This window comes from Nocardiopsis protaetiae, assembly GCF_045446735.1.
In the GTDB taxonomy this organism is placed as follows: domain Bacteria; phylum Actinomycetota; class Actinomycetes; order Streptosporangiales; family Streptosporangiaceae; genus Nocardiopsis; species Nocardiopsis protaetiae.
In genome coordinates this window covers 1-53,424 of record NZ_JBJJBV010000047.1, presented here as the reverse complement: position 1 = coordinate 53,424, position 53,424 = coordinate 1, and the positions used below count along the sequence as shown (strand labels likewise).

60 protein-coding genes, 2 tRNA genes and 1 pseudogene are annotated in these 53,424 nt (G+C 71.1%); 45 read left to right on the top strand and 18 right to left on the bottom strand.

The genetic code is table 11. The annotated features are described in order from the left end of the window. The first annotated feature begins 70 nt into the window (after window positions 1-70). From ACJOT3_RS10435 to pheA, 7 genes are all read left to right on the top strand, one after another. Window positions 71-400: a rhodanese-like domain-containing protein gene (locus ACJOT3_RS10435; protein ID WP_406971330.1), complete on the top strand. Its 330-nt coding sequence runs from the start codon at window positions 71-73 to the stop codon at window positions 398-400. A 76-nt stretch (window positions 401-476) separates the two neighbouring features. After that, complete coding sequence (locus ACJOT3_RS10430; protein ID WP_406971329.1) at window positions 477-2,543, top strand: sensor histidine kinase; 2,067 nt, start codon at window positions 477-479, stop codon at window positions 2,541-2,543. A 123-nt stretch (window positions 2,544-2,666) separates the two neighbouring features. Continuing rightward, the gene (locus tag ACJOT3_RS10425) at window positions 2,667-3,311 is read left to right on the top strand and encodes an ATP-binding protein (RefSeq protein WP_406971327.1); all 645 of its coding nucleotides are present in this window, start codon (window positions 2,667-2,669) and stop codon (window positions 3,309-3,311) included. A gap of 196 nt (window positions 3,312-3,507) precedes the next feature. Next, window positions 3,508-3,864: an STAS domain-containing protein gene (locus ACJOT3_RS10420; protein WP_406971325.1), complete on the top strand. Its 357-nt coding sequence runs from the start codon at window positions 3,508-3,510 to the stop codon at window positions 3,862-3,864. An 11-nt stretch (window positions 3,865-3,875) separates the two neighbouring features. Further along, window positions 3,876-4,667, top strand: a complete 792-nt coding sequence (locus tag ACJOT3_RS10415; RefSeq protein WP_406971323.1) for a glycosyltransferase family 2 protein — start codon at window positions 3,876-3,878, stop codon at window positions 4,665-4,667. 70 nt (window positions 4,668-4,737) lie between these two features. After that, entirely contained in the window at window positions 4,738-5,403 is a 666-nt protein-coding gene (locus tag ACJOT3_RS10410; protein ID WP_406971321.1) for a DUF4446 family protein, read from the top strand. 37 nt (window positions 5,404-5,440) lie between these two features. Next, window positions 5,441-6,388, top strand: coding sequence for a prephenate dehydratase (gene pheA / locus ACJOT3_RS10405; RefSeq protein ID WP_406971319.1), 948 nt, complete (start codon window positions 5,441-5,443; stop codon window positions 6,386-6,388). Window positions 6,389-6,446: 58 nt separating this feature from the next. Here pheA and ACJOT3_RS10400 read toward each other — a convergent pair whose 3' ends face one another. Next, the gene (locus tag ACJOT3_RS10400; RefSeq protein WP_355268517.1) at window positions 6,447-6,602 is read right to left on the bottom strand and encodes a hypothetical protein; all 156 of its coding nucleotides are present in this window, start codon (window positions 6,600-6,602) and stop codon (window positions 6,447-6,449) included. A 138-nt stretch (window positions 6,603-6,740) separates the two neighbouring features. Here ACJOT3_RS10400 and serS point away from each other — a divergent pair, with 138 nt between their 5' ends. Continuing rightward, window positions 6,741-8,006: a serine--tRNA ligase gene (gene serS, locus ACJOT3_RS10395; RefSeq protein WP_406971317.1), complete on the top strand. Its 1,266-nt coding sequence runs from the start codon at window positions 6,741-6,743 to the stop codon at window positions 8,004-8,006. Between the two features lie 109 nt (window positions 8,007-8,115). Here the strand turns inward: serS and ACJOT3_RS10390 are convergent, their stop codons facing one another. Together ACJOT3_RS10390 and ACJOT3_RS10385 are read right to left on the bottom strand one after the other, a co-directional pair. Then, a complete protein-coding gene (locus ACJOT3_RS10390; RefSeq protein ID WP_406971315.1) occupies window positions 8,116-8,655 on the bottom strand; it encodes a bacterial proteasome activator family protein in 540 nt (179 codons plus the stop codon). 34 nt (window positions 8,656-8,689) lie between these two features. After that, window positions 8,690-9,664: an NAD(P)H-quinone oxidoreductase gene (locus ACJOT3_RS10385; protein ID WP_406971313.1), complete on the bottom strand. Its 975-nt coding sequence runs from the start codon at window positions 9,662-9,664 to the stop codon at window positions 8,690-8,692. 188 nt (window positions 9,665-9,852) lie between these two features. Here ACJOT3_RS10385 and ACJOT3_RS10380 point away from each other — a divergent pair, with 188 nt between their 5' ends. The 3 genes from ACJOT3_RS10380 to ACJOT3_RS10370 all read left to right on the top strand — a co-directional run bounded on the left by ACJOT3_RS10380 (window position 9,853) and on the right by ACJOT3_RS10370 (window position 13,532). After that, window positions 9,853-11,565 (top strand): MinD/ParA family ATP-binding protein, encoded by a 1,713-nt coding sequence (locus tag ACJOT3_RS10380; RefSeq protein WP_406971311.1) that lies wholly within the window; start codon window positions 9,853-9,855, stop codon window positions 11,563-11,565. A 62-nt stretch (window positions 11,566-11,627) separates the two neighbouring features. Continuing rightward, window positions 11,628-12,518 carry a universal stress protein gene (locus ACJOT3_RS10375; protein ID WP_406971309.1) on the top strand — a complete coding sequence of 297 codons (891 nt, stop codon included), beginning with the start codon at window positions 11,628-11,630 and terminating at the stop codon, window positions 12,516-12,518. 90 nt (window positions 12,519-12,608) lie between these two features. Beyond that, window positions 12,609-13,532: a universal stress protein gene (locus ACJOT3_RS10370; protein WP_406971307.1), complete on the top strand. Its 924-nt coding sequence runs from the start codon at window positions 12,609-12,611 to the stop codon at window positions 13,530-13,532. Window positions 13,533-13,568: 36 nt separating this feature from the next. Here ACJOT3_RS10370 and ACJOT3_RS10365 read toward each other — a convergent pair whose 3' ends face one another. Both ACJOT3_RS10365 and ACJOT3_RS10360 read right to left on the bottom strand, forming a co-directional pair. After that, a complete protein-coding gene (locus tag ACJOT3_RS10365; RefSeq protein ID WP_406971305.1) occupies window positions 13,569-13,943 on the bottom strand; it encodes a VOC family protein in 375 nt (124 codons plus the stop codon). Between the two features lie 52 nt (window positions 13,944-13,995). Beyond that, window positions 13,996-14,484 carry a winged helix-turn-helix transcriptional regulator gene (locus ACJOT3_RS10360; protein ID WP_406971303.1) on the bottom strand — a complete coding sequence of 163 codons (489 nt, stop codon included), beginning with the start codon at window positions 14,482-14,484 and terminating at the stop codon, window positions 13,996-13,998. A 142-nt stretch (window positions 14,485-14,626) separates the two neighbouring features. On the opposite strand from ACJOT3_RS10360, the gene ACJOT3_RS10355 reads away from it, so the two are divergent. Both ACJOT3_RS10355 and ACJOT3_RS10350 read left to right on the top strand, forming a co-directional pair. Then, window positions 14,627-14,980 (top strand): nuclear transport factor 2 family protein, encoded by a 354-nt coding sequence (locus ACJOT3_RS10355; RefSeq protein ID WP_406971301.1) that lies wholly within the window; start codon window positions 14,627-14,629, stop codon window positions 14,978-14,980. A gap of 73 nt (window positions 14,981-15,053) precedes the next feature. Continuing rightward, window positions 15,054-15,611, top strand: a complete 558-nt coding sequence (locus ACJOT3_RS10350; RefSeq protein WP_406971299.1) for a hypothetical protein — start codon at window positions 15,054-15,056, stop codon at window positions 15,609-15,611. Window positions 15,612-15,632: 21 nt separating this feature from the next. Here ACJOT3_RS10350 and ACJOT3_RS10345 read toward each other — a convergent pair. Then, a tRNA-Ser gene (locus ACJOT3_RS10345) sits at window positions 15,633-15,721 on the bottom strand. A gap of 131 nt (window positions 15,722-15,852) precedes the next feature. Between ACJOT3_RS10345 and ACJOT3_RS10340 the strand changes: the two genes are divergently transcribed. Next, complete coding sequence (locus tag ACJOT3_RS10340; RefSeq protein WP_406971340.1) at window positions 15,853-16,311, top strand: DUF4442 domain-containing protein; 459 nt, start codon at window positions 15,853-15,855, stop codon at window positions 16,309-16,311. A 137-nt stretch (window positions 16,312-16,448) separates the two neighbouring features. Further along, window positions 16,449-17,594, top strand: a complete 1,146-nt coding sequence (dnaN, locus tag ACJOT3_RS10335) for a DNA polymerase III subunit beta (protein ID WP_406971297.1) — start codon at window positions 16,449-16,451, stop codon at window positions 17,592-17,594. A gap of 278 nt (window positions 17,595-17,872) precedes the next feature. Here the strand turns inward: dnaN and ACJOT3_RS10330 are convergent, their stop codons facing one another. The 3 genes from ACJOT3_RS10330 to ACJOT3_RS10320 form a co-directional block, all read right to left on the bottom strand. Beyond that, window positions 17,873-18,682 carry a DUF2786 domain-containing protein gene (locus ACJOT3_RS10330; RefSeq protein ID WP_406971338.1) on the bottom strand — a complete coding sequence of 270 codons (810 nt, stop codon included), beginning with the start codon at window positions 18,680-18,682 and terminating at the stop codon, window positions 17,873-17,875. An 87-nt stretch (window positions 18,683-18,769) separates the two neighbouring features. Beyond that, on the bottom strand, window positions 18,770-19,168 hold the full coding sequence (locus tag ACJOT3_RS10325) for a hypothetical protein (RefSeq protein WP_406971295.1): 399 nt from the start codon (window positions 19,166-19,168) through the stop codon (window positions 18,770-18,772). A gap of 298 nt (window positions 19,169-19,466) precedes the next feature. Beyond that, entirely contained in the window at window positions 19,467-19,952 is a 486-nt protein-coding gene (locus tag ACJOT3_RS10320) for an NUDIX hydrolase (RefSeq protein ID WP_406971293.1), read from the bottom strand. 163 nt (window positions 19,953-20,115) lie between these two features. Here ACJOT3_RS10320 and ACJOT3_RS10315 point away from each other — a divergent pair, with 163 nt between their 5' ends. Beyond that, window positions 20,116-21,390: a hypothetical protein gene (locus ACJOT3_RS10315; RefSeq protein ID WP_406971291.1), complete on the top strand. Its 1,275-nt coding sequence runs from the start codon at window positions 20,116-20,118 to the stop codon at window positions 21,388-21,390. Window positions 21,391-21,417: 27 nt separating this feature from the next. Here ACJOT3_RS10315 and ACJOT3_RS10310 read toward each other — a convergent pair whose 3' ends face one another. The 3 genes from ACJOT3_RS10310 to ACJOT3_RS10300 all read right to left on the bottom strand — a co-directional run bounded on the left by ACJOT3_RS10310 (window position 21,418) and on the right by ACJOT3_RS10300 (window position 24,406). Then, window positions 21,418-22,257: a hypothetical protein gene (locus ACJOT3_RS10310; protein ID WP_406971289.1), complete on the bottom strand. Its 840-nt coding sequence runs from the start codon at window positions 22,255-22,257 to the stop codon at window positions 21,418-21,420. Between the two features lie 949 nt (window positions 22,258-23,206). Next, window positions 23,207-23,854 (bottom strand): hypothetical protein, encoded by a 648-nt coding sequence (locus ACJOT3_RS10305; protein WP_406971287.1) that lies wholly within the window; start codon window positions 23,852-23,854, stop codon window positions 23,207-23,209. 3 nt (window positions 23,855-23,857) lie between these two features. Then, entirely contained in the window at window positions 23,858-24,406 is a 549-nt protein-coding gene (locus ACJOT3_RS10300) for a hypothetical protein (protein ID WP_406971285.1), read from the bottom strand. 666 nt (window positions 24,407-25,072) lie between these two features. Between ACJOT3_RS10300 and ACJOT3_RS10295 the strand changes: the two genes are divergently transcribed. Continuing rightward, entirely contained in the window at window positions 25,073-25,234 is a 162-nt protein-coding gene (locus ACJOT3_RS10295) for a hypothetical protein (protein ID WP_406971284.1), read from the top strand. Window positions 25,235-25,352: 118 nt separating this feature from the next. Next, a complete protein-coding gene (locus ACJOT3_RS10290; RefSeq protein ID WP_431652333.1) occupies window positions 25,353-28,346 on the top strand; it encodes an AfsR/SARP family transcriptional regulator in 2,994 nt (997 codons plus the stop codon). Here the strand turns inward: ACJOT3_RS10290 and ACJOT3_RS10285 are convergent. Then, window positions 28,279-29,127, bottom strand: coding sequence for an oxygenase MpaB family protein (locus ACJOT3_RS10285; RefSeq protein ID WP_406971282.1), 849 nt, complete (start codon window positions 29,125-29,127; stop codon window positions 28,279-28,281). The genes ACJOT3_RS10290 and ACJOT3_RS10285 overlap by 68 nt on opposite strands. A 63-nt stretch (window positions 29,128-29,190) precedes the next feature. On the opposite strand from ACJOT3_RS10285, the gene ACJOT3_RS10280 reads away from it, so the two are divergent. From ACJOT3_RS10280 to ACJOT3_RS10255, 6 genes are all read left to right on the top strand, one after another. Next, window positions 29,191-29,706, top strand: coding sequence for a hypothetical protein (locus tag ACJOT3_RS10280; protein ID WP_406971280.1), 516 nt, complete (start codon window positions 29,191-29,193; stop codon window positions 29,704-29,706). Window positions 29,707-30,243: 537 nt separating this feature from the next. Continuing rightward, the gene (locus ACJOT3_RS10275; RefSeq protein ID WP_406971278.1) at window positions 30,244-30,789 is read left to right on the top strand and encodes a lytic polysaccharide monooxygenase auxiliary activity family 9 protein; all 546 of its coding nucleotides are present in this window, start codon (window positions 30,244-30,246) and stop codon (window positions 30,787-30,789) included. Between the two features lie 166 nt (window positions 30,790-30,955). Then, window positions 30,956-31,807: an ABC transporter ATP-binding protein gene (locus ACJOT3_RS10270; protein WP_406971276.1), complete on the top strand. Its 852-nt coding sequence runs from the start codon at window positions 30,956-30,958 to the stop codon at window positions 31,805-31,807. Continuing rightward, complete coding sequence (locus tag ACJOT3_RS10265; protein WP_406971274.1) at window positions 31,804-32,025, top strand: hypothetical protein; 222 nt, start codon at window positions 31,804-31,806, stop codon at window positions 32,023-32,025. The genes ACJOT3_RS10270 and ACJOT3_RS10265 overlap by 4 nt, the downstream gene beginning before the upstream one ends. Before the next feature lie 120 nt (window positions 32,026-32,145). After that, window positions 32,146-32,493 (top strand): ribosomal protein L7/L12, encoded by a 348-nt coding sequence (locus ACJOT3_RS10260; protein WP_406971272.1) that lies wholly within the window; start codon window positions 32,146-32,148, stop codon window positions 32,491-32,493. Between the two features lies 1 nt (window position 32,494). Then, the gene (locus ACJOT3_RS10255) at window positions 32,495-33,451 is read left to right on the top strand and encodes an Lrp/AsnC family transcriptional regulator (protein WP_406971270.1); all 957 of its coding nucleotides are present in this window, start codon (window positions 32,495-32,497) and stop codon (window positions 33,449-33,451) included. A gap of 14 nt (window positions 33,452-33,465) precedes the next feature. Here the strand turns inward: ACJOT3_RS10255 and ACJOT3_RS10250 are convergent, their stop codons facing one another. Beyond that, window positions 33,466-34,920, bottom strand: a complete 1,455-nt coding sequence (locus ACJOT3_RS10250; protein ID WP_406971268.1) for an amidase family protein — start codon at window positions 34,918-34,920, stop codon at window positions 33,466-33,468. A 243-nt stretch (window positions 34,921-35,163) separates the two neighbouring features. Between ACJOT3_RS10250 and ACJOT3_RS10245 the strand changes: the two genes are divergently transcribed. The 10 genes and pseudogenes from ACJOT3_RS10245 (at window position 35,164) to ACJOT3_RS10205 (ending at window position 41,656) form a co-directional block, all read left to right on the top strand. Next, window positions 35,164-35,859: a DUF5058 family protein gene (locus ACJOT3_RS10245; RefSeq protein WP_406971266.1), complete on the top strand. Its 696-nt coding sequence runs from the start codon at window positions 35,164-35,166 to the stop codon at window positions 35,857-35,859. Window positions 35,860-35,890: 31 nt separating this feature from the next. After that, entirely contained in the window at window positions 35,891-36,664 is a 774-nt protein-coding gene (locus tag ACJOT3_RS10240) for a hypothetical protein (protein WP_406971264.1), read from the top strand. Beyond that, complete coding sequence (locus ACJOT3_RS10235; protein ID WP_406971262.1) at window positions 36,665-37,873, top strand: amidohydrolase; 1,209 nt, start codon at window positions 36,665-36,667, stop codon at window positions 37,871-37,873. 51 nt (window positions 37,874-37,924) lie between these two features. Further along, a pseudogene (locus ACJOT3_RS10230) lies at window positions 37,925-38,365 on the top strand (YDG/SRA domain-containing protein); the annotation flags it as partial. A 150-nt stretch (window positions 38,366-38,515) separates the two neighbouring features. Then, window positions 38,516-38,824, top strand: coding sequence for an HNH endonuclease (locus tag ACJOT3_RS10225; protein ID WP_406971334.1), 309 nt, complete (start codon window positions 38,516-38,518; stop codon window positions 38,822-38,824). Between the two features lie 188 nt (window positions 38,825-39,012). Next, window positions 39,013-39,219, top strand: a complete 207-nt coding sequence (locus tag ACJOT3_RS10220; RefSeq protein WP_406971260.1) for a hypothetical protein — start codon at window positions 39,013-39,015, stop codon at window positions 39,217-39,219. Window positions 39,220-39,895: 676 nt separating this feature from the next. Beyond that, complete coding sequence (locus tag ACJOT3_RS10215; RefSeq protein WP_406971258.1) at window positions 39,896-40,279, top strand: hypothetical protein; 384 nt, start codon at window positions 39,896-39,898, stop codon at window positions 40,277-40,279. Next, on the top strand, window positions 40,251-40,808 hold the full coding sequence (locus ACJOT3_RS10210) for a RipA family octameric membrane protein (protein ID WP_406971256.1): 558 nt from the start codon (window positions 40,251-40,253) through the stop codon (window positions 40,806-40,808). Before ACJOT3_RS10215 ends, ACJOT3_RS10210 begins: the two co-directional genes overlap by 29 nt. After that, entirely contained in the window at window positions 40,799-41,077 is a 279-nt protein-coding gene (locus ACJOT3_RS34825) for a DUF7701 domain-containing protein (RefSeq protein ID WP_421536136.1), read from the top strand. Before ACJOT3_RS10210 ends, ACJOT3_RS34825 begins: the two co-directional genes overlap by 10 nt. A gap of 147 nt (window positions 41,078-41,224) precedes the next feature. Then, window positions 41,225-41,656: a hypothetical protein gene (locus tag ACJOT3_RS10205; RefSeq protein ID WP_406971254.1), complete on the top strand. Its 432-nt coding sequence runs from the start codon at window positions 41,225-41,227 to the stop codon at window positions 41,654-41,656. 131 nt (window positions 41,657-41,787) lie between these two features. Here ACJOT3_RS10205 and ACJOT3_RS10200 read toward each other — a convergent pair whose 3' ends face one another. After that, complete coding sequence (locus ACJOT3_RS10200) at window positions 41,788-42,243, bottom strand: NUDIX hydrolase (RefSeq protein WP_406971252.1); 456 nt, start codon at window positions 42,241-42,243, stop codon at window positions 41,788-41,790. 30 nt (window positions 42,244-42,273) lie between these two features. Here ACJOT3_RS10200 and ACJOT3_RS10195 point away from each other — a divergent pair, with 30 nt between their 5' ends. From ACJOT3_RS10195 to ACJOT3_RS10165, 7 genes are all read left to right on the top strand, one after another. Beyond that, window positions 42,274-43,053 (top strand): GntR family transcriptional regulator, encoded by a 780-nt coding sequence (locus ACJOT3_RS10195; protein ID WP_406971250.1) that lies wholly within the window; start codon window positions 42,274-42,276, stop codon window positions 43,051-43,053. A 651-nt stretch (window positions 43,054-43,704) separates the two neighbouring features. Next, window positions 43,705-43,914, top strand: coding sequence for a hypothetical protein (locus ACJOT3_RS10190; RefSeq protein ID WP_406971248.1), 210 nt, complete (start codon window positions 43,705-43,707; stop codon window positions 43,912-43,914). After that, window positions 43,911-44,342, top strand: coding sequence for a hypothetical protein (locus tag ACJOT3_RS10185; RefSeq protein WP_406971246.1), 432 nt, complete (start codon window positions 43,911-43,913; stop codon window positions 44,340-44,342). The genes ACJOT3_RS10190 and ACJOT3_RS10185 overlap by 4 nt, the downstream gene beginning before the upstream one ends. Window positions 44,343-44,561: 219 nt before the next feature. Continuing rightward, the gene (locus tag ACJOT3_RS10180) at window positions 44,562-45,302 is read left to right on the top strand and encodes a GntR family transcriptional regulator (RefSeq protein ID WP_406971244.1); all 741 of its coding nucleotides are present in this window, start codon (window positions 44,562-44,564) and stop codon (window positions 45,300-45,302) included. A gap of 115 nt (window positions 45,303-45,417) precedes the next feature. After that, window positions 45,418-45,825: a plasmid replication, integration and excision activator gene (locus ACJOT3_RS10175; RefSeq protein ID WP_406971242.1), complete on the top strand. Its 408-nt coding sequence runs from the start codon at window positions 45,418-45,420 to the stop codon at window positions 45,823-45,825. Between the two features lie 105 nt (window positions 45,826-45,930). Continuing rightward, a complete protein-coding gene (locus ACJOT3_RS10170; RefSeq protein WP_406971240.1) occupies window positions 45,931-46,191 on the top strand; it encodes a hypothetical protein in 261 nt (86 codons plus the stop codon). Then, the gene (locus tag ACJOT3_RS10165; RefSeq protein WP_406971238.1) at window positions 46,191-47,624 is read left to right on the top strand and encodes an FtsK/SpoIIIE domain-containing protein; all 1,434 of its coding nucleotides are present in this window, start codon (window positions 46,191-46,193) and stop codon (window positions 47,622-47,624) included. Before ACJOT3_RS10170 ends, ACJOT3_RS10165 begins: the two co-directional genes overlap by 1 nt. Before the next feature lie 233 nt (window positions 47,625-47,857). Here ACJOT3_RS10165 and ACJOT3_RS10160 read toward each other — a convergent pair whose 3' ends face one another. After that, complete coding sequence (locus ACJOT3_RS10160; RefSeq protein ID WP_406971236.1) at window positions 47,858-48,175, bottom strand: hypothetical protein; 318 nt, start codon at window positions 48,173-48,175, stop codon at window positions 47,858-47,860. A 71-nt stretch (window positions 48,176-48,246) separates the two neighbouring features. Between ACJOT3_RS10160 and ACJOT3_RS10155 the strand changes: the two genes are divergently transcribed. Genes ACJOT3_RS10155 through ACJOT3_RS10145 form a run of 3 tightly spaced genes read left to right on the top strand, consistent with a single transcriptional unit; the run spans window position 48,247 to window position 51,386 of the window. After that, window positions 48,247-49,932, top strand: a complete 1,686-nt coding sequence (locus ACJOT3_RS10155) for a replication initiator (protein ID WP_406971234.1) — start codon at window positions 48,247-48,249, stop codon at window positions 49,930-49,932. Beyond that, on the top strand, window positions 49,929-50,138 hold the full coding sequence (locus tag ACJOT3_RS10150; RefSeq protein ID WP_378652374.1) for a helix-turn-helix transcriptional regulator: 210 nt from the start codon (window positions 49,929-49,931) through the stop codon (window positions 50,136-50,138). The genes ACJOT3_RS10155 and ACJOT3_RS10150 overlap by 4 nt, the downstream gene beginning before the upstream one ends. Window positions 50,139-50,183: 45 nt before the next feature. After that, a complete protein-coding gene (locus tag ACJOT3_RS10145) occupies window positions 50,184-51,386 on the top strand; it encodes a tyrosine-type recombinase/integrase (RefSeq protein WP_406971232.1) in 1,203 nt (400 codons plus the stop codon). Between the two features lie 123 nt (window positions 51,387-51,509). Here the strand turns inward: ACJOT3_RS10145 and ACJOT3_RS10140 are convergent. Together ACJOT3_RS10140 and ACJOT3_RS10135 are read right to left on the bottom strand one after the other, a co-directional pair. After that, window positions 51,510-51,583 (bottom strand) — tRNA-Pro (locus ACJOT3_RS10140). Between the two features lie 86 nt (window positions 51,584-51,669). After that, window positions 51,670-52,605 (bottom strand): metallophosphoesterase, encoded by a 936-nt coding sequence (locus ACJOT3_RS10135; RefSeq protein ID WP_406971230.1) that lies wholly within the window; start codon window positions 52,603-52,605, stop codon window positions 51,670-51,672. A gap of 168 nt (window positions 52,606-52,773) precedes the next feature. On the opposite strand from ACJOT3_RS10135, the gene ACJOT3_RS10130 reads away from it, so the two are divergent. Then, window positions 52,774-53,229 (top strand): GatB/YqeY domain-containing protein, encoded by a 456-nt coding sequence (locus ACJOT3_RS10130; protein WP_406971228.1) that lies wholly within the window; start codon window positions 52,774-52,776, stop codon window positions 53,227-53,229. Window positions 53,230-53,424 lie beyond the last annotated feature (195 nt).

Sequence of the window (53,424 nt, the reverse complement as noted above, 5' to 3'; positions counted from 1 at the left end):
GAAAAGAAATCTCCGGAGAATTCCGGAGCAACCGGATCTGCGGATCCACGGATCCACATGGGGGTCATGGATGTTCGGCAACGTGCCCGAGGTCGGAGTCACCGAGGTTCCCGAGGACGGGTACCTGCTCGACGTGCGCGAGAACGACGAGTGGGCGGCCGGCCACGCGCCCGCGGCCGTGCACATCCCGCTCGGCGAGCTCAACACCCGGGCCGGGGAGATCCCGCAGGACCGCCGGGTGTACGTGGTCTGCCGCGCGGGCGGGCGCTCGGCCCAGGCCGCCGCCGCCCTCAACAACGCGGGCTGGACCGCGGTCAACGTCGCCGGCGGCATGCAGTCCTGGGAGCGTTCCGGACTGGACATGAAGGCCGACTCGGACGCCGAACCGAGGGTGATCTGAGTCGCATCGGGCCCGGAAGGCGATCTGATTGTCCAAAGCCCTGCCCCGCAGGGCCCTCGGGTGGCACTATGACGTCGTGAGTTCCGAGCGCGCGCCCCTCAGCGCCGAAGCCGTGCTGGCCTCGTCGGCGGACGCGGTGGTCGGTCTCGACAGCGAACTCCGGGTGTTCCTGTGGAACCCGGCGGCCGAGCGACTGTTCGGCTGGCGGGCGGGCGAGGTGCTCGGGGGTGAGCTGCCGATCGTCCCCGCAGAGCTGAAGACCGAGCACGGCGCGGTGCTCGAACAGGTGCGCGCCGGGCCCTCCCTCACCATTCACAGCCGTCGCACGCGCAACGACGGCACCCCGATCGACGTGCGGATCAGCACCGCCGCGCTGCCCGCCGACGACGGCGGGCACGCGGGCTGGGTGCTCACCCTCTACCCGACGGACAACGAGGCGCAGGCGCACACCGCCGCCATGGAGCGCGCCCGGCTGGTGCGCCGCCTCACCGACGTGGTCGTCGACATCAACGCCGACCTGAGCCTGCAATCGGTGCTGGACCGTATCTCCAGCGCCATCACCGAGCTCACCGGCGCCGACGCCGGTGGCTTCGTGCTGCTCAACGAGGACCGGGTGGAGCTGGTGAGCATCACCCGCCTGTCCGCAGAGCTCCAGGGCTCCAGCGCACCGCTGGAGACCAGCCTGTTCGGCGAGCTGCTGCGCAGCGGCAAGTCGGTGCTGCTCGCCAACGAGGACACCCGCGGCCTCCAGGACCTGGTCTGGGCCGACCTGCCCGGGCTGCACACCATCGCCCTGTGCGTGTCCAACGTGCACGGCCGCCCCTACGGCGCCCTGTACGCGCTGTACAGCCAGCGCCGGGTCGGCCACGTCGAACTCGAACTGCTGGAGCTGCTCGCCGCCCACGCCGGGGTGGCCATCGGCAACGCGATGGCCTACGAGGAGCTCAACCACCAGCGGGTGCACGAGAAGGCGGTGGCCGACTCCAGCGCCGACGGCATCGCCGTGCTGGACTTCGGCGGCCGCGTGCGCAAGTGGAACCGGTCCGCGGTCGAGCTCACCGGCTACCCGTCCGAGGTGGTGGAGGGCCGCCACCCGCCGTTCCCGATCCCCGCCTGCCACGGCCGCCCCATCAAGCACCGGCTCAAGGACGGGCGCTGGCTGGAGATCCTCATGGCGCGGATCCCCCGCACCCACGAGTGGGTGGTGGACTTCCGCGACATCACCGCGCAGAAGGCGATGGAGGACGAGCGCGAGGCGTTCCTGGCCACCACGGGCCACGAGCTGCGCACACCCATCACCGCGATCCACGGGTTCGCCACCACGCTGATCCGCAAGTGGTCGCGGATGAGCTCGGAGGCCCAGCGGGAGGCGGTGAGCAACATCGTGGACCGGTCCACGGCGCTGACCCTGCTGGTGGAGCGGCTCAGCCTGGGCTCGGACGCCTCCCGCGGCGAGCTGGACGTCAACCCGGTCCCGTTCGAGCTGCCCCGGGTGCTGAGCCAGGCCGTGATGACGTTCCGGTCCCTGTCGGACCGGCACGACGTGGTGCTGAGCGCGCCCGAGGACCTGCCCACGGTGTTCGCCGACCCGCTGGCCACCGGCATCATCATGGACCAGCTGCTGGACAACTCCATCAAGTTCTCCCCCGAGGGCGGCACCGTGCACGTCGGGGTGGCGGTGGAGGGCGACGCCGTCGCGGTCTCGGTGGACGACGACGGCCCCGGCCTGCGCCCGGGCGACGAGGAGCGGGTGTTCGACCGCTTCTTCCAGGGCGGGGTGCGCGGCGACCGGCGGCGTTTCGGCGGTCTGGGGCTGGGTCTGTACATCGTGCGCAAACTCGCCCAGGACCAGGGCGGGGACGTCACCGCGCGCCGGCTGGAGCGCGGTACCCGCATGTGCTTCACCCTGCCGCTGGACCGGGGCGAGGGCCCCGGCCCCGGCGGGGACGGGGACGACGGCGCGGTCGTCGAGCCGCCCGGGGTGGCGGCGGTCCGGGTCGGGGTGACCGGACGGGACGAACCCCAGGGGTCACCCGGGCCCCAGGCACCGCCCGGCCCGCAGGGGGCGCCGAAAATCTCCTCCGGCCCCGAAGCCCTGCCACGCCAGCGATCCACGCGTCCCAAGGCGGGCCGACCCGCGTGATTCACCGGGGCGTTGGTTTCCGTTCGAGGTGATCGGGGCATTTCCACCCCTGGCGGAATTCGCCGTCACACAACGGGCGGGTTCCGGACCGCACCAGAGCACGAACGCGCAGGGACGAAAGCCGTGTCAGGAGACCACACCCCGTTCGACCCGGGGGAGCACCCCGCCAAGGTCGAACGGCACGTCATCCTCCCCTACGTCCCCGCCACCGTGATGGACGCGCGCCACCGTCTGGGCGAGGACCTGCGCGCCATGGGCGTCGCCGAGGAGCGCATCGACGAGGCCGCCCTCATCATCAGCGAACTGGTCAGCAACGCGCTGCGCCACGCCAGCCCCCTGCCCACCCCCGCCAACCCGGCCAACAGCGTCGGCGTCGCCTGGCGGGCCGAGGTGGACGCCTCCCCCGGGCCCGGCGGCTGGCTGGAGATCTCCGTCCGCGACGGCGGCTCGACCACCATGCCCCGGGTGGCCGATCCGAGCACCACCGGCCTGGGCGGGCGCGGCCTGGGGATCGTCCAGCACCTGGCCGGGCGCTGGGGCACCGAGATGGACGCGACCACCACCACGGTCTGGGCGGTGCTGGACCTGCCCGCCGACGGCGCCGACGGCGCCGGGCGGGAGAAGGGCACCGTGACGGACGTGCTCCCGGACGCCGCCGGACCGGCCGCCGGTCCCGCCGGACGCACCCGGGACCCGCGCGGCGACGGCCCCGTGGCGTCGTCCCTGCCCTTCACCGCCCGGGACCGCGCCCACGGCGCCCTTCTCTGAAACCCCGGCTCCGGGACTCCGGTTCCGGGACTCCGGCTCCGGGGCCCGTGCCCGGAAAACCCGCGCCCTGCGACCCCCGCCCTGAAACCGCAGCTTGGAGCGGTCGGCCCCCGGCGCCGGGAGGGAACGTGACCGATGTCGCGAAACACCGTCAACGAGGTGGCCCGGCCCGGACCTGGCCGCTACAGTCACGACTGTGGAGTTGAAGATATCGAGCCGATCTCAAGATGACCTCGCGGTGGTAACCGTCGGTGGCGAGATCGACCTGTACACGGCACCCCGCCTGCGCGACGAGCTCATCACGGCCCTCGACGAGGGGGCCCGGAGGCTGGTCATCGACATGTCGTCGACCGAGTTCTGCGACTCGACCGGCATCAGTGTCCTGCTCTCGGCGATGAAGCGCTCCCGCGACAAGGGCGGCGACCTGGAACTCGTGGCGCCCAAGGCGGCCGTCATGAAGGTCCTTCAGGTCACCGGCCTGCACGAGGTCTTCGTCATCCACCCCGACACCGACGCACTGCCGGTGGCCGCGGGGACCGGAACCGCCCCCTAGAACGGGCCGCGGTGACACGGGGGGGGAACGGCGGGCCCGAGAAACCGGGGGTCGCCGTGGTGATCGCCGCCAAGGACGAGGAGGCGCGGGTCGGCCGCACCGTGGCCGCCGTCCGGGCACTGCCCGGGGTGGACCTGGTCGTCGTGGTCGACGACGGATCCGCCGACCGTACCTCGGAGGTGGCCCTGGAGGCCGGGGCCCGGGTGCTCCGGCACAGCCGCAACCGCGGCAAGGGCGCGGCGATGGAGACCGGGGCCGAGGGCGTCCGGCTCATCGAGGAGCACGAGGAGGGGGCCGCCGGGATCCGGCCGCCCCGCCACCTGCTGTTCCTCGACGCCGACCTGGAGGCGACCGCCGCCGGGGCGGCGCCCCTGGTGGAACCGGTCGTCGAGGGCAAGGCCGACATGACCATCGCGCTGTTCCCCGCCACCCGGCTGCGCCTGGGCGGACACGGGTTCGTGGTGCGCCTGGCCCGCGGCGGCGTACGCCGGGCGACCGGGTGGGAGCCCGAGCAGCCGCTCAACGGGCAGCGCTGTATCACCCGCGCCGCGTTCGAGGCGGCCCGGCCGCTCGCCCCGGGGTTCGGGGTGGAGACCGGGCTGACCATCGACGTGCTGCGCGCCGGGCTGCGGGTGATCGAGGTCGAGGTGCCCCTGGAGCACCGGGCCACCGGCGCCGACCTGCGCGCCCAGCTGCACCGGGCGCACCAGTTCGTCGACGTGCTGCGGGCGCTGGCCGCCCGCCAGGTGGGCGCCACCGTGCGGCGCGCCCTGTCCGGCGGACGCGGCCGACAGCGGAGATAGCGTCTCCTTTCCCGGTAAAAATCGCCGATAACAGCACCATGAGTGCGCTCGGTAGCGATACGCTCACACGATGTTCACCATGATCCTGGCCGTCGCGGGCGTGCTCACGGGTCTGGGCGGACTCGCCCTGGGCGGGTACGCGCTGGCCAGGGCCCGCGCCATCGACGCCGACACCCGCGTCCTCGCCCAGCGTGCCGCCGCCTCCGCCCAGGTCGGCGTCACCGACCCGCTCGCCGTGCGCGACATGGCGGTACTCCACTACGACGCCCTGGAGGAGATGTCCGGGGCCCGCTCCTTCTCCCTCGCCCTGCTCAACGGCGACGGCGACGGGGTGGTCGTCACCTCCATCAACGGCCGGACCGAATCGCGCACCTACGCCAAGGCCGTGGTGCGCGGCGAGTCCGAGACCCTGCTCAGCCCCGAGGAGTACCGCGTCGTGCGGGCCGCCCGGCTGGGCGAGGGCATCGGCACCACCGTGCCCGCCCCGCGGGTCACCGGCCCGGTGGTCGCCGAGGACGCCGAGGACGCGGTCACCGTCGTCCCCGACCCCGAGGCCCCGGAACCCGCCGCGGCCGGGGGACGCGACGGAACGGCGCAGAAGGACGACGCGGAGCCGGCGGAGAGGAGGGACATCGTCGCGGTGCCCGACATCGACGCCGACGGCCCCGCCGAGACCGTCACCGGGCGCCGCACCGCCCTGCGCAGGGCGCCCGGACCGCGCCGCGGCACCGAGTGACCGCCCACCCCACCCCGGTGCGGCTACCCTGAACACCATGCCCAACCGTTACGCCTACCTCGGCCCCGAGGGCACCTTCACCGAGGCCGCGCTGCGCGCCCTGCGCCCCGACGCGCCCGCCACCATGCGCATCCCCTGCGAAGGGGTCGCCGCGGTCTTCGACGCCGTGCGCACCGGAGCGGTCGAGGGCGGCGTCGTGCCCCTGGAGAACTCGGTCGAGGGCGGCGTCACCTCCACCATCGCCGAACTCATCAACGGCGAGCCGCTGGTCATCAGCGGCGAGACCGCGGTCCCGGTGGAGTTCGCGCTGTTCGCGCGGCCCGGCACCACGCTCAACGACGTCAAGACGGTGGCCACCCACCCGCACGCCCTGGCCCAGTGCCGGGGCTGGCTGGCCCGGCACCTGCCCGACGCCGAGACGCACACCGTCTCCTCCACGGCCGCCGCCGCGCGCACCGTCTCCGAACCCGGCGCGCCCTACGACGCCGCCATCTGCGCCGTCATCGCCGGGGAGCGCTACGGCCTGCACGCCCTGGCCACCGGGGTGGGCGACCGCGCCGACGCCGCCACCCGGTTCATCTACCTGACCCGGCCCGGACGCCCGCCCGCGCCGACCGGCACCGACCTGACGTCGGTGGTCGCGTTCATCGCCGACGACCACCCGGGCGCGCTCATCGAGGTGCTCACCCAGTTCGCGGTGCGCGGGGTCAACCTCACCCGGCTGGAGTCGCGCCCCACCGGCGACGGGCTGGGCAGCTACTGCTTCTGCATCGACGCCGAGGGGCACGTGGCCGACGCGCGCGTCGGCGAGGCCCTCATGGGGCTGCGCCGGGTCTGCCGCGACGTGCGCTTCCTGGGCAGCTATCCGCGCAGCGGGCGGGCCACCGAACTCGACCCGCCGCTGCGCCCCCGCCCCGCCACCGAGGCCGACTACGCCGAGTCGGAGCGCTGGCTGGCCCGGATCCGCTCCGGCGGCATCGACTGACACCCCTCGGGAGCCCCGCCCCCGGGGCTCCCGTCCCCGGGGCCCGGCCGGCCCGGATTCAGTCGTCCAGGACGTCGCCGCCCTCCGCCTCGAACACCCACTCCTCCGCCGCGGCCCGGCGCAGCTCCAGGTAGAGCGCCAGCCGCAGCGCGGTGTCGCGGGGCCGCTCGGTGTCGAGGGCCTCCAGCGCGGCGCTCAGTTCCTCGGTGGTCATCTCGCTCAACGGTTTCACTGCCGTCCCCTCCCCGGAACCCGGTGATCTCTCATCGTGAGGACGCGGTGACAACGTGTTCATGACGCGAACCGGGAAAAGATGTCGGCGCGCTCCGGACCGGGCGGTAATCTGCAAGACGTGATCGACCTTCGCGCTCTCCGAGAAGACCCCGAACGACTCCGCGCCTCGCAGCGCGCCCGCGGGGAGGACCCCTCCGTCGCCGACCGGCTGCTCGAACTGGACTCCGAGCGGCGCTCCGCGCTCACCCGCTTCGAGACCCTGCGCGCCGAGCAGAAGAGTGTGGGCAAGTCGGTCTCCAAGGCCTCCCCGGAGGAGCGCGAGGTCCTCCTGGCCCGGGCCAAGGGGCTGGCCGCCGAGGTCAAGGCCGCCGAGGCCGAGGCCGACCGCCTCGCCGGCGAACTCGACCGGGCCGTGGCCGGTGTGCCCAACCTCGTCGAGGAGGGCGCCCCCCAGGGCGGCGTCGACGACTTCAAGGTCCTGGAGACCGTCGGCACCCCGCGCACGTTCGACTTCACCCCGCGCGACCACCTGGAGCTGGGCGAGAAGCTCGGCGCCATCGACATGGAGCGCGGCGCCAAGGTGTCCGGGGCGCGCTTCTACTTCCTCACCGGGGTCGGCGCCCAGCTGGAGCTGGCGCTGCTGAACATGGCCATGAACCAGGCCGTCGCCGCCGGGTTCACCCCGATGATCCCGCCCGTCCTGGTCAAGCCCGAGACCATGGAGGGCACCGGCTTCCTGGGCGCCCACGCCGACGAGGTGTACCGGCTGCCCGCCGACGACCTCTACCTGGTGGGCACCTCCGAGGTGCCGCTGGCCGGGTACCACGCCGGGGAGATCCTGCCCGCCGACGCCCTGCCCAACCGGTACATCGGCTGGTCGCCGTGCTTCCGCCGGGAGGCGGGCTCCTACGGCAAGGACACCCGCGGCATCATCCGGGTGCACCAGTTCAACAAGGTGGAGATGTTCGTCTACACCCACCCCGACCACGCCCACGAGGAGCACAAGCGGCTGCTCGCCTGGGAGCGGGAGATGCTCGACAAGCTGGAGCTGCCCTACCGGGTCGTCGACATCGCCGCCGGCGACCTGGGCACCAGCGCCGCCCGCAAGTACGACTGCGAGGCGTGGGTTCCCACCCAGGAGACCTACCGGGAGCTGACCTCCACCTCGAACTGCACCGAGTTCCAGGCCCGCCGCCTCAACGTGCGGTTCCGGGACGAGGAGGGCAAGCCGCGCTTCGCCGCCACCCTCAACGGCACGCTCGCCACCACCCGGTGGATCGTCGCCATCCTGGAGAACCACCAGCAGGAGGACGGCTCGGTCGTGGTCCCCGAGGCGCTGCGCCCCTTCCTGGGCCGCGACGTCCTGGAGCCGGTCAAGAAGTAGGGCCGACCGCCTTCCCGGGCCGCGAGCCCGAGAGCACACGAGGAGCCCGTCCCCGAGGATGAGGGGGCGGGCTCCTGCGCGTGTGCGGGGTGGTCCTCGGCGGTAGCCCTTACAGGTACAGCCCCGAACCGTTGTCCTCGCGCCCCGGGATCTGCTGGCCCTGCTCGGCCTGTAGACCCGCGACGCCCGGGGGCAGGGCCTTGCGCATGTTCTCCAGCTGGGCGCGGGCCGCCATCTGCTGGGCGAACAGCGTGGTCTGGATCCCGTGGAACAGGCCCTCCAGCCAGCCCACCAGCTGGGCCTGCGCGATGCGCAGCTCCGCCTCGCTGGGGGCGGTGCCGTCCGCGAACGGCAGCGTGAGGCGGTCCAGCTCGTCGATCAGCTCCGGCGCCAGGCCGTCCTCCAGCTCCTTGATGGAGGAGGTGTGGATCTCCTTGAGGCGGGTGCGGCTGGCCTCGTCCAGGGGGGCGGCCTTGACCTCCTCCAGCAGCTGGCGGATCATGCTGCCGATCCGCATCACCTTGGCGGGCTGCTCCACCATGTCCGCGAGCGTGCGGGGCTCCTCGTGCCCGTCGTCGTCCCCGTGCTGGTCCACACCCACGACCAGGACCTTGGACTGCTGCTCGTTCGGTTCGTCCGTATTGCTCATCTGTCCCCTTACCGAATGTCGTCGACCGCGCCCGTCAGCGGGTGAGCAGGATCTTGCCGGTGTGCGCGCTCGATTCCATGACGTCGTGCGCCTCCGCCGCGTTCCGCATCGGGAGGACGCGGTCCACGACGGGGCGGATGGCTCCTTGTTCTACCAACGGCCATACCTGCTCCAGTACTCCCGCGACGATGGCCGACTTCTCGTCCCGGGGCCGCGAACGCAGGGTCGTGGCGTGCAGGGAGAGGCGCTTGGCGAGCATACGGCCCAGGTCGGCCTCGCCGGAGCGGCCGCCCATCAGGCCGATGACCACCAGGCGGCCGCCCGTGTTCAGGGAGCGCAGGTTGGCGTCGAGGTAGGAGCCGCCGATGATGTCGAGGACCAGGTCGGCGCCCCCGGCCTCGCGCATCCGGGCGGCGAAGTCCTCGGTGCGGTGGTCGATGGTGATCTCCGCGCCCAGCTCCCGGCAGGCCGCCAGCTTCTCCGGGCCGCCCGCGGTGACCGCCACCCGGGCGCCCAGGGCGCGGGCGAACTGGATCCCGAACGTGCCGATGCCGCTGCCGCCGCCGTGCAGCAGCACGGTCTCGCCGCGGCGCAGGCCGCCCACCATGACCAGGTTCGACCACACCGTGCAGGCGACCTCCGGCAGGGCCGCGGCCTCGACCAGGCCCACGCCCTCGGGGACGGGCAGCAGCTGGCCCACCGGCACGGCGACCTGCTCGGCGTAGCCGCCGCCGGACAGCAGCGCGCACACCTGGTCGCCCACCGACCAGCCGGAGCCCTCGGTGCCCGGCCCCAGCGCCAGGACCGTTCCGGAGCACTCCAGACCCGGGTATTCGGACGCGCCCGGAGGGGGCGGATAGGTGCCCTGGCGTTGGGCGACGTCGGCCCGGTTGACCGCGGTGGCGGCCACGTCGACGAGGACCTCCCCCTCGCCGGGGACGGGATCGGGGACCTGCGACCAGGCCAGGACCTCGGGTCCGCCCGGTTCGGTGATACGGATCGCGTGCATGGGAACGACCGTATCCCGCTGTGGCGCGCGGTTCCCGGGGGCGGGGCGAAGTGGATCGTGTTCGAGAAGGGATAAGGGATGCATCGGAGGGCCGCGGCGGGTAAGAGTGAACCCAGGGAGCGACCCCCGCTCCCCGGCGGGGTACCCCCTCTCTCCGCAGTACACCCCCTTCACGCAGGAGAACTCCGGTGTCACACCAGGATCAGAACGGGACGAACACGGGTTTCGAGGCCGAGGAGCCGGAAGTGTCCCCGTGGCGGCGTGCGGAGGACGAGCCCGACGAGGGCGGGGCCCCCGTCACCGAGATCGCCTCGCGCCGGCCCGCCGGACCCTCGCCGCGCGAGCAGTGGTTCGGCGGCGACGCGCCACCGCCGCCGCCCTACGCGGCGCCGATCCCGCTGGAGACCCCGATGACCTCGGCGGTGCCCGGGGCGCCCGAGGTGCCCGAGGCGCCGGTGGGGGAGGCGGGCGGCGCGGGCGGCGGCTTCGGGGCGGACGCGGACGATGTGGCGGACACGGTGGACGCGCTGGACGCGTCGGACGACGAGGACGACGGCGAGGACGAGGTGCGCTCCGACACCGTCCGGCTGATGCCGCGGATGCGCGAGCGCCCGGTCCGCCCGCTGCGGCGGCCGCTGCTGCGGCCCGGGCCCGACGAGGAGGTCGACCCGCTGGCCCCGCGCGCCCTGCGCCGCGACGCCGACGTCCCCGAACCCGAGCAGCTGCCGCCGCTGGAGCCCGGGGCCGCGGCCGACCCGGAACCGCCCGCGCCCCCGGCCCGGCCGCTGCCGCCCGCGGCCGCTCCGTCCGCCGCGCCCCCCGCCCCCGGGTCCCCCGCCTCCGGGCCCCCTGCTTCCGGGGCTCCCGCCATCGGGTCCCCCGCCGGCAGGCCGCCGGCGCCGGTGCTCCCGCTGCCCGGGGTGCCGCCGACCCCGACGCTCCCCGGGGCGACGGGGGCGACCGGGGAACGGCAGACCTCCGACTCCCTCAACGCCGCCACCCTGGTCCGCAACCGGCACCAGGGCCCCACCGGCGGCTGGCGGCGCGCCGTGCACACCGCCACCATGGGCCTCATCAACCCCGGCGAATCCCCCAAGGTGCTGCGCCGCCGCGAACTCATCGCCCGCGCCTGCACCCCCGTCGCCACCGGCCACCACCGGGTCGCCGTCCTCAGCCTCAAGGGCGGGGTCGGCAAGACCACCACCACGGTCGCCCTCGGCGCCACCCTGGCCTCCCTGCGCGGCGACCGGGTGCTCGCCGTGGACGCCAACCCCGACCGGGGCACCCTCTCCGACAAGGTGCGCCTGGAGACCGCCGCGACCATCCGCGACCTCCTCAACGAGCGCCACCTCGTGTCCCGCTACGCCGACATCCGCGGGTTCACCTCCCAGGCGCCCAGCCGCCTGGAGATCCTCGCCTCCGACCGCGACCCGGCCGTGTCCGAGGCGTTCGGCGACGAGGACTACCGGGAGGTCGCCCGGATCGTCGAGCACTTCTACTCCATCTGCATCACCGACTGCGGGACCGGGCTGCTGCACGCCGCCATGCGCGGCGTCCTGGGCCTGGCCGACCAGGTCGTCCTGGTCAGCTCGGCGTCCGTGGACGGGGCGCGCAGCGCCAGCGCCACCCTCGACTGGCTCCAGGCGCACGGCCACGAGGGGCTGGTGCGCGACGCGACGGTGGTGCTGTCCATGGTGCGCTCCGACAGCAAGAGCAGCGTCGACCTCGACCGCCTCGAAAGCCACTTCGCCGCCCGCTGCCGCGCCGTCGTCCGCGTCCCCTGGGACGGCCACCTGGAGGAGGGCGCCGAAGTGGACCTGGACCGGCTCGCCCCCGCCACCCGGGACGCCTACCTGCGGCTCGCCGCCACCGTCGGGGAGGGATTCGCCCGCCACGGGTGACGGGTTCCGGGATTGGCGGCCCCCCTCACGGACAATGAACGAAGGAAGAGGGGGGCCGAGGGATGAACGAACGGGAGCGTCCGCCGGCGGTGATCGCCGGGGTGGACGGCACGGCCGGCGCCCGCGCCGCGCTGGGGTGGGCGATCGAGGCGGCCGCCCGCCGCCGGGTCCAGCTGCGCATCGTGCACGGGCTGGGCCCGGCCACGGTCATCGGCGCGGCCGCCGCCGACCGCCGGACCGCGGACGGGGTGCGGGCCTCCGCCCACGAACTGCTCACCGAGAGCGCCGAGTACGCCCGCGCGGCCCGCCCCGACATCGAGGTCGTCACCGTGCTGGCCGTCGCGGACGCCCCCGCCGTCCTGCTGGAGGAGGCCCGCCACGGCGACGTCATCGCGGTCGGGTCGCGGGGGCTGGGTTCGGTGCGCGCCATCATGCTCGGCTCCGTCGGCATGCACACCTCCGCCAACGCGCCCTGCCCGGTGGTGGTCGTCCCCGACGTCGAGTCCCGCGGGTACCGCGGCCGCGTCGTGGTCGGGGTGGACGGCTCGCCGTCCTCCCGGCGCGCGCTGCGCTTCGCCCTGGAGGAGGCGCTGACCACCGACGCCTCCGTGGTCCTGGTCCACGCCCTGGGGGACGACGCCCCGGCCGAGGACGAGGCGATCGACGACGAGGTGCTCGACCGCCAGTCCGAGGAGGTCGTCGGCGGGGTGCTCGCCGAGGTCATCGACGAGCGCACCGAGCACCTCGACATCAGCGCCGTGCGCGTGCGGGCCGACCCGGTCGAGGCGCTGCTGGAGGCGGGTGCGGAGGCCGACATGATCGTCGTCGGCTCCCGCGGCCGCGGCGGGGTGCGCGGCCTGGTCCTGGGCTCGGTCAGCCAGGGGGTGCTCCACCACGCGGGGATCCCGGTGGCGGTCCTGCCCCCGCACGCCGACGAGGACGGGACCGACTAACGTCCCGGGACCGGTGACCTTGCGCCCTGTGCCGTTCCGGGTCCGATGGGGTGTACTCGGTGATGATGGGTGCCTAGAGGGGGTTGTCACATGACGAACGAGGACCGCACACCGCGCGTGGTGGTGGGCATCGACGGATCGGACAACGGGCGGGCCGCCCTGGAGTGGGCGGCGGCCGAGGCGGACCGCCGGGGGGTGCCGCTGCGGATCGTGCACGCCCTGGGCATGCCGCTGATCGTGTCCGCGTACGGCGGCCCGGAACGGTTCGCGCCGACCGAGGAGATCCAGGGGCAGGCCACCGAGGTGCTCCAGGACGCGGTGGCGCACGTGACCAAGGTCCAGGCGGGCGTGCGGACCGAGACCGTCACCGCCCTGGAGGAGGCGCCGCTGGCGCTGCTGCGCCAGAGCCGGCCGCACGACCTCCTGGTGGTGGGCACCCGCGGGATGGGCACCGTCAAGTCGATGTTCGTCGGCTCGGTGAGCGTCCGGGTGGCCGCCCAGGCGTCCTGCCCGGTCGTGGTGGTGCCCTCGCACGAGGGCCGGCCCGCGACCACGGGGCTGAAGCGGATCGTCGTCGGCGTCGACGGCTCCCGCAACGGCCGCCGTGCCCTGGGCCTGGCCGTCGACCTGACCGCCGAGACCGACGGCGAGCTGGTCGTGGTGCACAGCTGGGAGGTGCCCTACCCGTACGACCCGGTCGCGATGACCGCCGCGGGCTACCAGCCCCAGGAGGACCTGTTCGAGAAGCAGTCCGAGGAGCTGGTCGCCGAACTGCTCGCCGAGGCCATCGACGAGCAGCGCGACGACGTGAACATCGACGTCACCGTGGTGCGCACCCAGAACGGGCCGGTGAACGCCATCCTGGAGGCCGCCGAGGGCGCCGACGCGGTCGTCGTCGGCTCCCGCGGCCGCGGCAGCGTCCGCGGTCTCCTCCTGGGCTCGGTCAGCCAGGGGGTGCTCCACCGCTCGAAGATCCCGGTGGTCGTGCTCCCCCGGCACGCCGACGAGGACTGACCACCCGTCCCCGGCGGGGTCCGCCCGCCGGGGACGTCACCGCGCCTCGTACTCCAGGCAGAAGGGGTGCCCGGCGGGGTCCGCGTAGATCCGGAACCACACCTTCTCGCCCTTCTCCTCCGTGCGCAGCAGCGTCGCGCCCAGTTCCAGCACCCGCCGCTCCGCCGGGTCGATGTCCTCCACCCACACGTCCAGGTGCGCCTGCTGCGGCCGCTCCGGGTCCGGCCACGCGGCCTCCTTGTGCCCCTCCACCCGCTGGAACGCGAGCACCGGCCACTCCTCCTGGTCGCCGATGGCCGCCCAGCCCTCCTCCCGCAGGGTCACGGGCCTGCCCAGCAGCTCCGCGTAGAACTCCGCCAGCGCCTCCGGGTCGGGGCAGTCAAAGACAAATGTGTGCAGTCGTCCGATCATGCCCGCAGCCTTCCACTCCCGATCCCGCCTGTCGACGCGATTTCCGGCCGCCTCAGTCCTCGGGTGTGTACCGGCCGCGCATCTGCGGTCCCGCGGACGGCCCGGCGGTGAAGACGTAGGTGTCGGGGTCGTCCAGGCGCCGTCCGGTGGCCGCGTCGACCACGACCGGCTCGACCTGCTCGCCGGTCGCGGAGTCCACCAGGATCATGCGGCGCTCCTCGGGGGCCAGGCGGGAGTTCCCCCAGGCGGCGAGGGTGATGACGACGGGGCGGAGCGAGCGGCCGAGTTCGGTGAGCACGTACTCGTGGCGAACGGGCCGGGTCTGGTAGGGGCGCCGCTCCAGCAGGCCGTCCTCGACCAGGCGCCTGAGCCTGCCGGTGAGCATGCTGGACGAGATCCCGAGGTTGCGCTGGAACTCGTCGAAGCGCGTGTAGCCGTCGAAGACGTCGTGCAGCAGCAGGAGCGTCCACCAGTCGCCGACGTAGTCGATCGCCGTCGACAGCGGGCACTCGCGGTCCTCCTGACGTATCCGACCGGGCACGGCACTCCCCCCAGGGTTGCTGCTAGTATCGAAGCCAGTTGCTTCTATTTTAGAAGTGACCATGCGGGGCCGACCGCCCCCATGGTCCCGTCCGGGAAAGCGCGGCCGGTGCGCCCCGCATTCCCGCGATCCGGAGGATCTCATGACCGACACCCGCGCCGTCGACCTCGACGGCCTCCCCGAGACCGTCGCGGCCTACCTGGCCGTGCACAACACCGGTGACCCCGAGCGCGAGGCCGCCCTCTTCACCGCGGACGCCACCGTGGTCGACGACGGCGGCACCCACGTGGGCATCGACGCCGTCACCAGCTGGATACGCCGGGCCGAGACCGCGTTCACCTACACGGCGACACCGGTCGGCGCCGAGTCCGCCGGCCGGGACCGGTACACCGTCGTCCTCCACCTGGAGGGGGACTTCCCGGGCGGCGAGATCGACCTGCGCCACCACTTCACCCTCCGGGACGGCCGCATCGCCGGCCTCGTCATCGAGCCCTGAGCCACGCCCCCGGTCCACCACCGGCGGCGCCCCGGGCGCGTTCCGGGCCCGGGAGTGCGAGAATGCGGTCCTTGTGAGCCCCGACCACCGGATTTATCGCTATGTCGGCCCGGACGACCTGCGGTCCTCCGTCCGCCCCGAGACCGCGGGCCGACTTGTCGACACCGCGGCGGCCTTCCACGCCTGGGCGGCCGAGCGCGCCGCGGCTGAGTGGGCCGAGCCCTTCACCTTCGTCATCGACCAGGAGGGGGCGCTCCTCCTGGCGCCCCGCCGCAGCGAACACGTCGCGTGCGCCGGCGGCGGCCCGGTGCTGAGCGCCGGAGAGACCGGTTTCCACCTCCGTGCGGGCCGCCGGTCCGTCCACGAGATCAGCAACCGGTCCACGGGCCACTGCCCGGACCCGGCCTCCTGGCCCGCGGTGGCCGCCGCCCTGGAGCGCGCGGGCCTCGAACACCCCGGCCGCCTCACCCACGGGATCGTCTTCCGCCGCTGCCCGGCCTGCGCCGAGGTGAACATCGTCCGAGAGGGCGACTTCGCCTGCGTCTTCGGCGACGCCGACCTGCCCGCCGCCTGGAACGTGGACCCGACAGGCGCCTGGCCCCGGCAGCACGAGGGGCCGCCCGCTCGGTGAGCGGGCGGCCCCTCGCGGCCGCGGAGGGTATGGGATTTGAACCCATGAAGCCCCGTCAAGGACTTGGTGCTTTTCAAGAGCACTGCACTCGGCCGCTATGCGAACCCTCCCCGGGGACCCTGGGGTCTCCGCGAGTCATCGTAGCCCAAGCGCTCCGTTGCCAGGTGCGGGCCGGGGAAGTTGCCGCGCGGTGGGTGGCGCGGCGGGGTTACTCGCAAGTAACATTCGGGGCATGGCAAACATGAACGCCGAGACGGCGGAGATGGTCAAGTCCGGTTTCCTGGCCGCGGTGCCCTTCGCCCGCACGCTCGGCCTGTCGTTCAAGGACCTCGACTTCGGTCGGGCCGTGATGAACCTGCCGGACAACCCCGAGCACCACAACCACATCGGCGGCGCGCACGCCGGGGCGATGTTCACCCTGGCCGAGTCCGCCTCCGGTGCCATCATCATCGGCACCTTTGGCGACACCATGGACCGCGCGCTGCCGCTGCCGACCAAGGCCGAGATCCACTTCCTCAAGATGGCCACCGGCGACATGACGGCCGAGGCCGTGCTGGGCCGCCCGCGGAACGAGATCATCGCCGAGCTCGACGGCGGCCAGCGCCCCGAGTTCCCCATCGACGTGGAGATCCGCATGGCGGACGGCACCGTCACCGGCAAGATGACGATCATCTGGACCCTCAAGCCGAACCGCAAGTGACACCCGTCCCCACAGCCACATCCTGAACACGATCGGCCCTGGTCGCGCCCACTTTCGCGGGCCTGTCCGGGGCTTGTCGCTTTGTCGGCACCCCTGGGTAGGTTGACCCTGACCGCGCCGACGAGGAGGCAGAGATCGTGAAACTGCGTGTGGACCGCGACGCGTTCGCCGAGGCCGTCGCCTGGACGGCGCGCGCCCTGCCGAACCGCCCGGCGGTGCCGGTGCTGGCCGGGATGCGCCTGGAGGTCCCCGACGGCGGTTCCGCCCTGCACCTGTCCGGGTTCGACTACGAGGTCTCGGCCCGCTCCTCGGTCGAGGTGCTGGCGGAGGAGACCGGGGCGGTGATCGTCCCGGGCCGGCTGCTCGCCGAGATCGTGCGCAACCTGCCCGGCGGCTCGGTGCACATCGACACCGACGGCACCAGGGTGCGGATCAGCGGCGGCGCCGCCCGGTTCACCCTCATCACCATGCCGCTGGAGGACTACCCCACGCTGCCCGGCATGCCCGAACGCATCGGCTCGGTGCCCGCGGACACCTTCGCCGAGGCGGTCCGCCAGGTCACCCCCGCGGCGAGCCGCGACGACACGCTGCCGATGCTGACCGGCGCCTACCTGGACTTCACCGCCGACACGCTGAGCGTGGTGGCCACCGACCGCTACCGCATCGCGGTGCGCGAACTGTGGTGGAAGCCCCGGAACCCCGGGATCGACACCTCCGCGCTGGTGCCCGCCCGCACCCTGCACGACATGGTGCGGGGCGTCATCGGCGGCTCGAACGTGGAGGTCGCGCTGTCGTCGGGCGCGGCCGGCGGCCTGGCGCCGGGGGAGGGCACGATCGGTTTCGAGAACGGGGACCGGCGCAGCACCACCCGGCTGATCGACAGCGACTTCGTCAAGTACGCCGCCTGGTTCCCCGCGGAGTTCGCCTCCCGCGCCGAGGTGGCGGTGGCCCCGCTGATGGAGGCGGTCAAGCGGGTGGCGCTGGTGGCCGACAAGCACACCCCGCTGCGGCTGGTGTTCACCGAGGGCGAGGTGACGCTGGAGGCGGGTTCGGGCGAGGACGCCCAGGCGGTGGAGGCGATCGCGGTGGACTACCAGGGCGACCCGCTGCGGGTGGCGTTCCGCCCCGACTACCTGGTGGACGGGCTGTCGGCGATCGCGACGGACTCCGCGCACCTGAACTTCACGGAGCCGACGAAACCCGCCGTGTTCACCGATGTCCCGGCGAAGGAGGGCGAGACCCCGTCCTTCCGGTATCTGGTACAGCCGTTGCGGGTGTCCTGATCAGGGGATTCGGGCCTTATCCACAGCTTGCCGCCGAGTTATCCACAAGGTTTTCCACAGGCTGGCGCCCAGCCTGTGGATAACCCGGGGTAATCAGCCCCAGGATCACCCGAATCGCCCCCGCGCCGCTCTCGCATTTCCGCTTTGACGTGCGAGAACGTCTCCAGGGGCGATTCTGTGCACAGCCTGTGGAAAACTTCGTGGAACCGGGCCCTTTCCGACACCGGAAATCACCACAAAACAGGACAATTCGCCTGGGTGGCATGAACCGGACTCGGCTACTCGCCCGCGGGCAGAGTGGACGAACCCCCACCGGTTACGGACGTCTCCAGGCCCAGCTGCGCCTGCCGCCCCCGCTGGTACCCCGCCCGGGCCCCGGCCGCGCTGTGCGTCCGCTCGGGCCGGTGCTTGCGCAACTGCGGGAACTGCTTCTGGAATTCCTCCTGGACCCGGTGCACATCGGCGCGCAGCACCAGTTCCGCACCCCGCGCGGACGCCACCCCGCCGTCACCGGGATCCCCGGCCCCGTCGGCCGGCCGCGCCATCTCCTGCAAACGGCGCCGGAAGTCGCGGATGCGCTCGGCCACCGCCTGCCCGTAGGCCCGCACGAACGACCGGTAGTACCGCTTGCGCTCGGTCTCCAGCTCGGACCGCGTGTAGTTGCGCAGCTCCCGGATATCGGTGACGTGCCCCGAACTCATGAACTTGGCCGACGCCTCCATCTGCATGGAGATCGACGGCATCAGCATGCGCAGCGCGTCCAGCGCGCTCACCGTCCCCACCAGGATGAGGATCCGGTCGGTGTTCTCCGAGGAGTTGCCGCGGACCGCCGACTGGCACCCGTAGGCGGCGGCGATGTCGGCCAGCGCCCGGACCCGGGCCTTGCCGTGGCCGCCCACCCCGGACACCGTGTAGTCCATGCGCCCGATCGCGTCGGGTTCCTCACCCCGCTCGGCGCGGGCCTCGGCCTCCGCGATCGCATGGCGGGTCATCAGCTCGGCGGCCTTGGCGGTGAACGCCTGGCTCTCGGCATCGGTGACCGAGGGGTCCTCCGCCATGCGGAGGAGCCCTCGGACCCGCTCGACCATCTTCTGACGAGCAGCTTCAGTCATCGGCGCCCGGTTGCTCCCGTAGGTGTGTTCTCCTTCTTCCGCACCTGGGCGGAAAACACGAGCCTACTTCTTGTCCCCGACCACCATGGCGATCAGGCCGACGGTCACCCAGATCGCGAGCGCGGCGAACAGGCCGCCGAACAGGCTCAGGGAGAGGATCCCGTAGCCCACACCGCCCACCACGGCGGGCACGGCCGCGTAGCGGAAGGGGTAGCTGGCCGCGTAGCGGCGGCCGCGCCGGTCGGACTTCTTGCTGATCACACCGCCGACACCGCCGACGAGGGAGAAGAAGATCACGGCCGCGCCCAGCCCCGACATGACCGCGGGGATCAGCCCGCCGCCCAGGCTGAGCAGGAAGAAGAGGGCGCCGCCCGCCGCACCGCCCAGCACAGACGTCGTCCAGGGCCAGATCATCGTCGCCGAGGCGACGGGAGTGAATGCGTTACCGCGCTCCAGCGTCATGTCCACCGCTCCAGTCCGTTCGCGTGACGACCGCTCCGGAACGGGCCGTCTCCACCAGCATGCACTGCCCCGGTCCGCTCGCACATCAGGGCACATCCCTGACTTACCCCGGAGTGTCCGGGCCGCACCCCGCGGGGCGCGGCCTGTGGACGAACGGGGGAACACGGACCACGACGGATCAACGAACGACCCGCCCCGGAAGTGCCCGCGGGCCGCCACCAACGCGCTTCCCGCCCCGGACGGTCGGCCCCGCACCACCCCCGGCCCGGCCCGGAGGGGTCGGCCCGCCGACCCCGGGTCAGCCCGCCGGCTCCACCGACCGCCGCAGGTCCGCCACCAGCGTCGGCCACGCCGTACGGAACGCGGGCAGCAGCGGCAGCGCCTCCGCCGCCTCCACCGGCACCCACCGGACCTCGATGCTCTCCGAGTTCGCGGGGGAGAAGGCGGCCAGCTCCGGCACGCTCAGCAGGAACGTGTCGTACCGCCACACCGCCAGGTCGTGCTCGTGCGTCCCCACCACCGTGTACCCGCCCAGGTCCCCGGCGATCTCCTCGCGGAACTCCCGGACCGCGGCCTCCAACGGCGTCTCGTCCCGGTTGCGCGCGCCGCCGGGGATGCCCCACATGCCGCCCATGTGCGTCCACCCGGCACGGTGCTGGAGCAGCACGTGTCCGGTTCCGGCCACGTCCGTTCCGTACAACAACAGCCCCGCGGCACCGTAGACTCCCCAGCGCCTGGACCCGTCCGGCAGGTGCACCCAGCCGTTGCCGTCGCCGTCCTCCATCAAGCCCTCCTGATTCCCACGCGTCCCGCCCCCGCGCGCCGACCACCGTCCGCGACCGGGGCCGGATCCGGAACGCCGCACCTGGCCGCGGCCCCTCCGGTCCCTACCCTCTACCCTTCAAGAACCGATGGCCCGCTCGACGACTTCCGCAGCCCTTCTCCCCGTGTACGCGCTCGGCCTGGCCGCACGCTACTGGGTCCCCCTCCTGTGCGTCCACACCGTCGGCATGCTCCTGCACGCGCTGCTGCTGCGCGGCCTGGTGCGCCTGGCCGGCGTCGAGCAGACGCTCTCCCTGGCGGGCCTGGGCCTGACCCTGCTGGTCACCCTGGTGACGTTCGTGGTCATGTTCCAGCTGCTGCGCTCGGGACTGCCGACGATCGACGCCGAGCTGAGCTCGGAGGTGGTCCGGGAGGACAGGCGGCGCGGGTTCGTCGAACGCGAACGCCGCGTGGTGGACGGGGTCGCCCTGGCGATCCTGCCGTTCCTGCTGTTCTACGCCGCCTGGGGACTGATCCGCGAGCAGTACGACCTCTACAGCGTCTCCCTGCTCAACACCGGCGGCCTGGAGGCGTTCGAGGCGCCCCTCCAGGTGCCCTGGTACGGCCTGCCGCTGGTCGTGGCCGTCACCGCGTGGCTGCTGCGCAAGCTCTGCTCGCACTTCTACCGCAAGCGGCACAGCGCCGTCCTGGGCATCCTCACCGCGCTGTTCGAGGGCGTGTGGGTGTTCATGTTCCTGTTCTCCCTGGGCCTGGCGATCAAGCAGGCGGAGGTCTGGGTGACCGGCCGGGTCTTCTGGGTGGAGATGCAGGTCGGGGTCCGGGACCTGGTGAACGGGGTCGGCGGCCTGGTCGGCCTGCCCGACATCTACGCCCAGGTCCCGGTGTGGTGGGCCAAGGTGTGGAAGCTGATCTCGACGGGGTTCGTGGGCCCGCTGCTGTGGCTGACGATCGCCGCGGTCATCTACCGCGCCCAGGTCGAGGACCACGACACCGTCTTCGAGGAGCGGCGCGCCCGCGACGGCTTCGATCGGGCGGTCAACCGGGTGGCCCGCACCGGCCGCTTCTTCGACCGGTTCGTCGGCGGAGACCTCAAGGACCAGGTCTACCCGTGCCTGAACGCGCTGCGCTTCGTCCTGCGCGTGGGCCCGCTCTTCTACCTGTCGTACTCCCTGTGCTTCGTGCTGCTGGAGGTCGCGTTCACGCAGCTGCACCGGCTGGTCTTCGTTCTGATGGGGCCCGGTCCGCTGCACGCCGAGTGGTGGCCGCTGCTCCAGCCGATCGAGTTCGTGGTCGACTCCCTGCACATGCTGATGCGGGTGTGCCTGCTGGCGGCGGCCTTCGAGATCGCGCTGCGCAAGGCCGAGGAGGACAGTGTCGGCCGCCGGGTGCGCCGGACGGCGACGCACGCCCCCTCCCGCGGCCCCGGCCACGCGGGCTGACCCGCCCAAGCCGGCCGACCCGCCCGGCTACTCCTCCAGCTCCTCGGCCTCGAACACCAGGGCGTCGGGCCGGGGCCGCTCGGGGTCGTCGGAGGTGTCGACGGTGACCTCGTAGCGGAGGTCCTCGACCACGTCGGAGGGCACCAGGAACGACAGGATGATCGACTGCTCCTGCCCGGGCGCGATGGTCTCGCCCTCGCCGGTGGTGCAGCCGTAGGCCCCGTCGCTCGCCTCGTCGCCGAAGTCGCGCATGGAGAACAGGTGCGTGCGCTCCCAGGAGCGCCCCTGGCCGTCCACGGCGCGGAACTCGCAGCTGAGCCGCAGCAGCTCGGCGGACTTCTCGTCGCCGGGGGTGACCCGGAAGCCCACGTCGAGGATCTCCAGCCCCTCGGGCGGCGGCTCGGCTCCCGCCAGGAAGCCGGTGATGTACCCGGTGACCCGCCACTCGCTGCCGACCAGGGTCGCGGTGTCGCCGACGCCGACGGGCCGCGCCTGGGGCCGGATCGCCCCGGTCTCCAGCCCGGAGCGGACCTCGGTGGTGTAGGGCCAGACCAGCATGACCGGGAAGAGCAGCACCAGCACCGCCGCGTAGGGCAGGTGCAGGCGCTTCCACAGCGGCCGGGCGTGCCGGATGGCCTTGCCCCTGGCCCCGGTGGGAGGGGGAGCGGGCTCTCCGAACGCCCCGGGGGGACCGCCGTGCGGTCCCGCGTGCGCGTCGGCGCCGGGGAACGGTCCGGGTCGCGGCCCGCCGAACGGGGGCCCGCCGTCGTCCCCGGGGTACCGCGGTGCGTGGCGCCGCCCGCGCGCCCCCGGCGGGTACGCCTCGGCGGGAGGCCCGTCGAACGGCCCGCCGTCCGGCCCTCGCAAGGCCCGGCGGCGTCCGCCCCGTGGATCCGGCGGGTAGGCATCAGGGCGCGGTCCGTCGCCCGGGTATCCGCCGGTGCCCTGCCGCGCTCCGCGGCTCCCGCCCCGCGGGTCCTGCGGCGGGTATCCGCCGCTCTGCTGTGCTCCGGGTGTCCCACCGTCGGCGGGTCCCCGCCGCGCTCCGCGGCGTCCGCCTCGCGGGTCCTGCGGCGGGTACGTCCCGGGAGGCCCGCCGTCCGGCCCCTGGGTCGCCCGGCGGCGCCCGCCACGGGCACCCCGCGGGGACGCCTCGGCGGGCGGACCGGGGGGCTGCGACCCGCCGTCCGGGGGGCCCGGCGCCCTGCGGCGTTCATCGCGCGGGTCCTGCGGAGGCCGTCCACCACCCGGCTGGGCCCCCGGCCCCTGCGGAGCTCCGCGGCGCCCGCCCCGCGGTCCCTGTGGCGGGTACGCCTCGGAAGGTCTTCCCTCTCCCGGGTACCCGCCGGAGTCCGGCCCGGGGTACTGCGGCCCGTCGAACGGCCCGCCGTTCGGTCCCTGCGGCGGTCCCCCGCGCGGTCCCTCGCCCGGGTATCCGCCGGTGTTCGGCCCGGGGCCCTGCGGTGCCCCACCGCGTCCGCCGCGCGGGTCCTGTGGCGGGTATCCTCCGGCCTGCCGTGCCCCGGGTGCCCCGCCCCCGGCGGGGCCGCGCGGGTCCGCCGGCGGCCGCCCCGGGCCGCCGCCGAACCCCTCGGCCCCGGCGGGCCGGTTCACCGGCCCCGGCCGCTGCCGTACCGGGCGGCGGGGGATCCGTTGTTCCGGCGGCGCGGGCCGCTCCTCCGGGTACCAGCCGAACCCGTCGGGCCGCCCGGCCGGGGGCGGACCCGCCGGAGGTCCGGGCACGCGGTACGGCGACGCCGGCGGCTCGTCATCGCGCGGCGCACCGCCGCGACGGAGAGCCCCGGGGTCCCCGGGCTCATTCGGACGCATCCGCCGCCCCCTCGCTTCCACCCGTGTCGCTTCCGGTCATGTCGATCTCGGGCCCGGTCAGGATCACCGCGTCGGCGCCCGGCCCGGCCTCGACCCCGCCCAGGTCGATCTCCACCCGCGAGGACAGCCGCGACTCGTACCCGGGGCGGTGCGTCAGCACCAGCGTCGGACCGTCCAGGCGGTCAGGGGGCACCTCGAACACGAACGCGCCGCGCTGCGGGATCGCGGGGGAGAAGGTCCCCTGGTCCAGCGACGCCCAGAACCAGCCCCGCTCCTCGTACACCACGCCGTCGGCCATGTTCAGCTGCGCCGAGAGCCCGTGCACGGTGTCCTCCAGGGCGGTCACCCGCGCCCACACGACCACCCACACGCCGTTGGCCGGGACCTTCTCGGCGTCGCCGATGACGCTGCCGGTCACCTCGATCTCGGCGGTGACGTCCACCCGGGTCACCTCGGCCTCGAACGCGCGGGAGGACACCACCGCCCCCTGCGCCCCCGTGGTCGCGATGGGGTCGACCAGCGCCTGCCTGGAGACGATGAAGCGCTGGGTGTAGAAGATCGCGGCGATCAGGACGACGCACAGCACGAAGGTCAGGATGCGGCGGCCGAGGCCGGTGCGGGACCGCGACGGCACGGGTCAGCCCTCCCCGACCGACAGGTCGACCGTGCCGACGCTGGAACCGGGGACGTCGGTCCAGAAGAACCCGCCGCCGCCCGACGTGGTGATCTTCTCGGCCTGGCGCACCGTGATCCGGATCGTCTCCACCTCGTCGGAGGAGACGCCGTCGGGAAGGGGCCAGCTGATCAGGGCCTCCTCGGGCATGTGCGGCTGCAACCGGGTGGTGAAGCCCTGGGGGTAGCGGGTCAGGGTCAGGCCCGGGTGCTTCACCCGGTGGTCGCCGGGGAACAGGCGCACGTCCATGATCGCGCCGACGTCGAACATCGACACCGGCAGGTCGGAGCCGTGCAGCTCCACGTCCGCGAGGACCTGGACGACGGTGCCCTCGATCTCGTCGGAGCCCAGCCCCGCCTCGTGCGGGGTGATCCGGTACAGGACGTTGCGCAGCTCGGTGCCGGGCGGCTTCGGTTCGGGGGCCGCCGCTTCGAACCCTCCGAACAGGTACGTGCCCAGCACGACGACGGCCACGATGGCGGCTCCGACGGAGAGCACCGCGGTACGCAGCATGCGGTCGCCGGGGAGGAAGGGGAGGGGGCGACCGGGGGTTTCGTCCGAATGGGCGTGATGGGCCACGCGCCGCAGTGTAGGCGCAAATGCCCCTGACTCGCTGTGAACGGCCGGAAGAGGTCACATCATTCCCGGGGGGCGTACGCCGCACAGGGTCGGTACCCGGTACCGGTCCCGGAGGGCGAGAACGCGGGCGTGGGCTTCCGAGGACGGGGAAGCCGAGGAATGAATGATGCCCGGATCGCCGTTTGTCCGGTGTTCGGCCGGGTATCGGAAAAGGCGAATGTGTCACCCCGGGTGCACACCCTTTCCACGCTGTGTCGTTTCCCGAGCCGCGGCTCCGGCCTGTTCCAGGGCCGTGGCCCGAGCCGTGGCTCCGGCCCCTTTCGGGGCTGTAAGTGGACTGAAAGCGGCCTGGAAGAGGATCTCTCTAGTGTCGAAGGCGTTCGGCACGACCGGTCGCCGCGAGAGGACGGCTCGCGAACCTCCCGATCGGATCGTCGTTCGTTGGACACATGCCACCCGTGGCGTTTCCTGAGGCGGAGTCCGCCACGGGTGGCCCGTCCGCCCCGAAGGGCGGTGAAGTCCGTGATGGTTCGCAGACGACGTAGGGCCACCTTGCGGCTCTACACGAGTGCGGTGAGACGAGGATTGCGAGTCCCCCAGATGCTGACTCTCGATGACCGGTTCGAGGCGATCGTCGCCGACGTGATGCCCGACGCCAAGATGCGCCCCTACCAGGAGCCCGACCCGGAGGGGCCGGTGCCGGCCGGGGAGCCGGACGGCGACGTCCCGGCCGAAGAGGAACCGAAGGAAGAAGAGAAGTAACACTCTGAAGTAACCGAAAGATCACTCCGAGTATCTGTTGTAGAGGGGGAGATACTCGGAGCCTTTCGCGTGCTCGGATTCGACTTTTGCGCAATTCATCTTGCTAGGGTTGCTCCTTGTGGAATTCGGTGTGCTCGGCCCCATCGCCGCCTGGTCCGACGGGCGTCCGGTTTCGATCGGTGGACCGCGCCAGCGCTGTGTACTGGGCGCACTCCTGGTGGACCTCGGGCGCGAGGTCACCGTGGACCGGCTCATCACCTATCTGTGGAGCGACGACCCGCCGCGCACCGCACGTTCGGTCATTCAGGTCCAGGTCTCCCACCTGCGCCGACTCCTTCCCGAGCACATTTCCACCACGGCCGGCGGTTATGTCCTCGACGTCGATCCGGAGAGCGTCGACCTGCACAGGTTCCGCCGCCTGCGGGACGACGCGACCCGTGCCGAACCCGAAGCCGCCATGGAACTCCTCGAACGCGCGCTGTCCCACTGGCGCGGGGTCCCCTTCTCCGGGGTCGGGTCGGAGTCCCTGGAGCACACGGTGGTCGCGCCCCTGCGCGAGGAGCGCTGGGCCGCCCTCACCGCCTGGGCGACCTGCGCGCTGGAGTTGGGCCGGTACGACGAGGTCGTCTCCCGCCTGACCCCGCTCGCCGGGGAGGAGCCGTTCCGGGAGCGCCTGCACCACCTGCTCATCACCGCCCTGTGGCGGGCCAACGAGAAGGCCCGCGCCCTGGCCGCCTACGAGGACTTCCGGGCGCGCCTGGCGGACGAACTGGGTGTCGACCCGGGTCCCGAACTCATCGCCCTGCACGCCCGCATCCTGCAGGAGGACGCCGAGCAGGTGCGGGGGGCGGTCACGGAACAAACGGAATCCGGGAGCCGCTACCGAGTTCGCAACGACCTGCCCCGGGACCTCCCGGACTTCACCGGGCGCCGCGACAGCCTGCGCCGCCTGGAGGAGGTGTCCCTGGCCTACGGGGGCAGGGCCGAGGTCTGCGTCATCACCGGCCCCGGCGGGGAGGGCAAGACCACCACGGCGGTGCGTTTCGGTTACGAATCCGCCAAACGTTATCCCGACGGCCAACTCTTCATCGACCTGTACGGGTACACCGCTGGCAAGGAGCCCCTGGACGCGTCCTCCGCGCTCGGCTCCCTGCTGCGCGCGGTGGGGGTGGCACCCGAGACGATCCCCGACAAGCTGGAGGAGCGGGCCGCCCTGTGGCGCGCCACCCTCATGGGCCGCCGGACCCTGCTCATACTGGACAACGCCGTCAGCTACGCGCAGGTCAGCCCGCTGCTGCTGTCCTCCCCCGGTTCGCTGACCCTCATCACCAGCCGCAACGAGCTCTCCGGGCTGAGCGGCGCGCGCTTCCTCTCCCTCGGGATGTTCGACGAGGAATCCTCCCTGGAGCTCTTCTCCCGGGTGCTGGGCGAGGAGCGTGTGCAGCGGGAGGAGGGCGTGGCCCGCGAGATCGCCCGGATCTGCGGCGGACTCCCCCTGGCCCTGCGGGTGATCGCCGGCCGCATGCTCAGCCGTCCCCGGTGGAGCTTCGAGCACGTGGTGCGCCGCCTCACCGAGCAGAACCGGAAGTTCCGCGAACTCCAGGTCGACGGGCAGAGCGTCGAGACCGCCATCGACCTCTCCTACCGCAGCCTCACGGACGAGCAGCGCCACGCCTTCCTGACCCTGGGCCTGATGATCGGCAACATCATCGACCTGTCGGGCGGCGCCGCGCTGCTGGAGGAGGCGGTGGAGGAGTCCGACGACATCCTCCAGGAACTCGTCGGGGTGTGCCTGCTCGACGAACCCCAGGGCGACGTGTACCGCATGCACGACCTCATCAGGGAGTTCGCGCTCAACCGGGCGGTCGGCGAGTTCGGCGCGGACCGGGTGGAGCGGATCAGGACGCGGCTGGCCGAGCACTACCTCGCGACCGCCCAGCACGCCGCCGAGCTGCTGGGCCCCCGCGCGCTGGAGGACGGGGAGAGGTTCCGGCAGGGGTACCGGACCGAGCTGCTCAGCCGCTCGGACGCCGAGGCCTGGTTCGACCGGCACCGGGACAACCTGGCGGACACCATCGACCACTTCGCCTCGCACGACAAGGGCGAGTACGCCTGGCGCATGGCCGAGTCGGTGTGGCGCTTCTACGCCCTGCACGGGCAGATGGGGCTGCTCATCAGCTCCCAGGAGAGGGCCCTACAGATCAGCGACCGGCAGGGCAACCTCCGCGGGCGCGCCGTCACCCTCATCGGCCTGGGCATCGGGCACTACTTCTCCGGCCGCTTCGACGACGCCCTGCGCATGCTCGTCGAGGCCCGGGACCTGCTCACCCGTGTGGGTGACAGCCGGGGCATCATCCGGGCCCTGGCCAACCTCGGCATGGTCTACGAACGGGTCGGACGCCTGCGGGAGTCGGCCGAGGCCATCCAGGGGGTGCTCGACCACGCGGTGTCCCTGGGCGACCAGAGGCTCGAAGCCCTCCAGTGGGGGAACCTGGCGGTCGTGCGGCAGAGCCTGGGCCAGCACCGCGACGCCCTGCACTGTGCGGAGCAGGCATTGTCCAAGACCTCCAGAGAGGACCACCAGGAATCGACGGCCCTGGTCAAACGGGTCATGGGGGAGGCCAAGGTCGGCCTGGGGGACCTCGACGGGGCGCTGCGCGACCTCGATGAGGCCCTGGAGCTGTCGCACCGGCTGGGGCTGGTCGGCAGCCAGATCTACGTCCACAACTCCCTCGGTATCGCCTACCGTGTCGCCGGCTCCCTGGACGAGGCGGTGGAGGCCCACCGGGCCGCCCTCACCCTGGCCGAGGAGTCCGGGGACCGCAGCGGCGACGCCGAGATCCTCACCGACCTCGGGATCACCCACGCCGAGGCCGGGCACCACGAGGAGGCCGCGGTCGCCCTGGAGAAGGCGCACGCCATCGCCCTGGAGCGCGACGAGCGCTACACCGTCGCCCGCGCCTGCCTGGCCCTGGGCACCCTGCCCGCTCCCACGGTGGCCGCCTCGCGGGCCGAGGAGCTGCTGCGCACGGCGGCGGAGATCCTCACCGAGGTGGGGTCGCCCGACGCCGAACGCGCCCGCGCGGCCCTGGCCGACCGCTTCGGCGGCTGAGCCGGACCGGGTCGCCGCTCCGGCGCATCGACCACAGGCAGACGGTGGCGGGCAGCACCCGCACCGGCCGGGGCACGCGGGGGTAGACGGCCCGCGTGGCGGCCAGGATCCCGTCGAACAGCCGCTGCCGGCCCGGCGACCAGGGCAGGCCGAACCCGTCGCGCAGCCGCTCCGGCAGCAGCCCCGCGGTGAGCAACTGCTGGAGGGGCATCAGCACCCGCAGCACCGGCTGGCGGGGGCGGAACAGGCGGCGGGTGATGTCGCGGGCCTCGTCCCCCACCTCCAGCCGGGCCATCGCTTCCTCCCAGTAGGCGTCGAACGCCTCGGGGGTGTCCGGCCAGGCCGCGGCGGGCAGCCCCAGCGCGGTGCCGAACACCGAGGCCTCCCGCAGGAAGAGCGCGTACTCCTCCTCGTCGCGGAACCCGCCGAACACCATCGTGTACAGGCGGGCTGAGCTGTGGCAGAGTGTGGCGGCCACCCACAGCAGGAGGTCCTCGTCCAGGGCCCGGTAGCCGGGGCCGTTGACCTTCTTGTGCATCGCCCGGACCACGGAGTGCAGGCGTTCGCGTTCGGCGTCGGTGCCGTAGACCGTCCCGTAGACGTAGGCGAGGGTGCCGAAGAGCCGGGCGAAGGGGCGGTGCTCGAAGTCGCTGTGGTGGTACACCCCGTGTGCGACGCTGGGGTGGGCGATCTGGAGCAGCACGGCGTACCCGGCCCCGCCCAGGAGGCAGGACTCCGCGGTGATCCGCCGGAGCGGGGATTCGTCGGACGATCGGCCCATGTCCAGGATCGTAGGAGATAAACCGCTTCCTCCTGGAGTGAGGCGCGCCGTACCTTCTCCTTCATGGGAGACATCCGCGACGACGACACCGCCCTCCTGCGCCTGCTGGACGACGACGAGCGTGCCCGGATCGACGCCGCCATCCGGGAGCGCGGTTACCTCGCGGGGGTCGTCGCCGTGCGGGAGGCCTTCCGCCCCTGGGGCGGCCTGCACCTGTACGACGCTCGGGACATGGCCCTCAAGCGGTTCTCCGAACTCGGGATCGACCCCTGCCCGCCCGGGCCCGCGCCGACGCTGCCGGACCTGGTGGAGCGGATCGCCGCACATCCGGGTGTGCTCCGTGTCCTGGAGATCTCCTGGGACGGCGACGACTTCGGGTGGATGGTGCGGCTGGACGCCCTCTTCGGCCCGGGGGAGGAGCCGGTCGTCGCGGTCATGCGGTGCCGCGCGCCCGGACCGACGGGGCGGGCCGAGCTGCGGGAGATCCGGGCGCTCGGCGAAGCACTGGCAGAACGTTTCCGGGTGCCGCTCCGGGTCGACCACGAGTGCGCCCCGTACGGGATCTCCGAGTCGAGCTGAGGCCGGTCGGCGCCGCCCCGTGCCCGTCTCGGTGGGCCGTTCCGGTTCGACCACCCGGACACTCCGGCCTTCTCGGACTGGCGTCCCGGGTGGGATCGGGGGCACGCCCAGGACGGGGCCTCCGGTGTGGGGTAAGGGAAATCTATCCCTTTGGTGAGGTCCAGTGGACGGACCTCACCGACCCGGATTGGTCTACACCTCTCCCGGCCCGGACCGCCCGCGCCCGGCGGCCCCGTTCCCCCTGGTCTCACTCCACGTGCCCGGCCGGTCGCCACCCGTACCAGTGGCCGGAGGGCGCACAGTGGTTCCGAACGCGGTCCGGTCCCACCCTCCCCTCCCGTGCCACCAGGGCCCTTGCACTCTTTGTCACAGCCTGCCTACGGTCGTCCGCAACGGGCGGGAAACCTCGGTTTCCGCGGTTTATCCGAACCCGCCCTGCTTCGCCCTGGACCGGAAACGGTCCGGGTCATCCCGCTACGCGTCCCCCGGCGTGCCCCCGCACCACCGGGGACCATGACCCACACAGAAGGGCCCCGCATGCTCACCCGAAAGACCGACGCCCCCCGCAAGCACCGCCCGCTCCGCGCCGCGACGGCGCTCGCCGCCGCCACCACCCTCTTCTTCGGCCTCATGCCCATGGGCACGGCCAACGCGCACGGCTACATCTCCAACCCGCCGAGCCGCCAGGCCCAGTGTGCCGCCGGGGTGGTCCAGTGCGGCCCCATCCAGTGGGAGCCGCAGAGCGTCGAGGGCCCCAAGGGCCTGACCAGCTGCTCCGGCGGCAACCAGCAGTTCGCCGAGCTGGACGACGACAGCCGCGGCTGGCAGCGGACCGACGTCGGCCGCACCCAGTCCTTCACCTGGACCATCACCGCCAACCACCGCACCTCCACCTGGGAGTACTTCATCGGCGGCCAGCGGATCGCGGTGTTCGACGACGGCGGGGCGCAGCCGCCCTCGACCTTCTCCCACACCCTCGACCTGTCCGGCTACAACGGCCCGCAGAAGATCCTCGCGGTGTGGAACGTCTACGACACGGCCAACGCCTTCTACGCCTGCATCGACGTCAACATCCGCAGCTGACCCCGCCGCATCCCCTGAGGCCCCCGGCCCGGCTCCGCACCCGGGCCGGGGGCCGCGGCGGATCGCCGCCAGAGCGTGGGACCGGGCCTGAGCCGGGTACCGGGCCCGGGCCGGGGACCAGGCCCGGCGCATTGATCCGGCGGCCGAAGCGGCCTACCGTCCGAACATGGACACCGATGCGGTCACGGCGACCGGGCTGACCGTCCGGCGCGGCGGGCAGGACGTCCTCACCGGACTCGACCTGAGCGTCCCCGCGGGCGAGGTGGTGGGCCTGCTCGGAGCCGGCGGCAGCGGCAAGACCACGCTCATGCGCGCCATCACCGGCGTGCGGCGGGTCACCGCGGGCACCGTCACGGTGCTCGGCCACCCGGCCGGGGCGGCCCCGCCGCGCACCCTGATCGGCTACGCGGCGCAGACTCCCTCGGTCCACGCCGACCTCACAGTGCGGGAGAACCTCTCCTACTTCACCTCCGTGCTGCGGGCTCCCCGGACCGACCCCGACCGGGTCATGGCGGAGGCCGGCCTCGGCGACCCGGCCCGCCGACCGGCGGGCGAGCTGTCCGGCGGCCGGCACACCCGGGTCGGCCTGGCGGTCGCCCGGCCGGGGAGCCCGCGGCTGCTGGTCCTGGACGAGCCGACGGTGGGCCTGGACCCGGTGCTGCGCGAGGAACCGTGGTCGCTCTTCCACCGGCTCCGCGACCGCGGCACCACCCTGCTGGTCTCCAGCCACGTGATGGAGGAGGCCGGTCGCTGCGACCGGCCCGTCCTGCTGCGCGAGGGCCGCCTGGTCACCGAGGAGACGCCCGCGCGGCTGCGGGAGCGCACCGGGGTGCAGGACCTGGAACAGGCCTTCCCGCGCATCGTCCGCGAACCCGGACCGGGGCGGAGCCGCCACGAACGCCCGCCACCCGGCCGCCACGAACGTACAGCGCCCCGGACCCACGGGCCCCCGGTGTCCGGAGCCGACGAGCGCCCGGCGACCGGAGTTCATGAGAGTCCGGCGACCGGGGGGCCATGAGCGTCCGGCCCCCGGTGCCCGGGAACACCCCGCGCCCGGACGTCCTGTACCGGATCTCCGCGGTGATGCCCCTGTCCTACGCGGTCGACGCCATCACCGAGGCCGTGGAACAGCCCGAGGTCACCGGCGACCTGCTCGTGGACACCGGGATCGTGCTCGGGTTCGCCGCGCCGGCGCTGATCCTGGGCGCGGCCACCCTGCGCCGCCGCACACCCTGAGAACAGGACGCCCTGAGAGCAGGGCGTTCCTGGTGACGGGGCTACACTGCGGCGGAACGGAACGCTCTCCCACCCCCTCATCCCAGGCCCACCCCCACCCCAGGAAGGACGATGCGGATCATGGGTTTCTTCGACGGTCTGCGCAAGCCCCCGGCGCCGGTTCGACCGCTGGACCAGGGCACCGCGGAGGAGGCGCTCGCCCTCGTCCGCGCCCGGCGCAAGATCGAGGCCATCAAGCTCGTGCGCGAACGCACCGGCATGGGCCTGGCCGACGCCAAGAACACGGTCGACGCGCTGGAGGAGGGGCGTTCCGTCCCCGTCGAGCCGACCCCCGGCCACAGCCTCGCCGACCGGGTACGCGAACTCCTCGCACAGGACCGCGTCGCCGAGGCCATCGTCCTGGTCTCCCGCGAGACCGGCATGACCGAGACCGAGTCCGCGCGCTTCATCGACAGCCTCGGCCGATGAGATGACCCGCACGCTGGACGGGCTGGAGCAGCGCATCGCCGCGGCGCTGCAGATCGACGGCCGCGCCTCCTGGCGCCGGATCGCCACCGTGCTCGCCGAGCCCGAACGCACCGTCGCCCGGCGCGGCAACCAGCTGCTGGCCTCGGGGGACGTCACCGTCGCCGGGATACTCCCCCAGTCGGCCTCCACCCTGCTGCGGGTCCGCTGCGCGCCCGGCACGGCGCGGATGACCACCGAGTCCCTGGCCCAGCGCGCCGACTGCACCTTCTCCTACATGACCACCGGCGGCAGCGACTGCGTCGCCGAGCTGATGTTCGACGCGGAGCGGCTGCCGCAGGTGCTCGGCACGGAGATCCCCGCCACCGTGGGCCTGCGCGCCGCGGTGAGCTACCCGGTCCTGCGGTACTTCCGCACCATCCGCGGCTGGCGCTTCGGGCCGCTGACCGGCGCCCAGGCCGACGCGCTGGCCCGCGAGTACTCCGCGGACCGCGGCGGGTTCCCCGACCAGGGCGAGCTCACCGCCCAGGACCTACAGATCGCCGGGGTGCTGGCGGAGAACGGACGGGCCGGGTTCGAGGAGATCGCCCGGCGCACCGGGGTGTCCGAGAGCACCGCGAGCCGCCGCACCGACTGGCTGCTGCGCCGCGGCCACATCCACCTGCGCGCCCTCGTGGAGCCCGCTCTGGTCGGGCTGCCGGTGGAGGCCATGCTGTGGATCCGCTCCGCGCCCCACCGGGTGGACGGCATCGGCCGGGAGCTGGCCGCGGCGCGGGAGGTGCGCTACGCCGCCGCGCTGGCCGGTGACCACCAGATCGTGGCCAACGTGACCGTGCCCGACAGCGCGGCGCTCTACCGGTTCATCACCGACACCCCCTGGGCCGCGCAGGTCGACTCCGTGGAGACCACGCTGCTGCTGCACGCGCGCAAGCGCGGCGGCCGGATGCTCTCCGCGGGCTGAACCGCTGCGCGCCGCTACCCGGCGGCCGCGGTCGCCACCGGCCTCAGCCGCTGCCCCGCACCGATGTCCGGCCGGCGGTCCGCGCACCGCGTCCGGTCCTCGAACGCCTTGGCGTAGCGCAGCAGTTCCACGTCCCGGTAGTGGTCCACCGCCATCTGGAAGCCCACCGGCAGCCCGCCCGCGGTGAACCCGGCGGGCATCGCCAGCACCGGCAGCCCGGTCGCGGACAGCAGGCACGCCGACCGCATCCAGTCCAGGTAGGTCGTGGACTCCACGCCGTTGATCCGCTCCGGGTACCGCAGCCGCGCGTCGAACGGCGGCACCTGCGCCGCGGGGGAGAGGAAGAGGTCGTAGCGCCCGTAGAACCGCCGGACCGCGGCGGCCAGCCGGGTCCGCGCCGCGGCCGCGTCGATGATCCGCTGTGCGTTCAGCCCCCAGCCCGCCTCCACGTTCCAGACCACCTCGGGTTTGACCAGGTCGCGGTGGGCGCGCACCAGCGGCCCCAGCCCGGCGGCGAAGTCCAGGGCGCGGGTGGTGTGGAAGACCTCGTCGGCGCCGGTGAGGTCGGGGGCGGCCTCCTCCACCACCGCCCCCGCCTCCTCGAACACGCGCAGCCGCGCGGTCAGCACCTCCAGGACCTCCGGTTCCACGGGTACGCCCATCCCCAGGTCGGGGCTCCACCCGATCCGCACCCCGCGCAGGTCGCCGGCCACCGGGCCCGCGAAGTCCGCGCCGGCCAGCGGCGCCGGGGGCACCACCCGCTCCGACGGGCCCGCCACCGCGGACATGAACAGGGCGATGTCGGACACCTCGCGGGCCATCGGCCCGGTACGGGCCAGCCACGCGTGGTCGTTGTCCACCGCCGGCGCCGGGATCACCCCGTAGGAGGGGCGGAAGCCGATGACATTGCAAAAAGATGCCGGGATGCGCAACGACCCGCCCATGTCCGAGCCCTCCCCCAGCGGCTGGATCCCGGCGGCGATCGCCGCCGCCACCCCGCCCGAGGAGCCGCCCGCGCTGCGCGAGGGGTCGTACGGGTTGGTGGTGGTGCCGAACACCTCGTTGAACGTGTGCGACCCGGCGCCGAACTCCGGCACGTTGCTCTTGCCCGTGGCGATCACCCCCGCCCCGCGCAGCCGGGCGATCACCAGGTCGTCCTCCCGCGGCACGTGGTCCGCCAGCACCGGGGAGCCGTTGGTGCTGCGCATCCCCGCCACCGCGTGCGTGTCCTTGTGGGTCATCGGCAGCCCGTGCAGGGGCGGCAGGTCCGCCCCGGACACGGTGAGCCGGTCGGCCGCGTCGGCCGCGGCCAGGGCCCGCTCCGGATCCACGGTGACCACCGCGTTCACCGCCGGGTCCACCTCACCGATCCGCTCCAGGTGCGCGGTGACGGCCTCCCGCGCGGAGACCTCCCGCCGGCGGATCGCGCCGACCAGCTCCGCCGCCGACATCCGCTGAATCCCGTCCATGGGTCCTCCGATCCCTCCACCGCTCCGGGGCCGGTCAGCGCCGCCCGGACTCGACGCGCCCAGTCTCCGCGGCGGCCGCGCTCACCGGAACGGCGCGGGGTGATGTGGCGCACTTTGCGGGAAACGGCCACGCCGGTGGCGATTTCCCGCATCCCTTGCCACCGCGGAGACCACTGCCCGAGGGTTGGCGCAATCGGGGCGCGGCACGCACCCCGACCACCCCGGGAAGGAGCGTCCGCAGGTATGACACCCCCCGCCCCCGCAGTCCTGTGGCTGTGCGCGCTCGGCGTCTTCGCCGTCATCTTCGTCCAGACCTTCATCTACATGCGGGCCGCCCGCGTCGCCGGACCCGACGTCGGCATGAGCCGGGCCGACCTCAAGAACGCCTACCGCGCCGGAGCCGTCGCCTCCATCGGCCCCTCGCTCGCCGTCGTCCTGGTGGCCGTCGCCCTGCTCGCCCTCTTCGGCACCCCCGCCGTGCTCGTCCGCATCGGGCTGATCGGATCGGCGAGCACCGAGGTCGCCTCTGCCGGCATCGCCGCGGGCACGGTCGGCGCCACCCTGGGCGGCGCCGACTACTCGCCGTCCGTCTTCGCCCTGGCCTTCATGGCCATGAGCCTGTCCGGCGGCATGTGGATGCTCGCCACCCTGATCCTCACCCCCGTCCTCAACCGCGGCGGCAAGAAGCTCGACGCGGTGAACCCGGCCGTCATGGCGGTCGTCCCCGCGGCCGCCCTGCTCGGGGCGTTCGCCATGCTGACCGTCACCGAACTGCCCAAGTCCGGGGTCCACGCGGTCACCGCGCTCTCCTCCGCCGCTGTCATGGCCGGGTGCCTGGTCCTGGCCCGCCTGCTCAAGGCGGACTGGCTGAAGGAATGGGCGCTCGGGTTCGCCGTCATCACCGGCCTGGCCGTCGCCTACCTGGCCCACACGGCGTGACCCCCGGCAAGCGAGTGGAGAAGGAGACGACATGACCGCGCAGAACACCGGCGCTGGCACCGGCAGCGGCGCCGCCGCCATGGCGACGTTCGAGAACACCACCTCCCGGTGGGGGCGGGTGACCATGCTCGCCGGGCTGGCCCTGTCCCTGGCCGGGCCCCTCTACCTGGCGGTCTTCGCCGACCTGGACCTGGACGCCGCCCGCGTCTGGGTCGCGTTCCTGGCCGTCGCCGCCACCTTCGGCGTGTTCTGGGTGCTGGAACCGCTCACCTACTACCCGATCCTGGGCCCGGCGGCCATGTACCAGGCGTTCATGATCGGCAACATCTCCAACAAGCTGCTGCCCGCCGCGGTCGTCGCCCAGGCCAGCGTGGACGCCCGGCCGGGCACCCGGCGCGGCGACCTGACCGCGGTGATGGCCATCTGCGGGGCGGCCACCGTGCACCTGACGTCACTGCTGGTCGGCGTCGGACTGCTGGGCACCTGGCTGATCTCCGTGCTGCCCGCGGAGCTGATCGAGGTCGCCCGGCTGTACATCCTGCCCGCCGTCATGGGCGGGGTCCTGGTGCAGTGCGTCGTCACCATGCGCCGGTACCGCACCACCGCCATCGCCGTGGCCGTCGCCCTGGCCGTCCAGTTCGTTCTGCTGCCCGCCGCGCCGGGGCTCGCCCTGTTCTCCACCGCCCTGTGCGTGGCGGTGACCATGGTCCTGGCCTGGTTCCTGCGCGACCGCCGTATCGTGCACGGGACCGCCGCCGACGACCCCGCCCCCGCACACGTTCCGTCCGCCGAGGAAGGCCGCTGAATGACCACCGCACCCGCCGTCACCGACCCCGAGCGCATGCACCGGATCTACCGGCACCTGCACACCCACCCCGAACTGTCCATGCAGGAGCACGCCACCGCCGACTTCATCGCCGCCGAACTCGACGAGCTCGGCATCGAGAACTTCCGCTGCGGCGGCACCGGCGTGGTGGGCGTCATCCGCAACGGTCCCGGGCCCGTCGTCGCGTTCCGCGCCGACACCGACGGGCTGCCCATCGCCGAGGACACCGGGCTGGAGTACGCCAGCACCGCCACCGGCACCCTGGAGGACGGCACCGAGGTGCCCGTCATGCACGGCTGCGGGCACGACACCCACGTCACGTCCCTGCTCACCGCCGCCCGCGAACTCCTCGGCCGCGCCGCCGAATGGTCGGGGACCCTGGTCCTCGTCTTCCAGCCGGGCGAGGAGACCGCCGCGGGCGCCCGCGCCATGGTCGACGACGGCCTGTGGGACCGCGCCCCGCGCCCCGAGGTCGTCCTGGGCCAGCACGTGATGCCCTCCCGCGCCGGAACCGTCACCCTCTCCCACGGCACCGCCATGGCCATGGCCGACGCCCTGCGCGTGACCCTCTACGGCCGCCAGTCCCACGGCTCGCAGCCGCAGTCCTCCATCGACCCCATCGTGCTCGGCGCCCACGTCATCGCCCGGCTCCAGACCATCGTCTCCCGCGAACTCGACCCGCGCTCCCCGGCCGTCATCACCTCCGGCACCTTCCACGCCGGCCTGAAGGAGAACATCATCCCGGACCGGGCGGTGCTCACCCTCAACATCCGCTCCTTCGAACAGGACGTCCGCGACCAGGTCCTCGCCGCGGTCCGCCGCGTCATCACCGCCGAGGCCGCCGCCTCCAACGCCCCCGAACCCCTCATCGAGGAGATCTACACCTTCCCCCGCTGCTACAACGACCCCGACGCCGCCGCCCGCGTCGAGGCGGCCCTGCGCGCCGAACTCGGCGAGGACAACGTCTCCGTCGCCGAACCCGTCATGGGCAGCGAGGACTTCGGCCACCTCGCCGACTCCATCGGCGTGCCCGCGGTCTACTGGATGTTCGGCGGCTTCGACCCGGACGCGGGCGAACCCCCGGTCAACCACTCCCCGTTCTTCGGCCCCCTCATGGAACCCACCCTCACCACCGGCACCCGCGCGGCCGTCGCGGGCATCCTCACCTACCTAGCCACCAAACCCTGAGAGGCCCGAAAACCCTTAAGGCAGACATAGGAGACATGTCAGACTCTTCTCATGGCTGAGAGTTTCATTGGTCCGGTCCCCCACGTCGAAGTCGGGCGGAGCTTCAAGTCCAGGAAAGACGCTTCCCAGGCCAAGGTGCACCGCCCGCTTCAAGCAGGGATCTGCGGAACCAAGAAGTCCGGCGCCGAATCCATCGTGGTCTCCGGTGGCTACAAGGACGACAAAGATCTCGGAGAGGTCATCGTGTACACCGGCCACGGCGGCCGGGATGCGGAGACCGGAAAGCAGATCGCCGACTAGAGTTTGGAGGACAGCGGAAACGCCGCCCTCCACACGAGCCTCCTCGAAGGACAGTTGGTCCGTGTGATCCGTGGTGCCCAGGCGAAAACCCCTCACTCCCCAGACCATGGGTACCGCTACGACGGCCTCTACCGGGTCGCGGAATACGGGTGGAAGACCGGGGCCGATGGCTACCGGGTCGTCCAGTTCACCCTGACACAAGAGGACTCCATAACGGAGACCCAGAGCCCGTCCCATACTCCGGCCGAGGATGAAAAGGCGAAGCCGGTGGGGGCCGCCGGACCGGCCCCCACCAAGGCCACCACGGTTCAGCGCATCGTTCGCAGCACCAAGGTCACACGCATGGTCAAGGACTGGCACGAGGGTCGGTGCCAACTCTGCGGGATCACTCTCGCGGTGCCGAACGGTGTCTACAGCGAAGGCGCCCACATCCAAGCCCTCGGTGCTCCTCACTACGGGCCCGACATCACCAGCAACGTGCTGTGCCTCTGTCCCAACTGCCACGTTCAGTTCGACACCGGCGCGGTCATCGTGACGGACGACCTCCTCGTCATCCGCAACGGCGTCGAGGAGGGGAAACTCATCACCGTCCCCAAGCACCACATCGACATCAAGTACCTCCAAAGCCACCGAGCCCGCTGGGGCAAGTGAGAGGTGATCGCTACCGCGGTGGGGGCAGGCCTGTCCGACCGGCCCCGTCGCGGCCATCACACCCCCCCTCCCACAGGAAGCGCGCCTATGGAGCGGGAGATACAAGCCGACCTCGCTCCTGCCGCCGGTGCTACCGTGAATCGAGCGTGCTCCACCCCCTCCGTTCCGGAGCACGGAAGGGACCCGTCATGGCAGACCCGACCAGCACCGCCGGTGACCGATCCGCATCCGGGGAGCCGGACCACGAGGGCGTCGAGATACTCGTGCAGGGCCTGGCTCCGACCTGGGTCGGTCCCGACCTGGAGGCGTCGGCCGTCACCGACGACGAACGGCTCGGCGCCGTCCAGCGCAACCAGCTGTTCGAGGCGATGGGCGACACCCCCGAGGCCGGCTGAAGCCCCGGCGCCCGGCCCGGGCAGCCGGTCGCACAGGCCCCCGCAAACGCCGAGAGGCCGGTCCCGAAGGACCGGCCTCTCGCTCTGTCGGGGTGGCGGGATTTGAACCCACGACCTCTTCCCGTACCGGGGCCCTTCGGCAGTCTGCGGTCCAACCCCGCAAACCGCCCCTGAACTCGACGTTCTCCCCGGACGCTTCCCACCGCTTCCCGGCCTCTCTCGGACCCATGTGCATTGAATGTGCATCGTTCCCGCCCCTGCCATGACCCCCGGGCCCAAGTCGGTCAGCGGTTTCGCATGCCCACACCGCTACCCATGAGCCCCTGTACTCGGCAACCACGGCTCCGGGCCGGGGCGCCCGATGGCGCCGAGGCCGGCAACCCCAGACAGACCGTGTCGCGCCAGCGGGTGCCCCGGGATCTGAACACGTCATCAACCATTGGGACCAAAGGACCTGACAGGTAGCTGTGTCCTGAGTCACCATAGATGTCTCGGGCGGCTCTGGTCCCGCTCGTCGTACGGGCTCGTCCGAGAGAGGTTGCGTGCGCACGGCCATCGGCCGTGTGCTCGGGACCGGGCGTCAGCCCGCAGCCCGAGCCACGGACGAGGGGCCACCGCGACGGCGCTTGCGCCGTCGCCTTGATTCCATACAGTCCAACTCGGCAAGGATAAGTTCATGGTCAAGAAGGTTTTCATTAGCTTTGATTATGACAATGATGTTATCTTAAAGGATTTTCTCGTCGGGCAATCAAAGAATCCGGATTCTCCTTTTGTTATTCATGATTGGTCGATTAAGAAAGCCTCGCCAGGATGGAAAGAGGAAGCTCGAAATCGTATTCGTCGATGCGACTTGGTGGTAGTAATTTGTGGTCTGCACACCGACACGGCGACCGGGGTATCAATTGAACTTGGTATCGCCCAAGAAGAAGGCGTACCATATTTTCTGCTGAATGGTTACAAGGGAAAGACGGGAAAAAGGCCTAAGTCCGCAAAGTTTGGGGATAAGATTTACAAATGGAGTTGGGAAAATCTTGAAAAGCTGGTTGGCGGCGCTAGGTAAAAAGTTGGCAATGTTGGATGGTGGGGGAGAAACGAAACAAAAATTGCCCCAAGCGAGTGTGGTTGACGGCTCCATTCAAGATGATCTGGAACTCTATAAAATTGCAGTCGAAATGGCTGATCGAGTTTCGGCTCGTCGAGGTGTGGCTAATTCTTTTTTCCTGACAGTGCAAACAGCATTAGTGGCGGTTGTTGGGTTTTCTCAGGGTGGTGCTGAAGACGTATCAACTGCTGCGCAAGTAGCTTTCGCTCTAGCTGGGGTTGTGCTATCGCTTTCCTGGTGGATGCAGTTGCGGAGCTATCGAGAGCTGAATGAAGCAAAGTTTAAAGTGATCAACAAGATGGAATCAAGATTTTCTATTAAAATATTCTCTGAAGAATGGGCTTATCTCAAGCCAGATCCTGTCTCTCATAGCAAGAAGCGATACGCGGAGCTTGGCTCTATTGAACGCATAGTACCTTGGGTTTTCGTGGGGCTTCATATTATGGTACTTGTTGCTAGTGTGGATTGGACTTGGGTGTGTATCTAAATTTTCTTGCAAGAAAAATACGAAGTAATATTTCCTCGGAAGACCTTGTGCCAGATGATTCTGACGAGCTTTTTCTATTGTACGCTTTGCTTGCGCGCTCCGTAGGCAGCGGGGTGACCGCAGAAAATGTGCACGATGCGTGGTCGATCTGGATGAGCTCACGAGATCCGTCTCATCCTTCACTGGTTCCATTTTCAGATCTTCCTGCAGAAAAGCAGAAATATGACCTTCCGTACTTGAATGCCATCAAGGTTTCCATTGAAGACTAGGTTCTAAACGAGGATCGCGGTGCAATGACATACACTAAATCTATTTTCCTTAGTTATTCAAAGCCCCATCAGCTGGCGCAAGAAAAATTCGTCGAAAGTGTGCGCTTTAAGCTTGGGGAAAGGGGATTTGAAGGGCGCACTCTTGGAGTGACTGACTACGACTTGGAGGCCCCGCTCCACGCTATTCGCAGGCTAATGCTTGAATCAAATGGACTGATTGCCATCGCTTTCAAAAGAACTTATATCGAGCATGCAGTGGTTAACCGAGACTCGGATTTTAGTGGCCGAGAGCCGCGTGAAATATCAGACGAGTGGATGACCACCCCCTGGCCTCATATTGAATCGGCTATGGCTTACCAACTCGGACTGCCTGTGTTAATCCTTAGGGAAGCGGGCGTTATAGCCGATGGGGTTCTTGAGAAAGGAGTGGCCGGAATAGCTATGCCAGAATTCGATCTAAGTAAGGACCCCACTGCTGATTTCATGAATGGAGTAGAGGGGGCGGCCCTCTTCTCTAAGTGGGCACACCAGGCGGAGAGCGTATTTCTTAATAAAGGGTCGCCGGGAAGGCTTTATTAATTCCGCGTCATTTCGAGTGAATCTCATGGCAAAATGCCCATGAGTCAAAATAAAAATACGTCGATATCCAATTTTGACATTAATGCGAGCGCTCCTGGGTGAAGATTTTAGTCCACGCCATTGACTGCCTCCTATTTTGGTCGCATTAGGCGTTTGCCGTCGTGGGCGCGTACATGAGGTCCATTCATGTCTAAGGCATCAAGCAGGCGGACTGCATAAACTGTGACCATTTTATCCTCAATTTCGTCATGGGTGAGCCACTTGACGGAAGATGCTTCGGGCGTTTCTTTTCCATCGCCTGCGACCGGTTTGCAGCGGAAGACTAAAGCGACGATTCCGCGAGACATGTTCTTGTAGACGCCCGTAAGCTGTTCCACCTCGACGTGGATGCCGGTCTCCTCCAAGACCTCACGCACAACGCCGTTTTCGGGGGTCTCGTCCAACTCCAGGACGCCGCCTGGTGGCTCCCAGGTTCCGTTATCTCTGCGTTGGATCGCCAGCATGCGTCCGTCCTCGCGTATGACGGCTCCCGCCACGGACACGGAGTGCAGCGGCGTTGACGGCTTGTCTCCAGTGCTGTTACTCATGTACAGGAGCATAGGAGGCACAGAAGGACTATGGCGAGCACTGTAGGGGCGAAGTCAGCGAAGCCCCGGTATCTCCAGATCGCTGATGACATCGAAGAGCAGATCCGGGCGGGCCGCCTGGCTCCTGCTCAGGAGATCCCGAGTGAGACGACGCTGATGCAGCGCTACGGGGTCTCTTCGGGCACGGTGCGCAAGGCGGTTGCTCAACTCCGGACTTCGGGCCTGGTGGACACCTACCAGGGCAAGGGCTCCTTCGTGAAGTCCCGGCCTCCCGTGACGCGCAAGTCCTCGGACCGCTTCCGGCGCTCGCACCGTCGGGCCGGCAAAGCCGCCTACATCGCGGAGACCGAACAGGCGGGCGTCAAGCCCACCGTCCAGGTGCTCTCCATCGGTCCCGTCTCTGCTCCCGCTGAGATTGCTCTACGCCTGGCCGTGGATGAGGGTGACAAGGTGCTCGCCCGCCGCCGGCTCTACTTCAGCGACGGCACTCCCACCGAGGAAGCCACGTCCTACCTGCCGTGGGACGTCGCGCGGGACATCCCGGAACTCTTCGAGGAGAACCCGGGCGGCGGTGGCATCTATGCCCGTCTGGAGGAGCACGGTCACGAGTTCGCCGAGTACACCGAGACGGTGCGGGCGCGTCTTGCGACGAAGCAGGAGGCGAGTGCGCTGGCTCTCAGCCCCGGCTCTCCCATCATCCATCTCACGCGCAACGCGGTGACCTCCACGGGGCGTGTTGTGGAGGTGTGCGACACCATCATGGCCGCTGATCAGTTCGTGCTCGACTACCGCATTCCGGCCACGGATTGAGGGACTGACCGACCGCTCCCGGGAGCCTCTTCGGCTCAGAGGGTTGACTCATGTACATGAGTGCGCCACTCTTATCTACATCACTCATATACATGAGTGCATGGGCTTGGCTCATATGCATGTGCTGGGTCCTGGGTTCGTTGCCACAACCGGTGCGTCCTCGCTCCCGCAGTGAGGTGCTGACACCCCCGTCCCCCGGGAGCGTGCTTCGTGGAATCCGTCGTCGCATCCGCTTCGAAGCGGTGCAAATCCTGCCGTGGCCGCGGCTGGAAGTCGCTTCGCTCCCGGCGGCTGGTCGTGGTCCGTTCTCCCGCGACACGTGAACCTGCGGTCCGCGTGGCTCGCTGTACTGCATGCCGGGGGAGCGGCACGAACTCGTGAAAGCGGTGCGGACTTCCGCCCGGGTGGCTCCCGGTGGCGGTGCTCCGCCCGCACAGACAACAGACCCCCGCGACGCGGGCTAGGCATCCGGGGGCACGGCCAACCTGAGGAAAGCAGGCTGACGTGAGCGACTTTATCGCCCTGATTCGGGCTTTGGTGACTCTCCTACGACCGAAACGACACGGCAGGCACCACCGGACCGGCCCCCGGCCGTTCCACCTGCCCCGGCCTGCGCGGGTGGAGCTGTGGCCGGCTCCGGAACCGATCGTCATGGACGGCGGTGACCCCCGGGCCTACTCCCTGCACCGTGGCCCCTTCGTTCACTGGGAACACAGGCGGACCCTGGAGCGCGCCGAGCGGGACCGGCGGGGCCTGGACCTGCTGTTGAGCATCTCCGCTGCTCCCAGGATTCCCGACGACCTGGCCGAGCTGCGTGACCTGGTGCGTACGGCCATAGCGGTCGGGGCGGTGCGGCGATGAACGGCGACGGCGGCCCCCTCCCCGACAGCCGCGAACCCTTGGCCGCCTGGGCGCGTGAACGGGGTGTGCGGGTGCGGGTGGCGGCCGAGGACTGGGAGTCGATCACCTATGAGGCCATCGCCTCCGGCCCGGACGGTCCCCATGTGGTGGACCGCGTCCGGTGTGCTCTCCCCGAAGCCGTGGTGCGGCGCCGCATGCTGGCGACCTACCTGGTGGGCCTGTCCCATGAGGTGAACGGGGCCCAGTGCAGCCATGTCCGCCGCGTCGTTCCCCCGGCGCTGTTCTCCTCGGACGAGGCCGACCGCCATGACGTGACGCTCGTGGCCGCCGCCCTGGTGGAGAGCGAACGCCGCGCGGTGTGCGGTGCCACGGTGGACAACCTCACCGTGTACACGGTGCAGCGCGCCAAGGACTGGCGGCCGTTCTAAAGACCCCCGCGTGCCCTGACGTCTTTTCGAGACCACGGGGCCCAGGGCACGCGGGCCTTCTCCTCTTCAACGACGACGTGTCCGCGCCTTCGCTGCGGTCGGGCTTCCCGTCGTTCGCTCTGTTCAGTGTGCCTTCGGGGCTCATATGTGGCCCCACCTGCTGACAGGGCGGGATCGTGTCAGTAAGCTACTCGACCACACGAGTACTAGAGTCACCAGGTGGACAACGTGTCGAATCTGGAGTTCGCTCCGCCCAAGTACGCGCAGATCGTGCGGGCGATCCAAGAGCGCATCGAAGACGGAACCTATCCGCTGGGGGAGATGCTTCCCTCCGAGTCCCGTATGGTCCGCGAGTTCGGGGCCGGCCGCTCCACGGTGGTGCGGGCCTTGCAGATCCTGAGCATGCAGGGGTGGATCGAGCGTGAGCACGGGCGCGGTTCGTTCGTGCGCGGTGTTCCGCAGCAGACCGCCGAGCGCTCGCATGCCGGGGCCAGTGCGTTCGACGCCTCCGAGAACAGCGCGCGCAGCCGCATCCTGTCGGCCGGTCGCGTTCCCGTGGCCGGTGCTGTGGCCGAGGCGATCGGGGTTCCTGCGGGGTCTCCGGTGGTCATGCGCCGCCGCGTGGTCCTGGACGAGGGCGAACCGAGTGAGCTGGTCACCTTGTGGTTTCCGGTGGACGTGGCCGAGGGAACCGACCTGGCGGATGATCAGCCCATCAGTATCGGGGCCCGTGAACACGTGCAGATGGTCAAGCAGCTCCGCCCCTCGACCGTGGTGGAACGGCTGTGCGCACGGCTGGCCAATGACGCCGAACGCGAAGCCCTGAGGCTGGACGAGGGTACCCCGGTCCTGGGGATCACCGCGCGGATACTGGACGCCTCGGGAGATGTGATCGCGGTGGCCGAGGTGGTTCTCCCCGGGGATCTGCACGAGTTGGAGGACTCCTACCCGGCGGTTTGAGGGGGCCTAGGAACCGGTCGGCTTAGTCACTTGTCCGATCAAGTCTGGCCGGTTATCCTGACTTTCACTCGACCGGACGAGTAGTCGAGTGGTTATCGGGAGAGAGGAAGTGCCCATGGCTGTTCAGGGTGCGTTGCCGGTGGCGTTCGGGACGGTGTTCCCGCACGGTGCGTTCGCGCTGGGGGTGGAGGCGATCACGGACTTCGAGACCAAGCGGCCTCAGCTCGACAAGGAGTCCGGGCTGCCGCTGTGGGCGGTGGATGTGATCGACGCCGACCCCGAGGCGCGGGGCAAGGCCAAGTCGGTGAAGGTCAAGATCGCCGCCGAGCACTGCCCGACCCTGCCCGACGAGGTTCCCGGGCTGCCGTTCCGGCCGGTCGAGTTCGAGCACATGGCCGTCATGCCCTACGTCGACGACAACGGTCGCCGGCCTCGCGTCGCCTACTCGCTGCGCGCGCGGGGTGTGAAGGCCCCCGGTGCCGCTGCGGGTGCTCGTCGCGCCCAGGCCAAGGACGCCGCCTGACCTTCCGCACCACATGAGACGGGGCGGCCTGGTGCTCCAACACCTAGCCGCCCCTGGAACCCCTACCCGAACCCTGCGAAAGCTTCGTGAAGAGGTGTCTTCAGTATGTCCGACTACCCGAGCGACTTGTCCGCGTTGACCGGCCCGCAGTTGGTCCGCGCATTCTTGGCCGAGATCGACCAGTCGCGCACCACCCCCGCCGAGAAGGCGGCGTTCTTCGACTTCAAGGCGCGGGTCTTCGGAGCCCTGGCCGAGCGCAACGGCGACCCCGAGGCGTTCCAGGCCGCCGAACGCGCCCGCACCCACCGGGACCGCATCCTCTCCCAGATCGCCACCGGCGAGACGTTGAGCGGTGGTGACCTCTGATGCCGTTCACCTCCAACGTCGGCTCCGCCCAGACCTCCCCGACCCTGCCCTCTCCCGCTCAGGGAGTGCGGTGGACGACGCCGATCGTCGAGACGCCCGGGATCGTGGTCCTGGCCTCCTGGATCTACCGGCTGGTCCGGTTCCTGGTCACCCTGCCCTTCCGCTTCCCCGTCCTGGTCGCCTGCACGACCGCTTCGGCCGTGGCGTGGTGGCTGGGGGACTGGCCCGCCCTCGCCGCCCTGTGGGGGTTCGCCTCGGTGGCGTCTCTGGTGTGGTGGCGTGCCTGGCCCGGCTCCCACCGCACATGGGTGACGTTGCGGCTGCTGGCGTGGTGGCGGCACGTGTTCGTGTACCGGCGCCACTGGCAACCGGTCCTGGTCATCGCCGGGCTGGCCGAGTCCTACCAGGAACGCCGCTACCTGCCCCGCATCCGCCGCGTCGTCTGCGACACCTGGGCCGACCGGGTCAAGGTCACGTTGGTGGCCGGGACCTCTCCGGCTGAGTTTGAGACCCGCGTGGCTGAGCTGGCGCACGGCTTCCGCGCACCCTCTTGCCGGGTGATCGTGGACGGCCCCCGCCGTATCACGTTGGAGTTCCCCCGCTACGACACCCTCGCCGAACCCCTGGACGCCCTGCCCGTCCCCGACGCTCCGGATCTGGGTGCGTTGCCGGTCGGCCGCTGCGAGGACGGTTCCCCGTGGAAGCTGCGTCTGCACGGGACTCACGTCCTGGTCGCCGGGGTCACCGGCTCCGGGAAGGGTTCGGTGCTCTGGTCCGCCATCCGCGCCATGTTGCCCGCCGTGGCCAAGGGCACGGTGCGGATCTGGGCGATCGACCCCAAACGTATGGAGCTGTCCTACGGGCGGGACCTGTTCGCCCGCTACGCCGACACCGGGGAATCCGCGGTGGCCCTGCTGGAACGGGCGGTGGCGGACATGCAGGCGCGGGCCGAACGCTACGCCGGGAAGCACCGCTCCCACACCCCTACCCGGATCGATCCGTTCGTGGTCGTGGCCTTGGACGAGGTGGCGTTCCTGACGGCCTACCACCCTGACCGGGACGTGCGCCGTCGCGCGGAGAACGCGATAGCCACCCTGACTTCCCAGGGGCGTTCGGTCGGGTTCTCTGTCCTGGCCGCGTTGCAGGATCCGCGCAAGGAGGTCATGAACCTGCGCAACCTGTTCCCGGACAAGGTGGCCCTGCGTCTGGATGAGGCGTCGCAGGTGGACATGGTCCTCGGAGAGGGGGCACGCGACCGGGGTGCGAACGCGCACCTGATCGACCCCACCCTGCCCGGTGTCGGCTACGTCCGCCTCGAAGGCTCACCCGCCCCCGTGCGGGTGCGTGCCTCCTACGTCTCCGACGAGGACATCACCTCCATGGCCGACGGCTACGGGGCGGGCTTCTCCTCGGGCTCTGAGGAGGGTGAATGACGGTCCTTGCGGGCAACGATGAAGTCCCAGGTCCACAGAGCCGTGACGGAGAGCACCGCGAATATCAGCGCCCACCGGAGTTGTCCGGAACCGATCAGCGCCATCACCCAGCCGAATTGGGCCATCCAGAGCACGTCACGGAGGCTCAGAAGCGTGAACCCCGCGCGGGGCGGTTTCGGTGGCATGGGGTGGGGGCTCCTGCTCTGTGGCCATGGTGGGTTGGTGACGCCGCGTCAATGTGGTGTCTTCTCGGGGCTGTTGGCGGCTCGATACCGCAGGTGCGCGTGGATCTCCCGAACGAGGCCGGCAAGGTAGATCAGTGCTTGCAGACCTACGAGCCACATCCTCTGTGGATCCGTGAACCACACGAACACACCGAACGCGGCGCTGAACACCAGAGCGAAGATCGAGAACTTTACCGTCCACCAGTTCGCGGGCTCAGGACCACGGGCCGCACGCTCGCGTTTCATGGCCTCACGCCGCTGCTTCATGATCTCGCGTTCGAGTTTCTTGGCCTCGGGGTTGTGCGGGGCGCGATGCCGACCGGCCACGTGGGGGTTCCTTTCCAAGCCGTGCGGGCTGGGTGCTTCTGGGGTGCGAAGCGGTTCGGGGCGGTGGGTTGATGCCGACTCCTACCGGTAAGTCCACCCGGGCCGAACGGCTCGCGCAACCCCTGGCCCGTGAGGTGGCCGAACAGGTCGCCGCCGACCACGGCGTGTGCATCCGCCCCGTGTCCCTCCGACGCACGAACATCGCCACCGGTGAGACGACGGTGATCGACGTCCCGTGCGGGTCCACCCTGGAATCCCACTGCCCCGCCTGCGCCAAGCGCAAGCGCTCCCTGCGGCGAACCCAATGCGAAGAGGGCTGGCACCTGGACACCGAACCCGTCGTGGAACCCGACCCGCCCACCGCGACGCAACGGGGCTGGGTGGAGCAGCGGGCGATGGTGACGGCCGAACGGGACCGCCTCGCCGCCACGGGGGCGGCCTCGGTGGAAGACCTGGCCGCGCTGGACGCCGCGATAGCCGACCTGGACGAGGAGATCACCGCCTCCGGCCTCCGGGGCTCGGTCACCCGCTCCTCGGACACCGCGACGGCCAAGCCCAGGCGGGTGCGCTCCACCAAACGTCGCCAGGATGCCCCCGACCTGCCCAAGCGGCCCATGACCCGCAAGACCGTGGGTCGCGCCTACACCGATCCCGCGTCCGGGAAGGTGTTCCGGCCCTCGCTCTTCATCACCCTGACGTTGGACTCCTACGGGCGGGTCCGCTCGGACGGAACCCCGGTGGACTTCTCCACCTACGACTACCGGCGCGCGGCCCGGGACGCGCTGCACTTCTCCAAGCTCGTGGACCGGTTCGTGCAGAACCTCCGACGGGTCGCAGGGTTCGAAATCCAGTACTTCGCCGCCGTGGAACCTCAACGCCGCCTGGCCCCGCACCTGCACATGGCCACCCGGGGCACCCTGCCCCGGGCCGAGCTGCGCCAGATCGCCGCCGCCACCTACCACCAGGTGTGGTGGCCATCCGCCGACCGGGTCGTCTTTGCGGGGGAGAGCCTGCCCGTCTGGGACGAGTCCAGCAAGGCATATGTCGACATATCGACCGGTGAAGTGCTGTCCACCTGGGACGAAGCGTTGGACGCCTTGGACGAGGACCCCGACGCCGAGCCCCATCACGTGGTGCGGTTCGGCCGACAGGTGGACGCCAAGGGGGTCGTAGCGGGGTCCGTTGACGCCGACCGGTGTGTGCGCTACCTGGCGAAGTACCTGACCAAGGACATCGCGGACTGCCACGCCGCCGAGACCACCCGGCAGGAACAGCACGTGGACCGCCTCTTGGAAGCCCTGCGGTTCGAGCCGTGCTCGCCCCGGTGCTCCAACTGGCTGCGCTACGGGGTCCAGCCGGACGAGGCCAAGCCGGGGATGCGCCCGGGGTTCTGCCGTTCCAAGGCCCATCGCCGCGAACACCTGGGCTACGCGGGACGGCGCGTCCTGGTCTCGCGCAAGTGGTCCGGCAAGACCCTCGCCGACCACAAGGCCGACCGGCTCGCCTGGGTCCTGGACGCTCTCGGCGTTACCCCCGGCGACGACGGCCAGGAGGACGAGGACACTCCGCGTTCCCCGCTGCTGGCGGTGGCCTCCGGCTCCTTCTCCTGGGAACTCGCCCGACCCACAGACCCCGACGTTGCCCCCCGCGAACGCCGCCTCCTCCGCGCGGTCGGTGAATCACTCAAACGCCGCGCGCAGCTCCACGCCGCTCGCCAGAACGACCTTTCGGCAACTCCAGAGACGAGGGCGGCATGAGTGCGTCGACGGCCGGTGTGGACATCCCCGAACAGCGCCCATCCGACGCTCTGTGGTCGGTGGAGGACGCCGCCGCCTACCTCCGAGTCCCGCCCAAGACCCTCTACGAGTGGCGCTACAAGGGCGACGGACCGCCCTCCCACCGCATCGGCCGATACGTCCGCTACATCCCCGCCGAGGTCCGCACCTGGGTCCGCTCCCGCTGAACCCGAACCCGCCCCCGACAACAACCCCCGGAAAGGAAGTCCCCCATGGCCCGTGCCTGGGTCTACGACCGCACCAAGGAGAAGTCCTACGTGGAGGCCGTGAAGAAGGCTAAGGAGACCAAGCGCACACCTCCCGCCCGGTGGATGGTCCGCTACTACGACCCCTCCGGCCGGATCAAGAGCGGCGGCACCTTCAAGAAGAAGCCCGACGCCGAGAAGAAGCAGACCGAGATCGAGAACAGCCTGCACGAGGGCTCCTACCGCAACCCGCACGACGCGAAGATCACCGTGGCCGAGATGGCCGAGAAGTGGCTGAGCACGCGCACCGACATCAAGCGCTCCACCTGGTGGAAGTACCGGGGCCTGCTGGACGCGCACGTGCTGCCCCGCTGGGGAGAGCACCCCCTATCGGCCGTCCACTCCGAGGACGTCGCCGTGTGGGTGGCCCAGCTTCAGAAGCCCCGTGAGGAGGACGGGGGCAACCTGGGCGCCTCCCAGACCCGCCACGCCTACGGCGTCCTCTCCATGGTCCTGGAATGGTGTGTGCCCCGCCGCCTCCCGGCCAACCCGGCGCGCGGGGTCCCGCTGCCCAAGCCCTCCGAGGCCGAACACGTCTACCTCGACCACCGCCAGGTGGAGGCGCTGGCGAACGCGGCCGGCGCGCTGCGCACCAAGTACGGCCAGATCGCCGCCGCCGCGAACATCAATCGGCCGCTGATCCTCCTACTGGCCTACACCGGGCTCCGCTTTAACGAGGCCGCCGCCCTCCGCGTGGGCAGGGTGGACCTGGACACCCGGCGCATCCGGATCACGACCGCCTTCGCAGAGGTAGAGGGAAAGCTCGTGGAACAGTCGCCCAAGACGGGCAAGAGCCGGACCGTTCCCGTCCCGCCGTCCCTCGTCGCCGAGCTGCGGCCCCTGGTGGACGGTCGGCCGGACGCGGCGCTCGTGTTCACCACCAAGCGGGGGACCGAGGTGCGGCTCCGCAACTGGCGCAACCGGGAGTTCGGCAAGGCGCTCAAAGAGGCCGGGCTCGACGGCATGGGCCTGACCCCGCACAAGCTCCGGCACACCGCCGCGTCACTGGCCATCGCCGCCGGCGCGGACGTGAAGGTCGTCCAAGCGATGCTCGGACACGCCACCGCCACGATGACCCTGGACCGCTACGGGCACCTGTTCCCCGATCGCCTGGACGAGGTGGCCGAGGCCATGGACGCCGCGCGCCTGCGGGTGCTCGCCGCCGCCTGACCGGCTCCGCGACGGACTCCGTCCGGCCCGTCCATGTGCAACGAATGTGCACCGCGCCCCCGGGGACCCCGGGCCGGGAAAACGAAGAACGGGTGCCCACCTGCGTGGACACCCGTTCCTTTGTCGGGGTGGCGGGATTTGAACCCACGACCTCTTCGTCCCGAACGAAGCGCGCTGCCAAGCTGCGCTACACCCCGAAGCAACGAGCCTAAGTCTAGCGGACGTCGGGAGTGGTCGGGTAATCGATTACGGGACTGTGGCCCAGGCCTCCCCGGCCCTGCTCTCAGCCCTCGTCCGGGGCCGCCACCAGGTCCAGGAGGGAGGCCTCCGGGCGGCAGCAGAACCGCACCGGGGCGTACGGCGACGTGCCCAGCCCGCCCGACACGTGCAGCCACGCCCCCGCGTACTCGTGCAGTCCCCAGGCCCGCCGCCGGTCGATGCCGCAGTTGGTGACCAGCGTCCCGTAGAACGGCAGGCACAGCTGGCCGCCGTGGGTGTGCCCCGCCAGCATCAGCTGGTAGCCGTCGGCCGCGAAGCGGTCGAGGTTGGCGGGCTCGGGCGAGTGCAGAACGCCCAGCCGCAGGTCCGCCGACGGGTCGGCCGGGCCGGCGATCTCGTCGTAGCGGTCCAGCTTGATGTGCGAGTCGTGCACGCCGCCCAGCGCCACCTCCAGGCCCCCCGCACCCGCCTTGAGGGCGCCCTTGCGGTTGTTCAGGTCCAGCCAGCCCGACGCGGACATCGCCGCGCCCAGCTCGCGCCAGGGCAGGTCCGGCACCCGGCGCTTGTTGTAGTCGGTCTTGCTGGTCCGCCACAGGTAGCGGGCCGGGTTCTTCAGCTGGGGCGAGAACAGGTCGTTGGACCCGTACACGAACGCGCCCGGCCGGTCCAGCAGCGGCCCCAGGGCGTCGATGAACGGCTCCACCGCCTCCGGGTGCGCCAGCGAGTCCCCGGTGTTGACCACCAGGTCGGGCTCGTACTCCTCCAGGCCGCGGATCCAGTCGATGAGCATCCGGCGGCCCGGCGTCAGGTGCGCGTCGGACAGGTGCAGGATCCGCAGGCGCGGGCTGCCCGCGGGCAGCAGGGGCAGCTCGTAGCGGCGCAGCCGGAACCAGTTGCGTTCGATGACCGAGGCGTAGGCCAGCCCGGCGACCCCGACGGCTCCCGTGATCGCGACCGCCCGGCCGGTGTTGCGCAGGAGTCGTCCCTTGTCGATGCCCATGCGGCCTTCTTCCTCGTCGGGCTCGGATGCGGGGTGCGAGGTGCGGTGTGCGCTTCGTTCGGGACGGAGAGGTCGCAGAACGACGTTCCGGCACCCCCGACGATCGTCTCACGCCGCCCGCGCACAAAACGTTGGTCGGCCGACGGGGGACCGCCGTAGGATCGGCCCATGTCCGAACTCAAAGACCGCCTCAAGAACGACCTGACCACCGCCATCAAGGCGCGTGACAAGGTGCGCACCGGCACCCTCCGCATGGTCCTGGCCGCGATCTCCACCGAGGAGGCCGCCGGTTCCACCCAGCGCGTCCTCGGCGACGACGAGATCACCAAGCTGCTGACCCGCGAGGCGAAGAAGCGCCGCGAGGCCGCCGAGGCGTTCGACAAGGGCGACCGTCCCGAGCAGGCCGCGGCCGAGCGGGCGGAGAGCGAGGTCATCTCGGACTACCTGCCCAAGCAGCTCACCGACGAGGAGCTGTCCGCCCTGGTCACCGCCGCCGTCGAGGAGACCGGCGCGCAGACCCCCCGGGACATGGGCAAGGTCATGAAGGTCGTCAACCCCAAGATCGCCGGGCGGGCCGAGGGCTCGCGGGTGGCGGCCGAGGTCAAGCGCCACCTCGCGGGCTGACCTCCACCGGGATCCACCTCGCGGGCTGACCCCGCGCCCCGCGCCCGCGCCCTACAAGCGCGACCCCGAGAACGCCCGAGGGGGCCGCGGCATCCGCCGCGGCCCCCTCGTCGTGTTTCCTGTACCGGTTTCCCGTCCCGGGTTCGCGTCCCGGGTTCCCGTCCCGCTAGTCGCGCGGGGTGGCCGGCGTGTGCG

Bases quoted from the DNA above. Each gene is read 5' to 3' on its own strand.
- ACJOT3_RS10435 (WP_406971330.1), top strand. From the start codon at position 71: ATGTTCGGCAACGTGCCCGAGGTCGGAGTCACCGAGGTTCCCGAGGAC.
- ACJOT3_RS10410 (WP_406971321.1), top strand. From the start codon at position 4,738: ATGTTCACCATGATCCTGGCCGTCGCGGGCGTGCTCACGGGTCTGGGC.
- pheA (WP_406971319.1), top strand. From the start codon at position 5,441: ATGCCCAACCGTTACGCCTACCTCGGCCCCGAGGGCACCTTCACCGAG.
- ACJOT3_RS10400 (WP_355268517.1), bottom strand. From the start codon at position 6,602: ATGACCACCGAGGAACTGAGCGCCGCGCTGGAGGCCCTCGACACCGAG.
- ACJOT3_RS10390 (WP_406971315.1), bottom strand. From the start codon at position 8,655: ATGAGCAATACGGACGAACCGAACGAGCAGCAGTCCAAGGTCCTGGTC.
- ACJOT3_RS10385 (WP_406971313.1), bottom strand. From the start codon at position 9,664: ATGCACGCGATCCGTATCACCGAACCGGGCGGACCCGAGGTCCTGGCC.
- ACJOT3_RS10375 (WP_406971309.1), top strand. From the start codon at position 11,628: ATGAACGAACGGGAGCGTCCGCCGGCGGTGATCGCCGGGGTGGACGGC.
- ACJOT3_RS10370 (WP_406971307.1), top strand. From the start codon at position 12,609: ATGACGAACGAGGACCGCACACCGCGCGTGGTGGTGGGCATCGACGGA.
- ACJOT3_RS10365 (WP_406971305.1), bottom strand. From the start codon at position 13,943: ATGATCGGACGACTGCACACATTTGTCTTTGACTGCCCCGACCCGGAG.
- ACJOT3_RS10355 (WP_406971301.1), top strand. From the start codon at position 14,627: ATGACCGACACCCGCGCCGTCGACCTCGACGGCCTCCCCGAGACCGTC.
- ACJOT3_RS10340 (WP_406971340.1), top strand. From the start codon at position 15,853: ATGAACGCCGAGACGGCGGAGATGGTCAAGTCCGGTTTCCTGGCCGCG.
- ACJOT3_RS10330 (WP_406971338.1), bottom strand. From the start codon at position 18,682: ATGGTCGAGCGGGTCCGAGGGCTCCTCCGCATGGCGGAGGACCCCTCG.
- ACJOT3_RS10325 (WP_406971295.1), bottom strand. From the start codon at position 19,168: ATGACGCTGGAGCGCGGTAACGCATTCACTCCCGTCGCCTCGGCGACG.
- ACJOT3_RS10320 (WP_406971293.1), bottom strand. From the start codon at position 19,952: ATGGAGGACGGCGACGGCAACGGCTGGGTGCACCTGCCGGACGGGTCC.
- ACJOT3_RS10300 (WP_406971285.1), bottom strand. From the start codon at position 24,406: ATGCTGCGTACCGCGGTGCTCTCCGTCGGAGCCGCCATCGTGGCCGTC.
- ACJOT3_RS10295 (WP_406971284.1), top strand. From the start codon at position 25,073: ATGCTGACTCTCGATGACCGGTTCGAGGCGATCGTCGCCGACGTGATG.
- ACJOT3_RS10285 (WP_406971282.1), bottom strand. From the start codon at position 29,127: ATGGGCCGATCGTCCGACGAATCCCCGCTCCGGCGGATCACCGCGGAG.
- ACJOT3_RS10280 (WP_406971280.1), top strand. From the start codon at position 29,191: ATGGGAGACATCCGCGACGACGACACCGCCCTCCTGCGCCTGCTGGAC.
- ACJOT3_RS10275 (WP_406971278.1), top strand. From the start codon at position 30,244: ATGCTCACCCGAAAGACCGACGCCCCCCGCAAGCACCGCCCGCTCCGC.
- ACJOT3_RS10270 (WP_406971276.1), top strand. From the start codon at position 30,956: ATGGACACCGATGCGGTCACGGCGACCGGGCTGACCGTCCGGCGCGGC.
- ACJOT3_RS10265 (WP_406971274.1), top strand. From the start codon at position 31,804: ATGAGCGTCCGGCCCCCGGTGCCCGGGAACACCCCGCGCCCGGACGTC.
- ACJOT3_RS10260 (WP_406971272.1), top strand. From the start codon at position 32,146: ATGGGTTTCTTCGACGGTCTGCGCAAGCCCCCGGCGCCGGTTCGACCG.
- ACJOT3_RS10255 (WP_406971270.1), top strand. From the start codon at position 32,495: ATGACCCGCACGCTGGACGGGCTGGAGCAGCGCATCGCCGCGGCGCTG.
- ACJOT3_RS10250 (WP_406971268.1), bottom strand. From the start codon at position 34,920: ATGGACGGGATTCAGCGGATGTCGGCGGCGGAGCTGGTCGGCGCGATC.
- ACJOT3_RS10245 (WP_406971266.1), top strand. From the start codon at position 35,164: ATGACACCCCCCGCCCCCGCAGTCCTGTGGCTGTGCGCGCTCGGCGTC.
- ACJOT3_RS10240 (WP_406971264.1), top strand. From the start codon at position 35,891: ATGACCGCGCAGAACACCGGCGCTGGCACCGGCAGCGGCGCCGCCGCC.
- ACJOT3_RS10235 (WP_406971262.1), top strand. From the start codon at position 36,665: ATGACCACCGCACCCGCCGTCACCGACCCCGAGCGCATGCACCGGATC.
- ACJOT3_RS10225 (WP_406971334.1), top strand. From the start codon at position 38,516: ATGGTCAAGGACTGGCACGAGGGTCGGTGCCAACTCTGCGGGATCACT.
- ACJOT3_RS10220 (WP_406971260.1), top strand. From the start codon at position 39,013: ATGGCAGACCCGACCAGCACCGCCGGTGACCGATCCGCATCCGGGGAG.
- ACJOT3_RS10215 (WP_406971258.1), top strand. From the start codon at position 39,896: ATGGTCAAGAAGGTTTTCATTAGCTTTGATTATGACAATGATGTTATC.
- ACJOT3_RS10200 (WP_406971252.1), bottom strand. From the start codon at position 42,243: ATGAGTAACAGCACTGGAGACAAGCCGTCAACGCCGCTGCACTCCGTG.
- ACJOT3_RS10195 (WP_406971250.1), top strand. From the start codon at position 42,274: ATGGCGAGCACTGTAGGGGCGAAGTCAGCGAAGCCCCGGTATCTCCAG.
- ACJOT3_RS10190 (WP_406971248.1), top strand. From the start codon at position 43,705: ATGGACGGCGGTGACCCCCGGGCCTACTCCCTGCACCGTGGCCCCTTC.
- ACJOT3_RS10185 (WP_406971246.1), top strand. From the start codon at position 43,911: ATGAACGGCGACGGCGGCCCCCTCCCCGACAGCCGCGAACCCTTGGCC.
- ACJOT3_RS10175 (WP_406971242.1), top strand. From the start codon at position 45,418: ATGGCTGTTCAGGGTGCGTTGCCGGTGGCGTTCGGGACGGTGTTCCCG.
- ACJOT3_RS10170 (WP_406971240.1), top strand. From the start codon at position 45,931: ATGTCCGACTACCCGAGCGACTTGTCCGCGTTGACCGGCCCGCAGTTG.
- ACJOT3_RS10165 (WP_406971238.1), top strand. From the start codon at position 46,191: ATGCCGTTCACCTCCAACGTCGGCTCCGCCCAGACCTCCCCGACCCTG.
- ACJOT3_RS10155 (WP_406971234.1), top strand. From the start codon at position 48,247: ATGCCGACTCCTACCGGTAAGTCCACCCGGGCCGAACGGCTCGCGCAA.
- ACJOT3_RS10150 (WP_378652374.1), top strand. From the start codon at position 49,929: ATGAGTGCGTCGACGGCCGGTGTGGACATCCCCGAACAGCGCCCATCC.
- ACJOT3_RS10145 (WP_406971232.1), top strand. From the start codon at position 50,184: ATGGCCCGTGCCTGGGTCTACGACCGCACCAAGGAGAAGTCCTACGTG.
- ACJOT3_RS10135 (WP_406971230.1), bottom strand. From the start codon at position 52,605: ATGGGCATCGACAAGGGACGACTCCTGCGCAACACCGGCCGGGCGGTC.
- ACJOT3_RS10130 (WP_406971228.1), top strand. From the start codon at position 52,774: ATGTCCGAACTCAAAGACCGCCTCAAGAACGACCTGACCACCGCCATC.